Annotated in this window: 59 protein-coding genes and 2 other annotated features (2 of these 61 cut by a window edge); of the genes, 32 read left to right on the forward strand and 27 right to left on the reverse strand. The window is 32.6% G+C overall.

The annotated features are described in order from the left end of the window. The 4 genes from B7R67_RS00310 to B7R67_RS00325 all read right to left on the reverse strand — a co-directional run. Window positions 1-2,630 carry the 5' portion of an MMPL family transporter gene (locus tag B7R67_RS00310; RefSeq protein WP_088066458.1) on the reverse strand. Its footprint begins 484 nt before the window's first position, so only the first 2,630 of its 3,114 coding nucleotides appear in the window; the start codon lies at window positions 2,628-2,630; its stop codon lies beyond the left edge, outside the window. 624 nt (window positions 2,631-3,254) lie between these two features. Next, on the reverse strand, window positions 3,255-3,746 hold the full coding sequence (locus B7R67_RS00315) for a hypothetical protein (protein WP_088066460.1): 492 nt from the start codon (window positions 3,744-3,746) through the stop codon (window positions 3,255-3,257). 172 nt (window positions 3,747-3,918) lie between these two features. Continuing rightward, the gene (locus tag B7R67_RS00320; RefSeq protein ID WP_088066462.1) at window positions 3,919-4,494 is read right to left on the reverse strand and encodes a class I SAM-dependent methyltransferase; all 576 of its coding nucleotides are present in this window, start codon (window positions 4,492-4,494) and stop codon (window positions 3,919-3,921) included. After that, a complete protein-coding gene (locus tag B7R67_RS00325) occupies window positions 4,491-5,453 on the reverse strand; it encodes a TIGR01212 family radical SAM protein (protein ID WP_088066464.1) in 963 nt (320 codons plus the stop codon). The genes B7R67_RS00320 and B7R67_RS00325 overlap by 4 nt, the downstream gene beginning before the upstream one ends. Window positions 5,454-5,639: 186 nt before the next feature. Between B7R67_RS00325 and B7R67_RS00330 the strand changes: the two genes are divergently transcribed. From B7R67_RS00330 to B7R67_RS00350, 5 genes are all read left to right on the forward strand, one after another. Then, entirely contained in the window at window positions 5,640-5,909 is a 270-nt protein-coding gene (locus B7R67_RS00330) for a DUF2524 family protein (RefSeq protein WP_407920361.1), read from the forward strand. Between the two features lie 63 nt (window positions 5,910-5,972). Beyond that, window positions 5,973-6,122, forward strand: coding sequence for a glycogen biosynthesis protein GlgD (locus B7R67_RS00335; protein WP_088067142.1), 150 nt, complete (start codon window positions 5,973-5,975; stop codon window positions 6,120-6,122). A gap of 397 nt (window positions 6,123-6,519) precedes the next feature. Further along, window positions 6,520-7,722: an MDR family MFS transporter gene (locus tag B7R67_RS00340; protein ID WP_088066466.1), complete on the forward strand. Its 1,203-nt coding sequence runs from the start codon at window positions 6,520-6,522 to the stop codon at window positions 7,720-7,722. A 64-nt stretch (window positions 7,723-7,786) separates the two neighbouring features. Beyond that, window positions 7,787-8,004, forward strand: a binding site (T-box leader). Between the two features lie 87 nt (window positions 8,005-8,091). Next, entirely contained in the window at window positions 8,092-10,509 is a 2,418-nt protein-coding gene (gene leuS / locus B7R67_RS00345; RefSeq protein ID WP_088066468.1) for a leucine--tRNA ligase, read from the forward strand. A 290-nt stretch (window positions 10,510-10,799) separates the two neighbouring features. Continuing rightward, window positions 10,800-11,096, forward strand: coding sequence for a rhodanese-like domain-containing protein (locus tag B7R67_RS00350; RefSeq protein WP_088066470.1), 297 nt, complete (start codon window positions 10,800-10,802; stop codon window positions 11,094-11,096). A gap of 286 nt (window positions 11,097-11,382) precedes the next feature. Here the strand turns inward: B7R67_RS00350 and B7R67_RS00355 are convergent, their stop codons facing one another. The 7 genes from B7R67_RS00355 to B7R67_RS00385 all read right to left on the reverse strand — a co-directional run bounded on the left by B7R67_RS00355 (window position 11,383) and on the right by B7R67_RS00385 (window position 13,746). After that, the gene (locus B7R67_RS00355) at window positions 11,383-11,598 is read right to left on the reverse strand and encodes a spore germination protein (RefSeq protein WP_088066472.1); all 216 of its coding nucleotides are present in this window, start codon (window positions 11,596-11,598) and stop codon (window positions 11,383-11,385) included. A 16-nt stretch (window positions 11,599-11,614) separates the two neighbouring features. After that, window positions 11,615-12,184, reverse strand: a complete 570-nt coding sequence (locus tag B7R67_RS00360; RefSeq protein WP_088066474.1) for a spore germination protein GerPE — start codon at window positions 12,182-12,184, stop codon at window positions 11,615-11,617. Beyond that, window positions 12,184-12,360 carry a spore gernimation protein GerPD gene (locus B7R67_RS00365; RefSeq protein WP_088066476.1) on the reverse strand — a complete coding sequence of 59 codons (177 nt, stop codon included), beginning with the start codon at window positions 12,358-12,360 and terminating at the stop codon, window positions 12,184-12,186. The genes B7R67_RS00360 and B7R67_RS00365 overlap by 1 nt, the downstream gene beginning before the upstream one ends. Further along, on the reverse strand, window positions 12,357-12,968 hold the full coding sequence (gene gerPC, locus B7R67_RS00370; RefSeq protein ID WP_088066478.1) for a spore germination protein GerPC: 612 nt from the start codon (window positions 12,966-12,968) through the stop codon (window positions 12,357-12,359). The genes B7R67_RS00365 and gerPC overlap by 4 nt, the downstream gene beginning before the upstream one ends. A gap of 40 nt (window positions 12,969-13,008) precedes the next feature. Continuing rightward, window positions 13,009-13,203, reverse strand: coding sequence for a spore germination protein GerPB (locus tag B7R67_RS00375; RefSeq protein ID WP_088066479.1), 195 nt, complete (start codon window positions 13,201-13,203; stop codon window positions 13,009-13,011). Window positions 13,204-13,216: 13 nt separating this feature from the next. Further along, a complete protein-coding gene (locus B7R67_RS00380) occupies window positions 13,217-13,438 on the reverse strand; it encodes a spore germination protein (protein ID WP_088066481.1) in 222 nt (73 codons plus the stop codon). A gap of 152 nt (window positions 13,439-13,590) precedes the next feature. Next, window positions 13,591-13,746, reverse strand: a complete 156-nt coding sequence (locus B7R67_RS00385; RefSeq protein ID WP_088066482.1) for an aspartyl-phosphate phosphatase Spo0E family protein — start codon at window positions 13,744-13,746, stop codon at window positions 13,591-13,593. A 464-nt stretch (window positions 13,747-14,210) separates the two neighbouring features. Between B7R67_RS00385 and B7R67_RS00390 the strand changes: the two genes are divergently transcribed. Next, a complete protein-coding gene (locus B7R67_RS00390) occupies window positions 14,211-14,585 on the forward strand; it encodes a DUF1516 family protein (protein ID WP_158094990.1) in 375 nt (124 codons plus the stop codon). A gap of 147 nt (window positions 14,586-14,732) precedes the next feature. Here the strand turns inward: B7R67_RS00390 and B7R67_RS00395 are convergent, their stop codons facing one another. Beyond that, on the reverse strand, window positions 14,733-15,296 hold the full coding sequence (locus B7R67_RS00395; protein WP_088066486.1) for a DUF2777 family protein: 564 nt from the start codon (window positions 15,294-15,296) through the stop codon (window positions 14,733-14,735). 434 nt (window positions 15,297-15,730) lie between these two features. On the opposite strand from B7R67_RS00395, the gene asnB reads away from it, so the two are divergent. After that, window positions 15,731-17,578 (forward strand): asparagine synthase (glutamine-hydrolyzing), encoded by a 1,848-nt coding sequence (gene asnB, locus B7R67_RS00400; protein WP_088066488.1) that lies wholly within the window; start codon window positions 15,731-15,733, stop codon window positions 17,576-17,578. A 634-nt stretch (window positions 17,579-18,212) separates the two neighbouring features. Here the strand turns inward: asnB and B7R67_RS00405 are convergent. The 3 genes from B7R67_RS00405 to B7R67_RS00415 form a co-directional block, all read right to left on the reverse strand. Next, on the reverse strand, window positions 18,213-18,575 hold the full coding sequence (locus tag B7R67_RS00405; RefSeq protein WP_088066490.1) for a P-II family nitrogen regulator: 363 nt from the start codon (window positions 18,573-18,575) through the stop codon (window positions 18,213-18,215). Between the two features lie 12 nt (window positions 18,576-18,587). Further along, a complete protein-coding gene (locus tag B7R67_RS00410; RefSeq protein WP_088067144.1) occupies window positions 18,588-19,814 on the reverse strand; it encodes an ammonium transporter in 1,227 nt (408 codons plus the stop codon). Window positions 19,815-20,037: 223 nt separating this feature from the next. Further along, complete coding sequence (locus tag B7R67_RS00415; protein WP_088066492.1) at window positions 20,038-21,819, reverse strand: alpha-glycosidase; 1,782 nt, start codon at window positions 21,817-21,819, stop codon at window positions 20,038-20,040. Window positions 21,820-22,036: 217 nt separating this feature from the next. Here B7R67_RS00415 and B7R67_RS00420 point away from each other — a divergent pair, with 217 nt between their 5' ends. Both B7R67_RS00420 and B7R67_RS00425 read left to right on the forward strand, forming a co-directional pair. Further along, on the forward strand, window positions 22,037-23,545 hold the full coding sequence (locus B7R67_RS00420; RefSeq protein ID WP_088066494.1) for an alpha-amylase family glycosyl hydrolase: 1,509 nt from the start codon (window positions 22,037-22,039) through the stop codon (window positions 23,543-23,545). A gap of 165 nt (window positions 23,546-23,710) precedes the next feature. After that, a complete protein-coding gene (locus B7R67_RS00425; RefSeq protein ID WP_088066496.1) occupies window positions 23,711-24,754 on the forward strand; it encodes a LacI family DNA-binding transcriptional regulator in 1,044 nt (347 codons plus the stop codon). A gap of 71 nt (window positions 24,755-24,825) precedes the next feature. On the opposite strand, the gene B7R67_RS00430 is transcribed toward B7R67_RS00425, so the two are convergent. Then, window positions 24,826-25,317 carry a YajQ family cyclic di-GMP-binding protein gene (locus tag B7R67_RS00430; RefSeq protein ID WP_088066499.1) on the reverse strand — a complete coding sequence of 164 codons (492 nt, stop codon included), beginning with the start codon at window positions 25,315-25,317 and terminating at the stop codon, window positions 24,826-24,828. Between the two features lie 122 nt (window positions 25,318-25,439). Between B7R67_RS00430 and B7R67_RS00435 the strand changes: the two genes are divergently transcribed. Further along, a complete protein-coding gene (locus B7R67_RS00435) occupies window positions 25,440-26,315 on the forward strand; it encodes a CvfB family protein (RefSeq protein WP_088066501.1) in 876 nt (291 codons plus the stop codon). 102 nt (window positions 26,316-26,417) lie between these two features. After that, window positions 26,418-27,269 carry a YitT family protein gene (locus B7R67_RS00440; RefSeq protein WP_268875967.1) on the forward strand — a complete coding sequence of 284 codons (852 nt, stop codon included), beginning with the start codon at window positions 26,418-26,420 and terminating at the stop codon, window positions 27,267-27,269. A gap of 245 nt (window positions 27,270-27,514) precedes the next feature. Here the strand turns inward: B7R67_RS00440 and B7R67_RS00445 are convergent, their stop codons facing one another. After that, window positions 27,515-27,646, reverse strand: a complete 132-nt coding sequence (locus tag B7R67_RS00445) for a DUF3941 domain-containing protein (protein ID WP_088066503.1) — start codon at window positions 27,644-27,646, stop codon at window positions 27,515-27,517. 194 nt (window positions 27,647-27,840) lie between these two features. Between B7R67_RS00445 and B7R67_RS00450 the strand changes: the two genes are divergently transcribed. Beyond that, window positions 27,841-28,695, forward strand: coding sequence for a YitT family protein (locus tag B7R67_RS00450; protein WP_088066505.1), 855 nt, complete (start codon window positions 27,841-27,843; stop codon window positions 28,693-28,695). Window positions 28,696-28,906: 211 nt separating this feature from the next. Further along, window positions 28,907-29,731 (forward strand): BsuPI-related putative proteinase inhibitor, encoded by an 825-nt coding sequence (locus B7R67_RS00455; protein ID WP_088066507.1) that lies wholly within the window; start codon window positions 28,907-28,909, stop codon window positions 29,729-29,731. Between the two features lie 390 nt (window positions 29,732-30,121). On the opposite strand, the gene B7R67_RS22280 is transcribed toward B7R67_RS00455, so the two are convergent. After that, a complete protein-coding gene (locus B7R67_RS22280) occupies window positions 30,122-30,268 on the reverse strand; it encodes a hypothetical protein (protein WP_167374898.1) in 147 nt (48 codons plus the stop codon). Between the two features lie 174 nt (window positions 30,269-30,442). After that, entirely contained in the window at window positions 30,443-31,258 is an 816-nt protein-coding gene (locus B7R67_RS00460) for a Cof-type HAD-IIB family hydrolase (RefSeq protein WP_088066509.1), read from the reverse strand. A 153-nt stretch (window positions 31,259-31,411) separates the two neighbouring features. Between B7R67_RS00460 and B7R67_RS00465 the strand changes: the two genes are divergently transcribed. Continuing rightward, window positions 31,412-31,591 carry a YjzC family protein gene (locus B7R67_RS00465; protein ID WP_088066511.1) on the forward strand — a complete coding sequence of 60 codons (180 nt, stop codon included), beginning with the start codon at window positions 31,412-31,414 and terminating at the stop codon, window positions 31,589-31,591. 229 nt (window positions 31,592-31,820) lie between these two features. On the opposite strand, the gene B7R67_RS00470 is transcribed toward B7R67_RS00465, so the two are convergent. Further along, window positions 31,821-32,009 (reverse strand): YjzD family protein, encoded by a 189-nt coding sequence (locus B7R67_RS00470; RefSeq protein WP_088066514.1) that lies wholly within the window; start codon window positions 32,007-32,009, stop codon window positions 31,821-31,823. Between the two features lie 166 nt (window positions 32,010-32,175). Here B7R67_RS00470 and B7R67_RS00475 point away from each other — a divergent pair, with 166 nt between their 5' ends. The 6 genes from B7R67_RS00475 to B7R67_RS00500 all read left to right on the forward strand — a co-directional run bounded on the left by B7R67_RS00475 (window position 32,176) and on the right by B7R67_RS00500 (window position 38,439). Continuing rightward, window positions 32,176-32,901, forward strand: a complete 726-nt coding sequence (locus B7R67_RS00475) for an alpha/beta fold hydrolase (RefSeq protein WP_088066516.1) — start codon at window positions 32,176-32,178, stop codon at window positions 32,899-32,901. A gap of 49 nt (window positions 32,902-32,950) precedes the next feature. Continuing rightward, window positions 32,951-33,757: a hypothetical protein gene (locus tag B7R67_RS00480; protein ID WP_088066518.1), complete on the forward strand. Its 807-nt coding sequence runs from the start codon at window positions 32,951-32,953 to the stop codon at window positions 33,755-33,757. A 303-nt stretch (window positions 33,758-34,060) separates the two neighbouring features. Beyond that, window positions 34,061-34,996, forward strand: a complete 936-nt coding sequence (locus tag B7R67_RS00485; protein WP_088066520.1) for a beta-ketoacyl-ACP synthase III — start codon at window positions 34,061-34,063, stop codon at window positions 34,994-34,996. Between the two features lie 27 nt (window positions 34,997-35,023). Then, window positions 35,024-36,268 (forward strand): beta-ketoacyl-ACP synthase II, encoded by a 1,245-nt coding sequence (gene fabF, locus B7R67_RS00490; protein WP_088066522.1) that lies wholly within the window; start codon window positions 35,024-35,026, stop codon window positions 36,266-36,268. A gap of 425 nt (window positions 36,269-36,693) precedes the next feature. Beyond that, window positions 36,694-37,470 (forward strand): DUF2268 domain-containing protein, encoded by a 777-nt coding sequence (locus B7R67_RS00495; RefSeq protein ID WP_088066524.1) that lies wholly within the window; start codon window positions 36,694-36,696, stop codon window positions 37,468-37,470. 216 nt (window positions 37,471-37,686) lie between these two features. Next, a complete protein-coding gene (locus B7R67_RS00500; RefSeq protein WP_088066526.1) occupies window positions 37,687-38,439 on the forward strand; it encodes a YjbA family protein in 753 nt (250 codons plus the stop codon). 55 nt (window positions 38,440-38,494) lie between these two features. Here B7R67_RS00500 and trpS read toward each other — a convergent pair whose 3' ends face one another. Together trpS and B7R67_RS00510 are read right to left on the reverse strand one after the other, a co-directional pair. Next, window positions 38,495-39,490, reverse strand: a complete 996-nt coding sequence (gene trpS, locus B7R67_RS00505) for a tryptophan--tRNA ligase (protein WP_088066528.1) — start codon at window positions 39,488-39,490, stop codon at window positions 38,495-38,497. Between the two features lie 81 nt (window positions 39,491-39,571). After that, window positions 39,572-39,799 (reverse strand) — a binding site (T-box leader). 59 nt (window positions 39,800-39,858) lie between these two features. Further along, complete coding sequence (locus tag B7R67_RS00510; protein ID WP_088066530.1) at window positions 39,859-40,236, reverse strand: DUF3899 domain-containing protein; 378 nt, start codon at window positions 40,234-40,236, stop codon at window positions 39,859-39,861. Between the two features lie 785 nt (window positions 40,237-41,021). Between B7R67_RS00510 and opp3b the strand changes: the two genes are divergently transcribed. The 4 genes from opp3b to B7R67_RS00530 are packed head-to-tail and all read left to right on the forward strand — an operon-like array spanning window position 41,022 to window position 44,973. Beyond that, window positions 41,022-41,948 carry an oligopeptide ABC transporter permease gene (gene opp3b / locus B7R67_RS00515; protein WP_088066532.1) on the forward strand — a complete coding sequence of 309 codons (927 nt, stop codon included), beginning with the start codon at window positions 41,022-41,024 and terminating at the stop codon, window positions 41,946-41,948. Between the two features lie 3 nt (window positions 41,949-41,951). Next, the gene (opp3C, locus tag B7R67_RS00520; RefSeq protein WP_088066534.1) at window positions 41,952-42,974 is read left to right on the forward strand and encodes an oligopeptide ABC transporter permease; all 1,023 of its coding nucleotides are present in this window, start codon (window positions 41,952-41,954) and stop codon (window positions 42,972-42,974) included. Window positions 42,975-42,995: 21 nt separating this feature from the next. After that, window positions 42,996-44,045 (forward strand): ABC transporter ATP-binding protein, encoded by a 1,050-nt coding sequence (locus tag B7R67_RS00525; RefSeq protein WP_088066536.1) that lies wholly within the window; start codon window positions 42,996-42,998, stop codon window positions 44,043-44,045. Beyond that, window positions 44,035-44,973, forward strand: a complete 939-nt coding sequence (locus B7R67_RS00530) for an ABC transporter ATP-binding protein (RefSeq protein ID WP_088066538.1) — start codon at window positions 44,035-44,037, stop codon at window positions 44,971-44,973. Before B7R67_RS00525 ends, B7R67_RS00530 begins: the two co-directional genes overlap by 11 nt. Before the next feature lie 438 nt (window positions 44,974-45,411). Here B7R67_RS00530 and B7R67_RS00535 read toward each other — a convergent pair whose 3' ends face one another. Continuing rightward, on the reverse strand, window positions 45,412-45,615 hold the full coding sequence (locus B7R67_RS00535) for a hypothetical protein (protein ID WP_088066540.1): 204 nt from the start codon (window positions 45,613-45,615) through the stop codon (window positions 45,412-45,414). Between the two features lie 312 nt (window positions 45,616-45,927). Here B7R67_RS00535 and spxA point away from each other — a divergent pair, with 312 nt between their 5' ends. Beyond that, window positions 45,928-46,326 carry a transcriptional regulator SpxA gene (gene spxA, locus B7R67_RS00540; protein ID WP_056473638.1) on the forward strand — a complete coding sequence of 133 codons (399 nt, stop codon included), beginning with the start codon at window positions 45,928-45,930 and terminating at the stop codon, window positions 46,324-46,326. Window positions 46,327-46,460: 134 nt separating this feature from the next. Here the strand turns inward: spxA and B7R67_RS00545 are convergent, their stop codons facing one another. Then, window positions 46,461-47,135 (reverse strand): TerC family protein, encoded by a 675-nt coding sequence (locus tag B7R67_RS00545; protein ID WP_088067148.1) that lies wholly within the window; start codon window positions 47,133-47,135, stop codon window positions 46,461-46,463. A gap of 325 nt (window positions 47,136-47,460) precedes the next feature. On the opposite strand from B7R67_RS00545, the gene mecA reads away from it, so the two are divergent. The 4 genes from mecA to pepF all read left to right on the forward strand — a co-directional run bounded on the left by mecA (window position 47,461) and on the right by pepF (window position 53,043). Beyond that, window positions 47,461-48,129: an adaptor protein MecA gene (gene mecA, locus B7R67_RS00550; RefSeq protein ID WP_088066542.1), complete on the forward strand. Its 669-nt coding sequence runs from the start codon at window positions 47,461-47,463 to the stop codon at window positions 48,127-48,129. Window positions 48,130-48,180: 51 nt separating this feature from the next. Then, window positions 48,181-49,728, forward strand: coding sequence for a cardiolipin synthase (gene cls, locus B7R67_RS00555; RefSeq protein ID WP_088066544.1), 1,548 nt, complete (start codon window positions 48,181-48,183; stop codon window positions 49,726-49,728). 238 nt (window positions 49,729-49,966) lie between these two features. Beyond that, window positions 49,967-51,169 carry a competence protein CoiA gene (locus B7R67_RS00560; RefSeq protein WP_158094991.1) on the forward strand — a complete coding sequence of 401 codons (1,203 nt, stop codon included), beginning with the start codon at window positions 49,967-49,969 and terminating at the stop codon, window positions 51,167-51,169. Between the two features lie 56 nt (window positions 51,170-51,225). Next, window positions 51,226-53,043 (forward strand): oligoendopeptidase F, encoded by a 1,818-nt coding sequence (gene pepF, locus B7R67_RS00565; protein ID WP_088066548.1) that lies wholly within the window; start codon window positions 51,226-51,228, stop codon window positions 53,041-53,043. A gap of 289 nt (window positions 53,044-53,332) precedes the next feature. On the opposite strand, the gene B7R67_RS00570 is transcribed toward pepF, so the two are convergent. From B7R67_RS00570 to B7R67_RS00580, 3 genes are all read right to left on the reverse strand, one after another. Next, entirely contained in the window at window positions 53,333-54,232 is a 900-nt protein-coding gene (locus B7R67_RS00570) for a DsbA family protein (RefSeq protein ID WP_088066550.1), read from the reverse strand. A gap of 443 nt (window positions 54,233-54,675) precedes the next feature. Continuing rightward, window positions 54,676-55,353: a lytic transglycosylase domain-containing protein gene (locus B7R67_RS00575; protein ID WP_088066553.1), complete on the reverse strand. Its 678-nt coding sequence runs from the start codon at window positions 55,351-55,353 to the stop codon at window positions 54,676-54,678. A 2-nt stretch (window positions 55,354-55,355) separates the two neighbouring features. Continuing rightward, on the reverse strand, window positions 55,356-55,949 hold the full coding sequence (locus B7R67_RS00580) for a CYTH domain-containing protein (protein WP_088066555.1): 594 nt from the start codon (window positions 55,947-55,949) through the stop codon (window positions 55,356-55,358). 167 nt (window positions 55,950-56,116) lie between these two features. On the opposite strand from B7R67_RS00580, the gene B7R67_RS00585 reads away from it, so the two are divergent. The 3 genes in view from B7R67_RS00585 to B7R67_RS00595 are tightly spaced (at most 16 nt apart) and all read left to right on the forward strand, a layout consistent with a single transcriptional unit that may run on beyond the window. Further along, window positions 56,117-56,497, forward strand: a complete 381-nt coding sequence (locus tag B7R67_RS00585; RefSeq protein WP_088066557.1) for a UPF0738 family protein — start codon at window positions 56,117-56,119, stop codon at window positions 56,495-56,497. A gap of 16 nt (window positions 56,498-56,513) precedes the next feature. Further along, complete coding sequence (locus tag B7R67_RS00590; protein WP_088066559.1) at window positions 56,514-57,137, forward strand: GTP pyrophosphokinase; 624 nt, start codon at window positions 56,514-56,516, stop codon at window positions 57,135-57,137. Between the two features lie 15 nt (window positions 57,138-57,152). Further along, on the forward strand, window positions 57,153-57,671 hold the 5' portion of the coding sequence (locus B7R67_RS00595) for an NAD kinase (RefSeq protein ID WP_088066561.1). Its footprint extends 273 nt past the window's final position; only the first 519 of its 792 coding nucleotides appear in the window; the start codon lies at window positions 57,153-57,155; its stop codon lies off the right edge, out of view.

The following is a 57,671-nucleotide window of genomic DNA, read 5'->3' on the forward strand; positions in this document are numbered from 1 at the left end:
GCGGTAATGAGTGCATAAGTTAATAACCATTTGATATCCTTCAATATAATCGGCTTTAAACTATAAACTGTAGAAGGATCATCGGCAAGGGCTAGATTAGCTGATTCTAAACCTTGATCTTTTAAAGATTTAAGAGCTGTTTTTTTAGCTTGGTCAACTAAATTTGCTCCTGATGTAGAGATAGGAGTTTTTACAAATGTAACATCAAGTGTAGTAACAGCGAAATCTTCAGACATATAATTATCAAATATCTTCTTAAAATCAGGTGTGCTTAATGCTTCTTCCGGTAAGTACCATCCTGTTAATGTAGGATTAACACTTGTAGTTAATCCGCCTAAATAGCCTTGAGCGGTGTTTAATCCATCATAGATCTGAGTTAGTCCACCAACAGTTTGGCCTAAACCATCTTTTAATTCGCCAACTTTATTAACGAAAAGGCCAATTCCATCACCTAATTGAGTTTGACCATTCTTTAATTGTCCCAAGCCATTTGATACTTGTGGGATATTTTTTAATACTAATGATTCTCCATCAGCAGCCTTACCAATTCCATCCTGTAACTGACCCATTCCTGTATATAGTTGTTCTAAACCAGCGACTAATCTTGTTTGGCCGTCTACAACTTGAACCATACCAGAATTCGCTTTTTCTAGTCCTGCAAGTAATAAACCTGCACCCGTTTCTGCTTGACCAACTTTTGATATAAATTCGGTTAGACTACTATCTAATGTTTTAAGTGTACCTTGTAATTGGATATAAAATGGATCAGATGTAATGTTCGGATATTTTTGACCTAATCCAATCGCTAACTGTTGAGAACCTTGAATACCAGTTTGGACTTTTGCAAGATTGGATTTAATATCGCCTACACCATTGTATAGTGTTTTAAAGTTCCTCTCTATTTCTTTATAGCCAGCTAATAATTGTTTACTACCGTCTAATAATTTTTTCGTACTATCTTTAGCTGTGCCTAACCCGTCATGTAATTGACCTGCTCCAACTGATCCTTTTCTAAGACCAGCTTCAATTTGAGACAAGCCATCTTCTAATCTTCCTACACCATTTTGAAGTTTAGATGTTCCAGTAACTAATTGATCGATTCCATCAGTTGCTTCTTTTAATTTTGGTGAGGACTTTTCTAATTCATCTTTAGCGCCTTGTAAGCCTTCGCGAATCTGATTGACACCGTCATTTCCTTTCCCAATACCATCTTTTAAAGTAGCGGCTTGAGAAACGAGTAATAATGGATCTAATTCGCTGCTAAAAGGTCTAGATGCACTTCGAACAGATTCAACACCGTCCATTTGAGATAGGCTACGAGATAAAGCCTCGATCGTACTCATCCCTGTTACAGTATTCCAAGGAACCGTGTTTTCAATGACCAATCTCAAAGGAGTCGTTTTACCTGCATTAAATTCTTTAGAAACTAATCTTGATCCTTTTGCTGCATCCTTATTAGGAAGGCCATCAAGAGTACTATAGGCTATTTTATACTGATACAATCCAACCAATGGTGCAATTATTAAAAGAGAAACTAAAGTGAAAATTCCACTACGTTTTAGTACTAAGTGATTCCATTTATGCCATCCTATAAAATGGCCATTCTTAGTAGTAGGGAACGAAAGTACTTTTCCAAATAACGAAAAAAGACTTGGTAATAAAGAAATTGAAGAAATGTAAGATACAATTCCTAAAATGATTAACGCACTTAAAGATTTTGTTATTTGAAAAGTAGTATTTAGTAAACCAATACTTAAAATTGTAAAAACAGCATGTGAAACAAATAAACTGTAACCTTTGCTTGATAAAGCAAAAATGAGTGAGTGTTCATTCGATTTTTGGGCTGACAAAATTGCTGCATATCGATAATACAAGCTTAGCGCTGAAGTGACGCTTAGCATGAATGCAAAAATACCAAGTGCAAGCGGTGCAATATTTGTGATTGGAAGCGTTCCGTTGTCTACAAAGTAACTATAAATTGAAGCGCTTACTAAATAATTGATAACTGTTAATAGAATGGCAGAAAGTACAACAAGAGGTTTTCTAGTAATAAGAATAGATGCAATTAATGTGAGAATACCTGCAATAATAATACCTTTCTTAAGTCCTTCCTCATTTTGTTTATCAGCCTCCTGATCAACAAAAATTTTACCGGTTACAATTCTTTCAAATCCATTGACGGATGAAAGGGACTGTAGATCTTTATAAAGTGCTGTTAAATTTTTACCTTTAATATTTAAAGTGCCGGATAAAAGGATTGTTTTTCCGTCTTTTGATTCTAGTGTATTTTTTAAAGCTGGTTCGTCGATTGAATTAGAAATAGATACTAAACCGATTAAGTCTTTGTTGTCTTCAAGTTTTTTTGCAATATCTCTAACTTCGTTTTTGTTAGCATCTGTTAATTTTTGATCATTGTAATATACGATTGCAAAACTTTTTTTGTTTTTTGGGTCCATATTATGTGCGGTTTGCATTTTTTCCGCTTTCATGACTTGCGTACTATTTGGTAGTTCTAAAGTACCTTTCTCGTTAACTAGTTTGGAAATGGAAGGAGAGAGTAGACTTAGTAAAACTGCTACGATTAACCAGATTGTTATAACGAAATATTTCTTTTTAACAAAGAATGACATTGATACACCTCCGTATAATGTAATGAAATACGCGAATTTGTACAGAAAAATTTTGATTGAAAATTCTGAAATTAAACCTTATAAATATTTAAGGCCATAACCTGTACAAATTGACTGTATGTAAACCATTTTAATTCAGACTTATTTTAAAAATTAGACAAAAAATATGACAAATTTCTTAAAATATATATTAATGTATTCTAATAATCGTTAAATAAGTAAGTATTTTTATATTGTAAAATAATGATAAGAAATACCTGTTTCGTTCTGTATCTTTATGGAAAATGTTACAAATAGACTATTTTTTAAAGTGGTTAGATTTAGAGTGTACCGACTATTTTATTTTAAAGTAATAATCAAAAAGATCGGAACTTTGTCGTAATGTGTCGAAGGAAATTTTTATAATAAGGCTCAGGTGAAAAAGAAGGCTGATTTCCGTAACAGGATACTCGCTTTATTAAGAGCAGGAACAAGGAATGGGCATTCCTGTACTTTCCTGATTTCCCTGCACTTCCTGTACTTTCCTGCCTTTCAAGTCTCGCACCTTTCACTCCAAATCAACAATAATAAAGCCTATAATAAAAAAGCATATCTCCAAAAGTAAATTGAAGATATGCTTTTAAATTAATTTTTAGGTTGTGTTGGTTCAATTTGACGGAAAATTTCTTCATGAACTCTTTTCATTTCTTCGAAAAATTGTTCACGCTTAATATTGTTATTATCTAATATTTCTTTGAAGGATTTTGATTTTGCCTTTTGAGCGATTATATTTTCTAATGGTTTATTTGAAAGTTTAGAAACAACAGATATAAAGATTAAACTCTTCATTTCCATTTTATGTTGTTTAACCGCTTTATTAATGTTTGCTTCTGGCTGATTCAAATAATTTGCAACGTATTTAACAACTTCTTTTTTGTGCTTTTGTAACAACATTTTATTTGCTTTGTTGTCATGATGATGTCTATGATGCTCACCTTCGTTTGGATTTGCATCAAAATCATGATCATGTTTTGGATGAACATAATAATTGCCTGCTTCAATCTTTTGCGCATTCACTGAAATTGTACTTAGTGTAAAAAGACCAACCATTGCACCAGCAAAAATAGCTTTTTTCATTGTGAAAACTCCTTTTCTAATTGATTTTCTTATGATTACCAATTTTTTAAGAAAAATTTACCATTAATGAAATTTTAATAATTGAATTTTATTACAACTAAATCGTCTAAAATTTGAATGCAAAGTGAATTACCAAACGACAAAAAAACTGTCTATAGTTAGACAGTTTTTTTTAAGCCCTTTTTTCAATTGCTACGATAAAAGGGGGATTATTTGCTTGATTCATAAATCGATACATTAAAACATGTGCTTGGTCTTGTGGGATATTTTGAACAAAGTTCATTAACGCATCTTTTTCAATTTCTCCGCCTTCATGACCATGATAAATAACAACTACAATGATTCCTTCCGGAGCCATTATTTCAATCATTTTCTCGATTGCAGTAATAGTTGATTCAGGAACGGTAACTATTGTTTTATCACTACCAGGTAAATACCCTAAATTAAAAATTGCTCCCTTAACGTTACCATATAAGTGACTTGGAATTACATCTTTAACTTCAGCATGACTTCTTTGCACAAGTGTAACTTGGCTGCTTAAATTTTCATTGTTAATTCTTTCAGTCGTTTTTTGGATTGCTAAATCTTGAATATCGAATCCGTATACATGACCATGCTCTCCAACTAATTTTGCTAAAAATAAAGTATCATGACCATTTCCAATCGTGGCATCAATGGTAATATCTCCTTCTTTAACAGTTGACTGAAGAAGTTTCCTAGCATATGGCAATATTCTTTCTAAAATCATGTTAGCTCCACTCGGTTTTTTGCAAATTTACCTTGCCAACTATTTCGGCGTTCAAATTCACGATCTATAGCATTTAATACTTCCCATTTTTTTAGGCTCCACATCGGTCCGATTAATAAATCTGGAGGACCGTCTCCAGTAATTCGATGTACAATTACATCGCTTGGAATGATTTCAAGTTGATCAACGACTAATTTGATATATGCATCAAAATCCATAAATTCAACTAGTCCTTTTTCATATTGCTTCATCATTGCTGTTCCTTTTAAAAGGTGAAGTAAGTGAATTTTAATTCCTTGGATATCAAGTTTAGCAACTTCTAAAGCTGTTTCCATCATCATTTCAGGAGTTTCTAGAGGTAAACCATTAATAATATGAGAGCAAATACGAATATTGTGTTTACGTAATTTTTCTACGCCTTCTACATATGTTTTATAATCATGTGCACGATTAATAATATTCGCAGTTTTTTCATGAACTGTTTGTAATCCTAATTCAACCCATAAATATGTTCGTTTATTTAAATCAGCAAGATATTCAACAACATCATCAGGTAAGCAATCAGGCCTTGTTGCGATTGATAACCCAACAACTCCTTCTTGTTCTAAAATAGGCTCAAACTTTTGTTTTAATACTTCAACTGGTGCATGCGTATTTGTATAGGCTTGGAAATAACCTAAGTATTTTCCGTTTTGCCATTTCTCGTGCATTTTATCCTTTATTTTATGGAATTGAGTCACGACATCTTCGGCACGATCTCCAGCAAAGTCTCCTGACCCAGAAGCACTACAAAAAGTACAACCTCCAAATGCAACTGTACCATCTCTGTTTGGACAATCAAAACCAGCATCAATGGAAACTTTAAAAACTTTTTCACCGAATTGCTGTCTTAAATGATAATTCCATGAATGATATCTTTTATGATCTATTGTATATGGAAAAGGATTGTTTTTTGTCATTCCTCATCCCTCCCTTAATTTAAGTCAATATTATCGATTTTATCATGCTATAAAAAGAAAACCAAATGGAAAAACCTTTCTATTTTGTAAACAAATAAAAGTACTTTGATTGAAAGGTTCGGAAATACTATCCTTGAGGTAACCTACATATCGGATACTTCATTAAAGTCTGAAGGAGGTATTTTCTTGGGAATAACAGATCGCGCATTCGGACAAGAACAAGTTAAAAAAGCAAAAGAAGCTTATGATTATGCAGTAGAACAATTAGAAATTGGTATGAGACAAGAACATTTTAACGGTATTGAGTACTCTGAAGCACAAGTTGGGATTGAACAAGCAATTATGGAATTAGAAAAAGTTGCAAACCTAGCGAATGCAGAAAATAAAGATGAATTTAATCGTTTAAGAAGACAATTAACTCAACTACAACATCAAATGATCATAACTCCGCACTAAAGGAGAGCACATAATATGCAGGAATATACTCGTGAATATATGTATCTTGGGAGGAATTTACAAATGGTAAAAAAGAAAACAAAAAGCAATAACCCTGAACAAAAAACGAAAAATAAATCAAAAACTGAATTCTCAGGTGAACTTTCAGCTGTAGATCAAGTGAAAATAAGTAATTCTAAAAAAGGTCAACCACAAAGATCTAAGCAGGGGTAAAAGAGCAGGAATAGTAGGATTAAATGTATAGAAGAAAAAATCTGAAAGGCACTGTCCTTTCAGATTTTTTTATTTTCACTCAAAAAAGGTTATAAAGAATTTAAATTATTTGCGTATTTAAAGACGTTGATTGGAGTGGAAGGCAGTAAGGGCAGGGAAGTGCAGGAAAGGCAGGAAAATGCAGGAAAGTACAGGAATGCAGGGAAGCATTTAGAATAGGAATTACTTAGAGGAAATAAAGGTCTAATAAGTCTTTTATTATCTTCTCCTTCTCCTTAACCCTGCCTTTCCTTGTTCTTGTACCTAAAATCTATAACTTGAAACTAGTAACATTCTCCTCTACAATTAATGAGTTAAAGAGATATAGATAAAAGGGACAGCTTTGGGGGAGTATGGGATGCCAAAAAAACTTTGGTTTTTGTTAATAGGTATGATTTTAAATGTTACAGGTAATTCTTTTTTATGGCCATTCAATACGATATATATTCATCAGTATTTAGGGAAGTCCTTGTCAGTAGCAGGGCTTATTTTAATGGTTAATTCATTGGCTGGTGTATTTGGAAATATGCTTGGTGGCTGGCTGTTTGATAAGCTCGGGGGATATAAGTCAATCCTAATCGGTATTAGTATAACGTTCTTATCAATTACTGGATTAGTAATAAATCATTCATGGGCATTTTATAGTTGTTTCTTCGTAACATTAGGATTTGGAGTTGGAATTGTGTTTCCGTCAATGTATGCGATGGTCGGAGCAGCTTGGCCAGAGGGTGGTCGTAAAGCATTTAATGCAATATACGTAGCGCAAAATCTAGGTGTTGCAATTGGGACAGCATTAGGTGGACGTGTCGCTGCTGTGAATATTAATTATATTTTTACAGCTAATTTGCTATTATATATTGTTTTCTTTTTTGTAGCTGTATTTGGATTTAGAAATATAGGAGTCCCTAAGGAAGTGAAAGCACAAACAAGTGTGAAAAAAGCTGAAAGTTCAAGGTTTTCATTTACTCCTTCAATGAAGGCACTTCTGATTGTTTGTTGTGCTTACGTCTTATGCTGGTTAGTTTATGTTCAGTGGCAAACTACGATTGCTTCAGAAATGCAAAATCTACAAATAGGCTTAAAAAAATATAGTCTATTATGGACTGTAAATGGTGCACTGATCGTACTTGCACAACCGATCGTATCATCATTAATCCGCAAATTAAGTTTAAGTATGAGAAAGCAAATGTTGTTTGGAATTGGATTTTTTATCGCTTCAACAATACTTGTAAGTACTGCAGATAAATTTTCAATGTTTATGGTAGGCATGATGATTTTAACGATTGGTGAAATGTTTGTGTGGCCTGCTGTACCAACGATTGCAAATATGCTTGCGCCAAAAGAACGAATCGGAATGTATCAAGGGATCGTTAATAGCGCAGCGACTGTAGGTAGAATGCTTGGTCCGGTTCTTGGTGGAGCGCTTGTTGATTCGTTTAGTATGAAAATTTTATTTATTGTATTAGTTATTTTCTTAGTGATCAGTATGTTATTTTCTGTTCTTTACGAAAGACTTGCAAAAAAAGTTGTAAATGCGGAGAATCAAACTTTTGCTTCATAAAATAGGCAATGTATAATTGACCTTTTTCGTTGGTTATAATAAAATGGTATAAATTAAATCTAAATGATCGGCTATGATTGGGAATAGTAGTGAATGAGAAGAGGTCTAGAGAGTTGACGGCTGGTGAAAGTCAATCCATTCTATTCATGAACTCGCCCATAAGCCACATTTGTGAACGGTTTTTAACCAAGTAATAAATGTCGTGTTCCACGTTACGGAAACAAGTGAATGTATTTTTACATTAATTTGGGTGGTACCGCGGGAAATCCTCTCGTCCCTATTTGGGATGGGAGGTTTTTTTTATTTTTTTAAATAATCTCCGAAAGCCACAGCCGAGCCATTTATAGAAAGAAAAAGGGAGGCACTAATATGAGTTTTAATCATCGTACTATCGAACAAAAATGGCAACAGTATTGGTTAGAAAATAAAACATTTAAAACTACAGACGATACAAGTAAGCCAAAATTTTATGCACTTGATATGTTTCCTTATCCTTCTGGAGCAGGATTACATGTAGGGCATCCTGAAGGATATACAGCTACAGACATCCTTTCAAGAATGAAAAGAATGCAAGGTTATAATGTACTTCATCCAATGGGGTGGGATGCATTTGGTCTACCTGCAGAACAGTATGCTTTAGACACTGGTAATGACCCTGCGGAATTTACTGAAAAGAACATTAATACTTTCCGTAATCAAATTCAGTCTTTAGGGTTTTCTTACGATTGGGATCGTGAAGTGAATACAACTGATCCTAACTATTACAAATGGACTCAATGGATTTTCACAAGAATGGTTGAAAAAGGATTAGCTTATGTTGATGAAATCCCAGTTAACTGGTGCCCGGCACTTGGTACGGTTTTAGCCAATGAAGAAGTTATTGATGGGAAAAGTGAGCGTGGAGGACATCCAGTTGAACGTCGTCCAATGAAGCAATGGATCTTAAAAATCACTGCTTATGCAGATAGATTATTAGAAGATCTAGAGGAATTAGATTGGCCTGAAAGCTTAAAAGAAATGCAACGTAACTGGATTGGTCGTTCAGAGGGTGCTGAAGTTTATTTTAATGTTGATGGATTCGATGAAAAAGTAACTGTATTTACAACTCGTCCAGATACATTATTTGGTGCAACGTATGTTGTATTAGCTCCTGAGCATAATCTAGTAAGTAAAATTACAACAGCTGAGCAAAAAGATGCTGTTGAAGTATATATCGATTCAGTTAAATCAAAGAGTGATTTAGAGCGAACTGATTTAGCGAAGGATAAATCAGGTGTTTTCACAGGTGCATATGCAATTAATCCTGTAAATAGTGAAAAGCTTCCAATTTGGATTGCTGATTATGTACTTGCAAGTTATGGAACTGGCGCAGTAATGGCAGTACCTGGACATGATGAGCGAGACCACGAATTTGCAGTTAAATTTAAATTACCGATCGTTGAAGTTGTTGAAGGCGGAGACGTTCAAAAAGAAGCTTATTCTGGTGACGGTAAACACGTTAACTCTGAATTCTTAAACGGCTTAAATAAAGAAGAAGCAATTGGAAAAATGCTAGAATGGTTAGAATCATCAAAATCAGGTGAGAAAAAAGTTACGTATCGTCTACGTGATTGGTTATTCTCTCGTCAAAGATATTGGGGAGAACCAATTCCAGTAATTTTCTGGGAAGATGGTACGATGACAGTTGTTCCTGATGAGGAATTACCATTAATTCTTCCAAAAACGGAAGATATCCGCCCAAGTGGTACTGGAGAATCTCCTTTAGCAAATATTTCTGATTGGGTTAATGTAGTTGATCCAGTAACTGGTAAAAAAGGAAGACGCGAAACAAATACAATGCCACAGTGGGGTGGAAGCTGCTGGTATTACTTACGCTATATTGATCCAAATAATAACGAAGCAATTGCAGATACTGAATTACTAAAGCATTGGTTACCAGTTGATGTATATATTGGTGGAGCAGAGCACGCTGTACTTCACTTACTATACGCTCGTTTCTGGCATAAGTTCCTTTATGATTTAGGTGTGGTACCAACGAAAGAGCCATTCCAAAAGTTATTCAACCAAGGTATGATCTTAGGTGAAAATAATGAGAAGATGTCTAAATCTAAAGGGAATGTCGTAAATCCTGACGATATCGTAGCTAGTCATGGTGCTGATACATTACGTTTATATGAAATGTTTATGGGACCATTAGATGCTTCAATTGCTTGGTCAGAAAATGGCTTAGATGGTTCACGCCGATTCTTAGATCGAGTATGGCGCTTATTTGTCACTGATAACGATGCACTTACTGATAAAATTGTTGAAGGACTTTCATCAAGCAAGCTTGATAAAACATATCATCAAACAGTGAAGAAAGTAACAGAAGACTTTGAAGGACTTCGTTTTAATACTGCAATTTCTCAAATGATGGTATTTATTAATGAAGCATATAAAGCAGAACAGTTGCCAAAAGAAATGGTTGAAGGTTTTGTTAAATTGCTAGCACCAGTTGCTCCTCATATTGGTGAAGAGCTTTGGAGTAAATTAGGTCATAGCGATTCAATCGCTTATGCTACATGGCCAGCATATGATGAAGCTAAGCTTGTAGAAGATGAAATTGAAATCGTAGTACAAATCAATGGTAAAGTAAAAGCGAAATTACTTGTTGCAAAAGATGCTTCTCGTGAGCAAATGGAGCAAATTGCATTATCTGATGATGCGGTTAAAGAGCAAGTCGAAGGAAAGACAGTTCGTAAAATTATTGCTGTACCAGGTAAATTAGTTAATATTGTAGCTAACTAATTTCATCAGACTGTTGACAAACGCTCGCTTTCTTCGTTGCTTCGCTTGCCTGTGGTGCTCATTACCTTTTATGGTAACTCCGCTCCTCGTCAGGCTTCGCGCCTCGAAAGACAAACGTTTTCAATCAGTCTGAAATCAGATAAATAATTTTGTTTAGAAAAAACCTCTTAATTGAGGTTTTTTCTTTTCAGTTTATAATTAAAAGTTTCATGTTTCAACAATCAAACTTGCTTTTTGCATAGGTAATGATTAGTTGTTAAGATGGATGCATAAGAGAGGATGATAGATGAATGAATTCAATTTCTGCAAATGAAGTAAAAGAGCGTTTAGAAGCAGGTGAAACACTATTTTTAGTAGACGTACGTGAGGATTATGAGGTTGAATATGGTAAAATACCTGAAGCAATTCATATTCCAATGGGAGAAATTCCAAGTAAACTAGATCTGTTTAATAAAGAGTTTGAATATATTTTTATTTGTAAAGCAGGCGTTCGTAGTGAAAATGTTTGTGAATATATGAGTGAGCATGGCTTTAAGGCGATCAATATGGAGGGCGGCATGATGGCCTGGGAAGGCGATTTAGATTAACATTGATTGCCGGTAAATGATTGATTTTATTGCTCATTACTTACAGAAAATCCAACTATTTGAGGTTGGATTCAGACTGTTGGCAAACGCTCGCTTTCTTCGTTGCTTCGCCTGCTGAGCGGTGCTCATTACCGTTAAGGGTAACTCCGCTCCTCGCCAGGCTTCGCGCCTCGAAAGACAAGCGTTTTCAATCAGTCTGATAATCAGAGGTATATAGGAATTTGTCTACACAAAAAAAGCGGTGCTAAATGCACCGCTTTTTTTGTGTTATTTAAAATGAATAAGATTATAGTGTTGCAATTTCATTTTGATCTACTAAATCTGCATCAAGTGTATTTGTAGCACTAGCACCATTTATAGTTGCCGGAAGAAATCCGGTATTGCCTGAACCTGAGCCGAAATACGATTTTGTCTGAGTTTTTGGAGAGATATTATTTAGATCCCCAGTATTTATATTTCCTTCATTGACTGAAATTACGATTGCACCAAGAAATGTTGGCATAAATAATTCTCCTTTCTTATTCGATTAATGAAGATTCTGTTGGTGATGATAGTCTTACTGATGGTATAGCCGGTTGTGCTGGTATAGGTGGTACTACTGGTACTACTGGTATAGTCGGTTGGGTCGGCTCAGTAAGTGGTTGGAAAAGTTGTGAAAAAGTAGGTTGAGCATGACTTATACCTGGAGTTTGATAGTGTAAAGAAGGTGCTTTAAGAAAATGTCTTATTTGATGGACACGAGATAACATAGTAGCATTATGAACTGATCCAATAACTGAAACACTCGCCACGGTAATACCGTTATAATTAATCGAACCAACTTGGATAGTAGGGTTAAGATTAACTCGGTTCAGGTTCACATTAGGGTTATATGGAAGATGTTTTGGGATAACTTTAAAAATTGGATAAATTTCAAAAATATCTCTGTTAGGATCAGCTAAAACATTTCCTTGTTCTTGTAATGCAAGGGCATTTGACTCTGAGTTTATAGAAAAGGCATCACCAAACTGTAATACACTTGAGAATAGAACTGTATTAACCTCATATCTCTCTACGGCAGCTAAACGAATTTGATCAATCTTAAACATTAGCTTACGGATAAAGGTGCAAACGGTCCAACAATTAATGATTCAGGCGGCGTGTCAAAGATTGAGGATAGGGAAATATTATGAGCGTCCCCAACCAAAAATAATGAAGATGATGAAATAGCTGTAAATTTTATTGTCTCAACTTGCAAATTACAGTTTGTTACATTTAAATTCATCCTTTATGCTCCTTCCTTAAATTATGTGGTAAGTTCTGTAAAAAGGCACTATATGCAGTACGAATGTCTCCTAACATATGCAAAACGACTTCTTCGGAATACCTGAGTGGATCCTCTGCGAAGTTAGGCTTATTTTTGTATAAGTCGATATAATAAGGAATCCGTATATCCATTTGATTTCGAATATCGTCGATCATCATTTGGCGGTAATAATCATCTACAGAAACTCTAAGTTCTGCTTCTAGTTGGAGAATCGTTTCTAATGCTTCATCTTTCAAGTGGAAGTTAATTCGATCTTCTATATAGGCTCTTAATGCTTTCATATGATTGTCAGGCTTAATATCAATTTGTTGGTTTTCTACAGTTAAATCCTCAAATTTTGGAGCATGAAGAGGATTTAGTCCAATTGTTAACGTTCCATTTAAATTTTCTACTTTTAATTGGTCGAATTTATATTCAATTCTATCAATTCTTGTCTCAGGTCTTTGAGAAAGTTCATGAACAGTAGCCTCAAGTTGAGCAATTCTATTTTGTAACTGTTCAATCATTAATGACTGCTCATAGATTAATTGCTCAATTTGAATATATTTTGTTTCTATTTGATTCATAGAATTCCCTCGCTTTCAATTTGCTACAGGAATAAAGTTACTATTCTTGCGATGTTTGAACGATTTGACCTGGTTCAGTAAGTGGTGGTGCTGGCTCTAAATAATCACCAGTATTATTCGTAATTGTTCTTGCATTTATATTTCCTGATGTACCTATTTGAAAAACAGACGAGTTTACAATACCACCAGTTTTTAGCTGGTTTATAATAATTGTTTGATGTATATATATATTCAAACGACATCCTCCTTTACATGTTGCCAACCATTGGTTGATCAACTTGATCCTGATCATATACATTCGAAATACTCTTATTGTTATAAACAGTTACATTATCACCTGTATTAAATGAACCAGCACCGGCATACGTTTGAGCATTACTTTTAGGAAAAATATTATATGCGTCACCCACGTTTACAACACCGCTGCTACCAACACTCACAATATTAATTACTCCAACATAAGCAGGCATGACTGAACACCCTTTGTTCTTTATATGATTATGTATTATATGGCTATTTAACCCAAAATGTGATTGTAGTCTATATAATGTTAAGAAGTCTTCATTTAATTGAACAAAAAAAATACTAGTTGCAATTAGATTGAACTAATCGCAACTAGCTATTAAGCCCTCTGTTTTGTAGAAGTAAAAGTCGATATCATATTCATGAGCCTGTCCAGCTCTTGGCTACATAAAACTGTTTTCTTGTTTGTAAAGCCATATCGTCCCGCGTAATATACCATTCGGGCGCGTTTTTTCTCTATAACATGAAGCAGCAATTTAGTCACCAACTTTGTTCAAGAATAGGGAATTGTGTCTAGGTCTCACGATGTATGTAATGCTATTATACAAAATCATTTACATATGAAAAGGCATTCGCTAAAAGAAGTGTAAAATTTACAAAAAACTACAATATTCACCTTTATCTTCTGTTTACTAAGTGGAAATTGAAAGGTTTTTGTAGGAAGAAGGATGTGAAATGTCGAATTGTAAGGAGGTGTAGAAGATATTGAATTTATTTTCGACAGTAGATTACAATCCTATATTAATAATATTTAATAATCTAAAAAACGAGTAGAAAGTCATGTTATTTTAATAATTTAGTAGGTACTTAGTCGCAGGTATTTTTTGAACAATTTGTGAATTTTTTTCATAATTTTCTAACGATCCTTTATCTTGATTTTTCCCTTATGCTATCACTTATGATATGATTATTTAGAATATGAATTTGGGAGGAAAAGGAATGATTCACTTACATATTACATCGTGGGTATTGGCTATTATTTTAGCTTTATATGTTGGTCATGGGTATAAACATGGTCAAAAAGTTAAAGTACCTCACATGATTTTACGCTTATTATACTTTGTTATTTTAGGTACTGGACTATACTTATTTATTAGTATCCCAGGTAAAGAAAATATGCCGTCAGACATGAAAATGCTTTATAACGTAAAAATGACGCTTGGTATCATTATGTTAGGGGTATTTGAGTATTTCACAGTCTCTTCTAAGAAAAATCGTAAAATGGTTGTACCTGCAACGATCTTTACTGTATTAATTTTAGCATTATTATATGTGGGATTCAGATTACCTCAAGGTTTTCATTTCTTCGCTTAATAAAAAAAACTGTCACTTTTCATTGTGGCAGTTTTTTTATTGTTTGGCCCTAATAAAACAAGGAAGGAAAGTGATAGGGAAAGCATGAATAAACTCTTTAAAATCTTGTAAATCCGCCTTGATCCTGCATTCCCTTTACTCCTGCCCTTAAGATAACTGAGTTAATAAATAGCGATTACCAGTTGCTTTCGTCAGTTCGAAACGATGATTTTGTTCGTCATGCGAAATTCTAAATTGGTGATATACTGAACAAACCAGTTCTCCATTATCAAATACGATGAAATTTACCCCTTCAGAAGGGATTCCTTCAGGTTGGAATGAAAGGAAGTTATGACAGTAAAGACAATCGTATAAAGAAAAACTATGTGTGTTCAATAAATATGCTAAAGTATAAAACGACTCATCGCTCAAATTTTTTAAGAGTGTATCAAAACTATATAAAAGTTTTCGTTGGATGCGGAGAATATCGCCGTTTTGTAATTTCTTCTTTTTAGAATGATTAATTATGAAATTTCCATTTTTTAAAGAAGCAGGAAACCATTCTTCGTTTATTGAAATTTCAAACTCCTCATCGACAAGATCTTCGAGTAAAAATGCCTCATCAGTTTCATCATCGAAAAAGACCCATTCATCGTTTATTTCTTCAATTGTTCCAATCGTGAAAGCGCGAGGTTGCTTTTGAAATAATTGTGATCGATGCTTATATTGCATTAAGTAACCTCCAGTTACAAGCGTTCTATAAGTTGTTTGTTTATTTACTTCGATTCAATTGAAAATTAGTGATTCGGACATTTTATTGAAACATAAAATGAATAATAAATAGAAACTTTTTTTCGATTGAACCTTTTTGTGGATTTCGAATATTGTTTAATGATTTATATTTTCCACTTTTTCCGATTTGTATTTAACGGTGTTACGAACATAGCTGCGTTTATTATGATTAATTTAATAAGCTGCTACTTTTTTCATTTATTGACATAACTTAACTATTTTATAACTATGCAAAAAATGAAAAAACGCATGGACAAATAAGGATAAGTTATCAACTTTTTTTATGGATTAACGCACCTATTTTTATAAACAATAATACGATATAGAATTAACTTTATTTTTATAGGGAAATAGCCCAGAAAGGAGAAAAAAACATGTGCGGTATAACTGGGTGGGCAGATTTTCAAAAAGATTTATCTAAGGCAAATGGTGTTGCGTTAAAAATGGCTGAGACATTATCAAAAAGGGGTCCAGATGATACAAACATATGGACATCAAATCATTGTAATTTTGGCCATAAAAGGTTAGTTGTAGTTGATCCGGACGGTGGAAAACAACCAATGCTTAAGTCAAAAGGTGATCACACCTATACACTTTGCTATAACGGAGAGCTATATAATACCGAGGATATAAGAAAAGAACTAATTAAGAGGGGTTATACCTTTAAAGGGCATTCAGATACTGAAGTTTTACTTACAAGCTATATTGAATGGAAAGAAGCATGCGTAGAAAAGTTTAATGGAATATTTGCATTTGCAATTTGGGATGAAGAAAAGGAAAGCTTATTTATCGCAAGAGATCGATTAGGCGTTAAACCTTTATTTTACAAAGAAGATTATAAGAGATTACTATTTGCTTCAGAAGTAAAAGCAATACTAGCAAATCCTGATGTGAAAGCTGAATTAACTGAGGAAGGACTTTCTGAAGTCTTTGGTCTTGGTCCATCTCGAACGCCAGGAAATGGAGTTTTTAATGGGATAAAAGAACTTCGTGGTGGTCATGCTATGACCTTTTCTAGAAATGGGCTAAAAATATGGAAATATTGGGATGTTAAAAGTGAAATTCACACAGATTCGATCGACGAAACGATTGAAAAGGTTCGTTTTTTTGTAGAAGATGCAATCGTAAGACAATTAGTATCTGATGTACCATTATGTACTTTTTTATCTGGTGGGGTGGATTCTAGTACAATAACTGCTATAGCAGCTAATCATTATGCAAAAGAGGGGAAAGGACAATTAACAACCTATTCAATTGATTATGAAGAAAACGAAAAATACTTTACATCAAGTGTTTTTCAACCTAATTCGGATGCGCCTTGGATTGATTTAATGTCTTCAACTTTTCATACAAATCATCAAAGATGTGTCATTAGCAACGAGGAACTGGTTCAGTATTTGGATGAGGCTACAGAATGTCGTGACTTACCAGGAATGGCAGATGTCGATTCTTCATTATTATGGTTTTGTCAAAAAATTAAAAAGAATTTCGTAGTAGGCCTATCTGGGGAATGTGCTGATGAAATTTTCGGTGGTTATCCTTGGTTTCACCGTGAAGACGACTTAAATAGACCAGCATTTCCTTGGATGAGATCAACAGAACTACGACAAAAGCTTTTAAAAGATGAGTGGAGTAATAAACTAAATTTGGCTCAATATGTTCAAGATCGATACAATGAGACTGTTAAAGAAACTCCTATCCTTGAAGGAGAAAGTCCTTTAGAAGCAAAAAGAAGACAATTATTTTATTTAAATCGTCAATGGTTTATGGCGCAATTATTAGATCGAAAAGACAGAATGAGTATGGGAGCAAGTCTAGAAGTTCGCGTGCCTTTTGCAGACCACCGACTCGTTGAATATGTTTGGAATATCCCTTGGGAGCTTAAAATGTATGGGAATCGTGAGAAAGGGATATTAAGAAAGTCACTAGAAGGACTTTTACCAGAAGAAATATTATACCGTAAAAAAAGCCCTTATCCGAAGACGCATAATCCAATTTATACTAAATTAGTTGTTCAAAAATTAAAAGAGGCATTAAAAGATAAAAGTTCTGCACTTTACGAGTTTTTAGATAAAGAGCAGTTAAATAGCTTAGTTGAAAGTGAAGGGAAAGCATTCCAAGTTCCATGGTATGGTCAATTGATGTCTGGACCACAGTTATTAGCACATTTATATCAAATTCATGTTTGGTTTAAGAAATTTAATATTAATGTAAAGGCATAACGAATGGAGGTGATTTTTCACCTCTGTTTTTTTATTGTTGTATTTGGAAGGGGAGGGGGGATTAAGCAGGTGGGGATCGCGGATGAAAGGTGAGAATCGCAAATACAGAATGAGAACGCAAAAAACATCTGAATCGTGCAAATTAAAAAGAGAACGCAAATAAACATCTGGAATCGCAAATAAAATACCGAAATCGCAAATAAAAAGAGAGAACGCAAATAAAATTCCAAAATCACAATTAAAAAGGTGAGAATCGCAAATAAAATACCGAAATCGCAATTAAAAAGGTGGGAATCGCAAATAAATATCCCAAATCGCATTTAAAAGTAGGGAAATCGCAAATAGTAACCCTGAAATCGCAAATAAACACAAGTTTTATAGGAGAATTCTTTGTTTTTCAATAAAAATTACTAGAATACATAAAAAAATGACTTATATCAGACTGGTTTTCAACTAAATAGACAAAGTTAATATTAAACCCATTGAAAATTCTTGTCTTTCAAGGTGCGAACCGTGACAATGGGCGGAGTTACCATAGACCGAAATGAGCACCGTCCAGCAGGTGGAGCGAAGAAGAAAGCGAGCATTTGATGGGCAAACAAAAACCTAGTCAAAAGACTAGGTATCAATTAAATTAGTAATCGTTTTGTAGAGCGTCGCGGCCTTCCTCTCCAGTACGAATTTTAATTGCATTTTCGATTGGATATACAAATATTTTTCCGTCACCTGGTTTCCCTGTATTTAATACTTTTTTTGCTTCATCAATTACAGCTTGAACTGGTACATCACAGACAACTATTTCGACTTTTATTTTTTCATGTAAATTAATTGTTCGTTTTTTACCACGATAGACTTCAGTATAGCCGGATTGCATTCCGCATCCTAAAACATTCGTAACGGTCATTCCTGTTACTCCTACTTTGGAGAGAGCATCTTTTAATACATCAAATTTCTCTGGGCGTGTAATGATTTCAATTTTAGTTAATTTTGCTGTCATTTTTATCCCTCCTTATATACTCGCATCGTGATATGCTTTTTCGCCGTGTATTGCTAAGTCTAGACCAAGGTTTTCTTCTTCTTGGTCAACACGGACACGAATGAAAATTCCTATTACTTTTACGATTAGGAAGGTAAGTAATCCTGCGAATACATAAGTTGCACCTATAGCGATTAATTGCTTCCAAAGCAAAGTTGCATTACCATAAAAGACTCCATCTGCACCAGCACTATTTACTGATTTTGTAGCAAATAATCCAGTTGCAATAGCTCCCCAAGTCCCGCCGATTCCATGACAACCGAAAGCATCTAATGCATCATCATATCCAAATTTATTTTTTAAGTAGGTTACAGCTAAAAAGCATATGACTCCACCTAAAAATCCAATTGCAATAGAAGAAAGTGGTGTAACAAAACCGCAAGCAGGTGTAATGGCTACTAATCCTGCAACTGCACCACTTACGCCACCTAATATAGTAGGTTTCTTATTGACGTACCATTCGATCAGTACCCAAGCAACTGATGCTGCAGCAGCAGCTGTATTCGTATTTATAAACGCTGTTAAAGCTATATCATTTAAAGTAAGAGCGCTACCGACGTTAAATCCGAACCATCCAAACCATAATAAGCCTGCACCTAATACAGTTAGTGGTAAATGATGAGGTGATGTTGATTCAAAATCTTTCCGTTTACCGAGAAGAAGAGCAAGGACTAGACCTGACACACCTGAGGAAATGTGGACAACTGTACCACCAGCAAAATCTAGTGCACCTAAGTTGCGAAGCCAGCCATTTACGCCCCAAACCCAATGAGCTAATGGATCATAAACCAATGTTGTCCAAAGAAGAGTGAATAATAGGAATGCTGAAAATTTCATTCGCTCAGCAAATGCACCTGATATTAGTGCTGGAGTTAAGATCGCAAACATTAATTGAAACATCATGAAAAGATTATGAGGAACTGTTGAACTATAATTATCATTTGGTGTAAATCCAACATCTTTTAGTGCGACCCAAGAGAAGTCGCCAATTAAATGCTTTAAATCTGGCCCAAATGCTAAAGAATAACCAATTAGCACCCATTGGATTGATACAATTGCCATTGCAGCGTAACTATGCATTGTTGTACTAAGTACATTCTTGCTTTTGACCATTCCGCCATAAAAAAGTGCTAATCCTGGTGTCATAATCATGACTAAAACTGTTGAGATAAAAAGAAATACACTATCCGCAGCCTGAATACCGTTCATTTCCATTCCTCTTTTCTAATGTTAGTTTTTATAACATTAAATGTTATATAAGTTATCATATTCAGAATATATGCAAAATTCAATAAAAATTTCTTAGAAAAATCAAAAAAAAATAAAAGAAAAATAATGAAAACGCTAACAAATACTTATGTTGTAAGAAAATCTGACATGATAAAAATTTTGAATAAAAATACAGACCCACTAAGTGAGTCTGTTAAGTTTGTTGAGAAACATCTGTATCTTCGATGTGTAATATAAAAAAATCGGTTGGGGATAGATCGATTGCAATTGAACTAGATTCCGCAGCAAATTGTTGTTGATTCCATAAATTAGTCATTCTTTTCCCGTTTAAATTAATAGGGATTTGAATTGATTGTTGATCATTCGAATTGTTTATGATGATTAAAAAATGGAATTGATTATTGCGTCTTTCGTACATAAGAATATTTGGATTTAGTCCACAATCATACCATTTAAACTCACCATCATTTTCTAAAACGGAATATTTTTTTCGAATTAAAATCAATTTTTTAATTGAGTCAAAGATCGTTAAATTGTACTTTGACTCGTCCCAAACCATACAACTTCTGCATTCTGGATCATTTCCACCTTGTAGTCCAATTTCGTCCCCATAGTAAATACACGGTGTTCCAAAAAATGTAAATAAAAAAACATATAATAGAATGACTCTTTTTTCATTATGATTGCACTGAGTTAATATTCTAGGAGTATCATGTGACCCTAGAACATTGAATAATCCTTTAATGACAGGTAGAGGGTATTGAGATATTAATTCGTTGATTGAATATTGGAATTGTAAGGTCGGTATTGTTTGATAAGCGAAATAAGCTAGAAGTGATTTCATAAGTGGATAATTCATGACAGAATCGAATTCATCCCCTCTTAACCACGGCATTGCATGGTGCCAAATCTCACCAACTATAAATAAATCTTTTTTATCTTCTTTCATCTTTTGATTAAAAAGCTTCCAAAAATAATGATCGATCTCATTTGCAACATCTAGACGCCAACCATCAATATCAAATTCTTTTATCCAATAGGAGCCGATTTCTAATAAGAATTTTTGGACTTCTTTATTTTCGGTATTCAGTTTTGGCATTTCATTTACAAATGAAAAGGTTTCATATGATTGCTTATTATTATCATCGCGAAAGAAATGAAACCATTCGTAAAAAGCAGAGCTTTTTCCGTTAATTAAGGCATCTTGAAAGGGTGGGAATGATGCACTTGTATGGTTAAAAACTGCATCAAGCATTACATAAATATTGTTTTCGTGGCATTTATCGATTAATTTTTTTAAAATTTTTTCATCTCCGAATGCAGGATCGACTTTAAAGTAGTTAATCGTATCATATTTATGGTTTGAATTTGCTTCAAAGATTGGTGTTAAATAAATACCACTAATACCTAATTGTTTCAAATAATCGATTTTTTGGATAATCCCTTCTAAGTCGCCACCAAAATAACTAGAGCTAGTAGGTTGAGTAGATCCCCAGGGAATTGAGTTTTTAGGGTTATTCAAATTATTCCCACTAGCAAATCGGTCGGGGAAAATTTGATACCAAATTGTTTTTGAAACCCATTCTGGTGGTGATATGAAATTATTTTTATGTAGAAATGCTAATGTAAAACAATTCGATTGGTCATGAGGGTTAAAGTCGTTTGAAAATCCTCCTTCTCCATAAAAAATACTTTTTTGTCCATTCTTTAATCGAAATAAGTATTTCATTCGTTTATTTGGAGGGCTCACATCAACTTCCCAATAGTCGAATAGTTCTGTAGAAAAAGCAAGATGCATTGAGAGCACCGATTCGGTTTGCCAAACAGAATCTTGAAATTTAAAAGGGTCTCCATAATATAATTCAACTACTGAACAGTCTTCTTTTTTTGTACGAACTCTCAAGCGGTAGGTTTTATCATCTATTGAAAAAGCATATTGATCATAAGGCTGATGATAGATTGATTCAATTTGCATGATACCATCCTTTATTTCAATCTAATTAAATTGGTCTAAATTCATTAAAAAGAATTAAGCTTGCTATCTAATTTCGTAACAGTATAATTAAATAGTATGTGCAATCGCTTCCATTTTCATGAAAATTAATATAACATTTGAATTTCGATGTAATATTTTGCAAAATAGTGTAGAGAGTGAAATTTGTACATGCGAGTGACTTGCAGGGGGAGAAAAAATGAAGCGATTTGGTTTGTTTATACTAGTATCTGTACTATTTTTAAGTACTTTACCTAGTATTAGTTTTGCAGAAAAAAATACAACTGACTTAAAAAAAGAAATGATTTATCGCATTTTAGTTGATCGTTATTTCGATGTGAATCCAACTAATAATAAAAATACGGACCCAAAAGATTTAAATAAATCTCAAGGTGGAGATTTAGAAGGAATTACGAAAAAATTAGATTATATTAAGGACTTTGGTTATACAACTATTTCCATTTCACCAATTTTTGAAAGCGATGTAAATTCATATGATGGTTTTTCTGTCGTTAATTTTAGAAAAATTGATCCAAGATTTGGTACAATGGAAGACCTGAAAAAATTAGTAAATGAAGCACATAAACGTCACATGAAGGTTTTGATTGATTTTGTAGCAAACAATACTTCTCAAAATAGTGAATTAGCTAAAAAAAGCGAATATGCGAATTGGTTTAATCCTAGTAATAGTACAAGCTCTGAAAAGAAATGGATTAATGGATTACCTGATTTTAATCAAGATAATAGCGAAGTAGCGAACTATCTTATTGAAACAGGTAAGTATTGGATGGACCAAGCTAAATTTGATGGATATAATTTACAAGAAGTAAATAATGTACCTGTTTCGTTTTGGAAATCATTTAATCAAGAAATAAAAAAGAAAAATCCTAACTTTATTTTATTTGCTGATTTAAATAACACAAGTGAGTTTGATCTTAAAAATTACAAAAATGTAGGCTTTGATGGCATTTATAATGTAAATTTAGTAAAAGATTTAGCGGATACATTTTCTTCGCAAAATCAAGCATTAACAAATGTAATGAAACAACAATTTGATTTAACGAAGGAACTTGGCTCAACTGTGTTAATTAATTACGTCGATGATGAAATGACTAAGCGTTTTGTTTCAATCGCCGAAGAAAAAGGTCAATATCCACCTTCAAGATTGAAATTAGCACTTGCATACCTATATACAACTCCAGGTATCCCTTTAAGTTATTATGGGACAGAGATCGCACTAAATGGTGGAAATATTCCAGATAACCGTAAAGGCATGGATTTCCGAACGGATGAAAAGTTTTCAGATTATATAACGAAACTGACGGAATTAAGAAGAACATTACCTTCTCTTTCTAAAGGAGATTCACATATCCTTTATGATTCGAAAGGTATGACTTTAATTAAACGAAAATACAAAAAAGAGACTACAATTATTGCGATTAATAATACATCCTTTGATAAAAAGGTCCACTTAAATTTTGATGTTGTTAATAAATCAAAAGAGCTAAGAGGGCTACAAGCTGATGATCTAGTTCGACCAAATAAAAAAGGTTTTGATATTGTACTTAAAAGAGAGTCTTCAAACGTTTATGCAGTAGCTCCTAAAACTACTTTAAACATTGGAGTTATTATTGCAATTCCATCGATATTTGTCGCATTTGTTGTCTTTTTGTGGCTTGCAAGAAGACGTAATAATGAAGAAAAATAAACACTAATTTGATGAGATAAAAAATCATTGAAAAAGAGAGATTGAAGATATCTTTCAAAATTCTTTAAACAGTTAGGCTCTGTTAATGAGAAATTAGTTTACAGAGCCTACTACTAAAGAATTAATGATAACGGTTACATTCATTCGTAAATAAGGGGTATAAAAATGACTATAACAATTAAGGATGTTGCGAAGAAAGCGAATGTAGCACCTTCAACGGTGTCGCGAGTTATCTCAAACAGTCCGAGAATTAGTGAAAGAACAAAACGGAAAGTTAGAAAAGTAATGGATGAATTAAACTATCATCCGAATTTAAATGCTAGGTCTTTAGCGAATCGTTCAACAAAATCAATTGGATTAGTCTTGCCACCTGCATTAGATACATCATTTCACAATCCGTTTTTCGCAGAAGTAATTAGAGGTGTTACAGCGTATTCAAACCAAAAAGAATATTCGCTTTACTTTATTACAGGGAATAATGAAAAAGAAGTTGAACAAACAGTTATTAAAACTGTAAGAGGACGAAGAGTTGATGGAATTATTCTTCTATACTCAAAAGAAAATGATACGATTATCGATTATTTAAATGAAAATAAATTTCCCTTTGTTTTAGTAGGGAAACCATATCACTCGATTGAAGACATAACTTATATCGATAATGATAATTATGCAGCTTCTAGAGAAGTAACAGATTATTTAATCGATCATGGTCATCAGAAAATTGCATTTATCGGTGGGGATCGTAATTTACTTGTTACGAAAAATCGATTACGAGGCTTTCAAGATACGATGTTATTAAATGGCTTTACGGTAAGTGATGAAGAAATTATATTTACTTCGTTTACAAGAGATGGTGGGAGAAATGCTGTTAGTCAACTTCTAGAACTTGAAGAGCTACCTTCAGCAATTGTTGTCACTGATGATGTTTTAGCATTAGGAATTATAAGTGTATTACAAGAACATACTATTTCGGTTCCAAGTGATATCTCGATTGTTAGTTTTAATAACGCCATTTTTGCAGAACTCGCAAACCCACCATTAACTTCAGTGGATATTAATATTTATCAATTAGGGTATGAAGCTTCGAAAAACATTATTTCTAAAATAGAAGAACCAGACGAAATCGAGAAAAGTATTATTGTTCCTCATAAACTAATCGTCCGTGGTACAAGTGTAAAAAAAGAAAATTTGGAATTAGTAAGCAGTTGATTTAGAATTTATTATGTAAATATTGAAAAAGAGGATGACAAAGTCATCCTCTTTTTTTTATATGTATTTGATTATCGATAGTTCATAAATTGCACATCAACTGAAAGGTCAGCGCCTTTGACTGCAGCAATAATTGCTTGTAAGTCATCTCGGCTTTTTGCAGTAACACGAATTTGATCATCTTGAATTTGTGATTTTACTTTAAGCCCACTGTTTTTAATAATTGTATTGATTTTTTTTGCATTGTCTTTATCAATACCTTGAACTAATTTAGCTCTTTGTCTAACAGTACCACCTGATGCACCTTCGACTTTACTGTAGTCTAAATTTTTAATTGGTACATTTCTTTTAATTAATTTACTAATTAGTACGTCTTTTAACTGCTCTAATTTAAATTCATCATCCGAAATTAATACTAGTTCTTCTTTTTCTAAGGCAATTGAGCTTTTGCTCCCTTTAAAATCATATCTAGTTGCGATTTCTTTCGTAGCAAGTTGAATAGCATTAGAGACTTCCGGTAAGTCTACTTTTGAAACAATATCAAATGAACTTTCTTTTGACATGATAGAATCCCTCCAATTCGTTAATACTTGTATTATAGTGTATGATAGTCGAAGTAACAAACTTTCAATTGACATGTTATAATAATTTTTAGTTTGGAAGTTAAGAGAGGATGTAACAAAAAATGAGTTTACAAGCAGGAGAGATTGTCACTTTAGTGTGCAGTCGAGAAACAGATATTGGGTATATGCTTGTCCAAGATCAAGAAGAAGTTTTTTTACATAATAATGAGACATCAGGTGAAATTGAAATAGATCAAGAAGTTACTGTATTCTTATACCATGATTCTAAGGGTAGATTATCTGCTACGATGGAAATGCCATTTATTACAACTGAAGGGTATGGATTTGCTAAAGTAGTAGATAAATTAGATGGAATTGGTGTTTTTGTTAATATAGGCATTTCAAAAGATATTCTTTTGGAAAAAGGAGATTTACCTCCACTTGAAGAAGTATGGCCTCAAGAAGGCGATGAAATTTTTTGCACACTAAAGCGTACGAACAAGGGTAGGCTTTTAATTAAGCTTGCGACTGAACCCGTAATGAAGGAATTTTCAGTACCAGCTGAAGAGAGTATGCTTAATAAAAATGTTTCAGGAATCATTTATCGTACACTAAGAGTAGGTTCTTATATTTTAACTGATGAACGCTTTATCGGATTTATTCATGAATCTCAGCGTAAAACAGAGCCAAGAATTGGTGAAAGAGTAAACGGACGTATCATTGATGTGAAGCCTGATGGAAGTACGAATGTATCACTTTTACCAAGAGTTCACGAAGGATTAGATCAAGAAGCGAATGAAATTTATGAATATATGATGAATCGCGGAGGAGCTATGCCTTACTGGGATAAAAGTGATGCAGAAGATATTAAAGCAAGATTTAATATAAGTAAAGCTTCATTTAAACGTGCGATGGGTAGATTATTAAAAGAAAACAAAATCTATCAAGAAGATGGATGGACATACGCAAAAGAACTGTTTGAAAAGAAAGAACAATAATTAAGGAATACCACTTCATTTGATGGAGTGGTTTTTTTTGCTAATTTTTTTAAAACATACAGGCATACTAAGTTTATGAAAAAATTAGGAGGCTATTTGTAGGTGAATGAAAAAAGAGAAGTTTTAATAAAAATACTTGTCGTAATTTTTGGTGCATTAATGAATGCATTTGCAATGAATTGTTTTTTAATTCCTGTAAGTGTTTATTCAAGTGGTTTTTCAGGTCTAGCACAGTTACTTACTAATTTATTAAATGATTTTACACCTTTTAGAGCTTCTACGGGTATCTTACTAGCACTATTAAATATTCCTGTTATTATTTTAGCGTGGAAAAAAATCGGCCGTTCGTTTACTTATTTTACAATACTAAGTGTCGGTATTACGACTATATTTTTAGAAATCATCCCAGTTACACCACTATTCTCAAAAGATATTTTGCTGAACGCAGTTTTTGGTGGTTTAATCGTAGCGGTTGGAATTGGATATACGTTAAAATTTGGAGCTTCAACTGGAGGTTTGGATATTGTAGCTCTAGTCCTTTCACGATCAAAAGGAAAACCAGTTGGAACATATTTTTTTCTGTTTAATGCATTAATCATTTTAACTGCAGGTTATATTTATGGAATGGAAAAGGCACTTTATACACTTATTAACTTATATGTTACTTCGAGATTTATAGATGCAATTCATACAAGTCATATTAAAGTCACTGCATTTATTGTTACAACAAAAGGAGATGAACTACGAAAGGAAATTCATTCAAAGCTTGTTCGTGGAATAACAGCTATTAATGCAAAAGGAGCTTTCACTAATCAAGATAAGCAAATTTTAATGATGGTGCTATCACGCTATGAGCTATATCATCTTTCAAAAGTCATAAAGTCTGTTGATGAAAAGGCATTTACAAATATTGTTCAAACGATCGATGTATTTGGTGAATTTAGGAAGTTCTAAAAAATTGCACTTTCATTCCGAGCTCTTTTATGGCATTTATAAGAACAAAAAAACTGTTCAACGCTTCCAAATAAACAAGGAAGTTGAACAGTTTATTTTTTTTGAATCTTATTAATAATAAGGCTTTTTCAAGTTTGCAAAGTTCTTATTGTCTTTCAGAAAGAAACAAATATACTTAAACTATTGGATGAAATTCTACTTGCGTTTTGATGCTTTTTTAACCAAATAAAGCTTAAATAAAAATATTAAAGATGATCGACACTTTTAGAAAAAGATTTCTTACCAGCTTGAGCATTTTTACTTTCTTGTGCATTTTTCTTTTCTCTTTTAGCGTTATTATCTTGTGCTTTTTTGTCATTATCACTAGTATGTGGCATATGTAAGCTCCTTTATAAAAATGATAATGTTAGGTTTGCCTAGATTAACTTAATTATGTATGTTTATAAGTTTTTAACGTTTTGGCTCAGTTAAACCATGCAGTTGATTTACTTAAGAAATATCAACATTCGTATAACAGTGCCAACTTTTTTAAAAAGATAGAAATTGTAATTTGTTTGAGGGGGAAGAAGAGTTGGTGGAAAGAAAGAAAGAGCTTTTATTTAAATTAGTTATCGTAATTATTGGTGGCTTTTTAAACGCGTTTGCAATGAATTGTTTTTTGATCCCTGCTAATGTTTATTCAAGTGGTTTTGCAGGTCTAGCGCAATTACTTTCAAATATTATTACTGACTACACTCCGTTTACTGTGACAACGGGGATATTATTAGCTATTTTAAATATCCCAGTCATTGTTTTAGCGTGGAAAAAAGTAGGACGCACTTTTACGTATTACAGTTTTTTTAGTGTAGGTGTTATGACTTTATTTTTAGAGTTATTACCTGTTAAACCAATTTTTTCAGATGATATTTTACTGAATGCTGTATTTGGTGGGTTAATCGCAGCGATCGGAATTGGCTTAACATTAAAATTCGGTGGTTCAACAGGCGGATTAGATATTATTGCCCTAGTTCTTTCTAAATCAAAAGGTAAACCTGTTGGTACTTACTTTTTTCTATTTAATGCAATTATTATTATCACAGCAGGCCAGTTATATGGTATGGAAAAAGCTCTATATACGCTAATCAACTTATATGTTACTACAAGAGTAATCGACAGTGTGCATACAAGTCATGTGAAGTTAACAGCGATGATTGTTACAACTAAAGGTGAGGAGCTTAGAAAAGAAATACATGCTAAGCTTGTTCGTGGTATTACACAAATGAATGCTACTGGAGCATTTACAAAACAAGATAAAGATATTTTGATGATTGTGCTATCTCGTTATGAACTATACGATTTAGAAAGAATCATCAAAAGGGTAGATCCACAAGCTTTTACAAATGTTGTGCAAACAGTAGATGTATTAGGGGAATTTAGAAAAGTTTAATAAACAAATGAAACAGAACTTGACCAGCATATTTATAAATATAGCTGGTCTTTTTGTATTTTTAGAGTAAACAGGGTGATAAAAATGTGTAAATATTTCTAAATTTTTACCGAAATTTAACAAACTTGTTTAACGAAACCATTTTTTTAAAGCTATTTTTCAGTTTTTTGGTATAATTTAGAATAAGGATACTAAAAAGGTGGAGATTATTTTGAAAAAGGGATCAGTTCTCTTATTAGCTTGTACACTTCTACTTTCTGGATGTGGTGCAAATAGTGAAAAGGAAATAAAACCAACACCAAGTACAAAACAAACAATAGAGCAAAATAACGATATTAACATTGAAAAGCTTTCAACAAAAATTGAAGTAACTGAAGCAAATGGTCTTGTAACGATGAAGTATTCTCTAAGAAATAACGATACAATACCGGCTAATTTTACTTTCCCATCATCTCAAATTGTGGACTATACGATAAAGGATGAAAAAGGTCAGGTAGTTTATCAGTCTTCTAAGGATCTGTCTTATACACAAGTAATTACAAAGAGTACGATTCCTGAAAACAGTGCCAAAGTTTGGGAAGAACAAGTAAACTTTGCAGATAAAAAACTTCCTTACGGCAACTATGAAGTAACGGCAAATTTTGTTCCATCAAAGGTGAACGAGAAAGACCTTAACAACGGAGCAATAAAACCAGTTTCACAAACATTCTCGTACCACAAACTTTCAACAGTTAACGAAAATGGTTCAAAAATTATCGTAAAAGGTGAAAATGGCCAATACGAAATTAAAGGAACTTATTTATCTGATCAAGACAAAATCTACTATTCAGTAGAAGATGGACATAATACGCTAGTTGACGAAACTGTTTTACCAATAAAAATAAAAACAGGCTCTGTAAATTTATTAGACTTTAATGTAAACGTTCCTAAAGAAAGCCTACCTATAAACGGAACAGTTACATTAGTTCTTTACGAAAAAAATAAAGATGACCAAGTTTCTAAATCAATGTCTATTACATTACAACAATTTAAATAAAAAGATTTTTACCAAAGAATTTTAAAAAATGATCTTCCATAGAAGATAAGAAAACAACCATAGAAAAGTCTATGGTTGTTTTTAGTATTGTGACAAAGGACTAAAAGAAATATATTAATATCATCATTTTAGATTACGAATTTATCCCTAATTTTTTCCAGAAAAAGCTTTTACTAATAGAAAATGAATGGAACGGAAGGCTGCTCGACTCCTATGGGAGATGCGGGAAGGGTGAGACCCCGCAGGCTTGCCGAGGAGGCTCAGCTGCTCAGCTCACGCCCCGTGGAAAGCGAGCAACCTGCAGTGGAATTCAACGATTCACATGTTTAATTATTATCTTAAACACAAAAACAACCATAGGATAACCTACGGTTGTTTCTGTGTGTTGTATTAAGCATTAAAGCTTTGATTATTATTATTAGCTTTTCGCTCTTCAGCTTCAGCTAACGTAAAATGATAAGGGAACTTTTCAGAGTATTTCGTAACAGAATCAGAACTTTGTTGAATAAAGCGCTTAGACTTATTACTTTTGCCCATGATGATTCCCTCCCAAATAGGAAAGCTTTAGTTTTGACTTCATTAAGTAATTCCAATAGTAATTGATCAACATCAAAAAGTGGATAATACTTCTGGAGAAGTCCTTAATAGAATGCACAAATTGAAGGTAGATATGATTGGTTATTTTTTCTGAAATTGTTATTTTTTACAGAATTAGCTCTTTAAGTTGAAGAAATCTTCTAAGAAGATTGCAATTCCATCATTTTGATTAGATAAAGTAGTATGTTTAGCTAAATTTTTCAATGGTTGGATTGCATTTTCCATTGCTACTCCATGGCCAGCATATTCAATCATTTCTAAATCGTTATCCTCGTCACCGAAAGCAATAATGTTTTTTCGTGGGATGTTATAATGAGAAGCTACTTTTTGTAATCCAATCGCTTTATTCATGCCAGCTTTAACAATTTCGATTATGTGATGAGGTGCCGCCCATCGTCGATGATCAATCACTTCAGCATGCACGTTTGATAAATGGTTACGAATACTTGCAACATGTGATTCTTCACTGTCAATTAGAAGACAGGTTGGAGCATGTGTAAGGTTTTTAATTAAATCTCCATGGATGATATCCTCTTTTAAATAATGGAATAACGGGATAATTTCCTCTTCATGTTTGTCTGCATAGACATCGTCCATAACTTCTGCATATAAATTTTTTAATTCATATTCTCTACATGAGCTAATAACTTCTTTTGCAACTTCTAAAGGTAAAAATTCATGAAAAACTCCCCATGAGTCATCCAGAGGGTGATGAACATATGCACCATTAAAATTAACAATGGGTGTTTTAAGGTTTAATTGTTCATAATACATTTTACTTGCTCTAAATGGTCTACCAGTTGAAATGCATACTTCATGGCCTGCATTCATTACCTGTTTTATTGCTTTTAACGTTCTCTCTGAAATAATTTTTTCATCGGTTAACAAGGTGCCGTCTAAATCGAGTGCAATTAAGTGTTTTGTTTTCATTTTTCATCACCTTTTATTTTTTAATGTTGAACTATTTTATAAAAAATATTAATGAGATTTAGTCCAATAATTACTAATGATACCATCTTTTTAGAAGAAATATCTTTAATTTTAGAGGAACAATAATAACCTAAATGGAAGGAGGAATGGATAATGGGTCAAGCACATCAATTTCGACCAGGTGACAAAGCACCAAACAATGGGGTATATGTAGAAATAGGTGAAACAGGAAGTAATGTAACTCGTCCTAAACAAATTAAACTTCAAGCAGGCGAAGTATTTCCTGATACTCAAAATCATAATAGAAAATGGTCATACAAACGAAAAGTTTAAACATACTAAGGTTCCAAGCGACTTAAGGGGGCCAGTAAGTCTATACTTATCTGGCCACTCATAACACATAAAAAAAGCGCTTTCGATTAATTTCGATGCGCTTTTTTATGCGTTTACAAAATACAAATGATTACTTTGTTTTTGTGAATGATCTATAACCATACCGGTTACATATGTATGTACCAAGTTGAACGTTTTTGGGTGCTACAACATATGTTATATATAGATTTTAGTGGTGTTTTGTAACAGGTTCGTTTGGAATAACAGCTTCGCTTAATACTGCAACAGCTAAAGATAAAACTACAGCCATTACTGAAGCAGTTTTGAAATTATATTCCCCACCAGTCATTGAACTTAAAACATAAGCTCCCATCTGACATAAAACAAAGCTCCAGAACAATGTCATAACATAACGCACTTTAATCACTCCTATTCTAGTTGGTTCTTATCATATTATATACCTAGAAATTTGATAATTGAAGTTATAATTAAAAAGTTTTAATTAAAAAAAGTAACTTTGGATTTTTACAAGCCTATTTTAATATTTCCCCAAAAAATACTACATTAATAATAAGGTGATAAGAATGCCTGTAACAGAGAGATTTTTTAAACAAGAAGATCAATATGCAGTTATTCATTTACCAATTAGACCGAATGGATTCGGAGTTCTCTATATCGGTGGGAATACGCATTACGTGGATAATGATCATAGTTGTTTACTACAACATTTTGATAAAAGAAAATTACTTTCAATCTTAACGGAAGAAGGTTATACGGTATTTACTTCAAATTTATATGGGAAAAACTGGGGTTGCGATGATGCAGTCGAATTGGCTGAAACGCTATATCATTCAGTTATGAGAAAAGAAATATTGAACCCTTCAATCCATGTTATCGGTGAAGGCACTGGAGCTTTAGTGGTTTGTAAATTGCTGGCACATTTGAAAGGAAAAGTTCGTAGTATTTCCTTATTAAATCCATCATTGAATATAAAAAATGAATTAGATTTAGAAAGAGAAAATAAACTCTTTTATAAGAGAACTGTTCATGAAATATTAAAAGCATATAAAACTTCAGACCTATTTATGGTAATCGGCAGAGAATGTTTTTTCTATGAGACCATTTCACCTATTAAAATCTACTCTACTACAAGAAATCATTTTAAATGGAAACGGGATATTCGTTTATTAGAAGAAGAGCGAAATAAAAATAACTTACCGATCTCTATTCTGATTTCATTAGAAGAGAAAAAGTACGAATGTGGTAGGAATTTAGTTAAATTTTTAAAAAAGTATCAAGATATTTTGTAATTTTTAAACCTTACCTCGACATAAGATTCAAAAGTGAAGGAGGGGAAAAATGAAAAAATGCGCAGTTATTGGATCAAGTGGATTTATCGGATACGAGTTGGTCTGTCAGTTAATGGAATATAATGATGTTACAGCTGTTTTAATGGATAAGGGAAATGAAAGTGATTTAATAAGTGAAGAAAAAATATTTTCAATTGGAAGAAATGCAAAGGTTGTTTTTGTAGATGAGCAACAATTTCAAGAAGATAATGAACAGTATGATACGATTTTTATATGCCATTATTTTGATGAGTTAAAGTTACGAGGAACGATCAGCAATCTTGAATTTAAGGACGATATGTTTAATAATATTTCTTTAAGATGTAAAGAGATTATTTTCATTTCGTCTACTAAAAAAGAATTAGCATCTATAGAAACAAAAGTAAATGAATTGATTCAACTGAGTAATTGTAAAGTAACTTTTATTGAAATTCCATCATTGTATGGGCCTTGGGAGCCCTCTTCGGGCCTAGTCCATGAGTTAATTGTGCAGGAGCTTGGGAAAAGAAATTTAGGGATTAAAAATGTATATGGATCAAATGAAATATTATTTGTTGAAGATGTTGGAAAAGCAATTAGAATTATTTCCGAAAAGGACTTGAAAGAACATAAGTATATTATTACAGCAAAACAAAGTATGTACTTACCAGAGCAGGAGAATTTTACAGGAATCCAGCATATGATTGAAGGAATAAAGTTTAATCAAATGAGAAATGATATAGATGCTACTCCCTTTGTCATCATAAATTCGACTTCAATTAAAGAAGGGATTCAAAAACAAAAGCAACAAATTCAACAATATTTTCATCTTTATTAATAAGAGGAAACTTAAAAAAAGTCTGATGAAATAGTTCCTTCTGAGCAATTTGATTTTTTGCTCATTAAGAAAGTATAAATTGGCAGCGGTGTAGAAACTAATGAGCCCCTGTCTTTGCCTAACGACTCGCCAAACGGCGAGTTTTCTTTATCAGGAGAGAAAGAAGTTTACCAAAATAGTTCAGTTTTTTTATACGTCTAAATTTTAAAAGATAAAAATGTAGACAAAGTACTTTTTATTTCATAAAATTAGTACCAGGTAATAAAATAAGACATAAAAATACTATGTAAAGCGGGGATTTAAATGAACGCTGGAATTTTAGGTATTGGCTCATACGTACCCGAAAAAAAATTAACTAATTATGATTTAGAACAAATGATGGATACTTCCGATGAGTGGATTGTTAGTCGTACTGGTATTAAAGAAAGAAGAATAGCAAGTGACGAACAAGATACTTCTCATTTAGCATATGAAGCGGCAGTAGAAGCTTTAAAAGATGCAAATGTTAAAGCAGAAGAACTGGATTTAATTTTAGTTGCTACAGTTACACCAGATATGTCATTCCCATCAGTTGCATGTGTAATCCAAGAAAGACTTGGAGCTAAAAACGCTGCAGCAATGGATATAAGTGCTGCATGTGCTGGATTTATTTATGGCGTTGTTACAGCGACTCAGTTTGTAAAAACAGGGACTTATAGTAGAATTCTAGTTATCGGTGCAGAAAAATTAACTAAGATTGTTAATTGGGAAGACCGTAATACAGCAGTATTATTCGGTGATGGTGCAGGTGCAGCAGTTATCGGACCAGTAAGTGAAGGAAGAGGAATTCTTTCTTACGAACTAGGTGCAGATGGTACTGGTGGAAAACACCTTTATAAAGGTGGAGATCACTTAATCATGAACGGACGTGAAGTGTTCAAATTTGCAGTTCGTCAAATGGGTGATTCATGTGAAAATGTACTTAAATTAGCAGGATTAACAAAAGAAGAAGTGGACTTCTTAATTCCACATCAAGCGAATACTCGTATTATGGATGCTGCAAGAGAAAGATTACAACTTCCAAAAGAAAAGATGAGTGTAATTATTGATCGTCATGGTAATACGTCTTCATCTTCTATTCCGATTGCATTAGTTGAGGAATATAAAAATGGTAATATTAAAGAAGACGATGTATTAGTTTTAGTTGGATTTGGCGGCGGCTTAACATGGGGCGCGATTGCACTTCGATTTGGAAGATAATCAAGTTGGAAGGGAGAAAATTTTGATATGAAAAAAAGAGTAGTTATTACAGGCCTAGGTGCAGTTACACCAATCGGTAATGATATAAATACTGTGTGGGAAAATTTAATGAATGGAAAGAGTGGAATTGGCGTTCTAACTCGTAAAAATCCTGATGATTTTCCAGTTAAAATTGCAGGTGAAGTAAAAGACTTTGATCCTGAAAAATATATTGATAAAAAAGAAGTGAAACGTATGGATCGTTTTACTCATTATGCAATTGCAGCTTCAAAAATGGCATTAGAAGATGCTAACTTCACAATTAATGAAGAAAATGCTCCAAAAGTAGGTGTTTGGATCGGTTCTGGTATTGGTGGTATGGAAACATACGAAGAACAGTTTAACACTTTCCAAACAAAAGGCGCGCGTCGTGTGAGCCCATTCTTTATTCCAATGTTAATTCCTGATATGGCATCAGGACAAGTTTCGATTTTAACTGGTGCTAAAGGTCCTAACGGATGTACAGTAACAGCTTGTGCTTCAGGTGCAAGTTCAATTGGTGATGCTTTCAAAATTATTCAACGTGGTGATGCAGTTGCAATGATTACTGGTGGTGCTGAAGCGCCGATTACAGATATGGGACTTGCAGGATTCTGTGCTGCAAGAGCATTATCATTAAACCCAGATCCAGTATCAGCTTGTCGTCCATTTGATAATGCTCGTGATGGCTTTATCATTGGTGAAGGTGCTGGTATTGTATTCCTTGAGGAATTAGAGCATGCATTAGCTCGAGGAGCGAAAATTTACGCTGAAATCGTTGGATATGGAACAACTGGTGATGCCCATCATATTACAGCGCCAGCTCCAGGTGGAGAAGGTGGAGCTCGTGCTATGAGAATGGCACTTGACGATGCTGGATTATCGATTGAAGATATTCATTATATCAATGCACATGGTACTAGTACTGAATTAAACGATAAATTTGAAACAATGGCGATTAAAGAAGTATTTGGTGAACATGCATATAATGTACCGATTAGCTCAACAAAATCTATGACTGGTCATATGCTTGGTGCTGCTGGTGGTATTGAAGCAATTATTACAGCTTTAACAATTCAAAATAAAGTAATTGCTCCAACAATAAACCACCAAGAGACAGACAGCGAATGTGATTTAGATTATGTACCAAATGTTGCAAGACCATTTAATGTTAAAGCAGCAATTTCTAACTCATTAGGATTTGGTGGTCATAACGTTACTTTAGCATTTAAAGAATATACAAAAGAAGCTTAGGATTATTCCTAGTTTCAGACTGATGACAAACGCTCGCTTTCTTCGTTACTTCGCCTGTCTGTGGTGCTCATTACCGTCTAAGGTAACTCCGCTCCTCGCCAGGCTTCGTGCCTCGAAAGACAAGCGTTTTCAATCAGTCTGAAAATCAGCTAAATACCATATACACTAAAACTTAGGATTATTCCTAAGTTTTTTTATTTTAGCTCAATTAATTAAGAGCAGGAAAGGCCAAGGAAGAGCAGGAAAAGTAAATAGGACGAGAATTAGAGGGGATCAATAATATATTCAAAGTTTTTTAAGATCTTTTCCTTGCACCTTGATCCTGCCATTCCTTGACCCTGCTATTATGTAATACCCAAAAATAAGGAACTTCCACTAGTTAATTATCATACTTTATAGTAAATTGAGGTGATTAACTTGGGATAATGCCGACTTATAAATGGGTTGATGTAATTGATCGTAAGCAAGATGTAATGAAAAAACTCTTACATTATTTTCCGAAATATACCGAAGATAGCTTGTATAAATATCTTCTCTCCCACGGGTTATCTAATCTGTCAATTGAATGTAAAAAAGATATGGAGTTATTGTTTGAAAAAAATACGTGGAAAAGTCTTTCTGAAGAATTCGAACAGTTGAGAAGAGACTTTAATGGACCGGACTTGCCGATTTTTATTTTGCCATGTCATCGAACGAGAAGTATGTTTAAAAATACGGTTTATCATCGAGGTGGGATCGCTCATAAAAATTGTATTTGTTTATTTTTGTCTCCAATAGAAGGAATTTTACAACATAAAGCAGTATTATTACATGAGTATCATCATATTGTAAGATTGACTAAGTTATATAAAAACAAAAAGGTCACATTATTGGATGCGATGATTTTAGAAGGGTTAGCTGAAACTGCTGTATTAGAAAAGTATGGTGAAGAAGTTCAGGCCCCGTGGACAAAACAGTATTCCTCTAAGCAGTGTGAATTTTATTATAATAAATATTTAGTAGACCATCTCCAATTAACAAGTAATGAAGATGGTTTTTCAAAATACTTGTATGGTGGGAACGGAATTCCAAAATTATTGGGTTACAGTGTTGGTTATGATATTGTTAAAAGCTGTTTAGCACAGACAGAATGGTCAACTGATTTCCTTTTGCATACGCCAAGCAATAAAATTAAAGAAAATGCAATAGATTATATTTCTTGAAGATGCAAACGATTTCAAGACGGATTTTAAAAGAATGATTTTGCTAGTATGAAAGCATCAAATATACCAAAGTTTATTGGAATTTAAATACTTTATTGACTATGAAACATTCAGTTTGAAAAAACACTTTTTGTAATTCAGTGGATAAATGGAATAATTTAGTGAATCACTGACCATACTGAAAGTTACATACAGTTGTGAAGTGAGGGGTAGTAAATGTTGTATTTACATGATGTATGGGTCAATTGGTTTGAAGGTGAAGAAAATGGTTACAATGTCTGTCATTTTTTTGAATGGAGAAAAGATGATAGTGTTGAATTACTAGACCAAGTTCCAGTCATTAAAGTTACTCCAGAGTTATATCAGTATATTGAAAATGAATTATTAGAGCTTCCATCCGGTCTATTAACTGAAGTATTCCAAAAGTCTTATGTAAGAAAGAACCATGAGCGCATTCAGCTCGATTATTGCTTTGTTGTAACTGATGGCAATGGTATCATAGCCGTTGATACAATTGGATATAATATTCCAATTCGAAAAAGTCGATTGATTCCAAGACAAGAACAAATGGTGTATGACATGACAGCTGAAATTGAAGAAAACAGTTATAATCTTCAAAATTTCCTTAATGAGGAAAAGAAAGAACACCATATACTATCACCATCGCCGATAATTATGAGCGGATTAACTAGAAAAGAAAGACAACTAAAGCAATTATTATTTATGGCGTTAGATCAGCTACATTCGTCAAAGAATCCATCCGAAATTCGATATTGGTATACTGAATGGAATCCAACTTCGTATCAACAAATTCAAGATTTGTCATTTGAGGATATTTGGTCTCAATTATATGACGAAATAAAGAGTGGATGGTCAGATCGACACGAACAACTTTGCGGAAGAATTGTAAAAGGTCAACCATTCTTTGAAAAGCTATGGGAAATGGAACACGAGCAAAAAGTAAACTAAAAAAAGCTGCTTTAGCAGCTTTTTTGTTTTGAATTGAATTTGTTTCTGTTAGTTCTTATTTACGTTTTCTTCCTAATCCCATTGCATTTTCCATTTTTTTAATCATTTTATTTGCAACAAAATTAGCCTTTGCAGCACCAGCATCTAAGATGTCATCTAGTTCTGAAGAATTTATGATTTCATTGTAACGTTCTTGTAGTGGGCGTAAACCATTAACTACAACATCTGCAACATCTTGTTTGAATTCTCCGTAGTTTTTGCCAGCATATTTATTTTCTAGTTCTTGAATTGATTCGCCTGTAAATGCAGAATAAATACTTAATAAGTTTGAAATCCCTGGTTTGTTTTCTTTATCATATTTTACAATGCCTTCAGAGTCAGTAACAGCACTTTTAATTTTCTTTTCAATCACTTTTGGATCGTCTAGAACAAAAATCGTTGCTTTTTGATTTTCATCAGATTTACTCATTTTTTTAGTTGGATCTGCTAAACTCATAATTCTTGCAGCGTCTTTACTAATACGTACTTCTGGAATAGTAAAGATGTCGTTATATTTCTTATTAAAACGTTCTGCAAGGTCACGTGTCAGTTCTAAATGTTGTTTTTGATCATCGCCTACTGGAACTAGATTTGTTCCATATAAAAGGATATCAGCAGCCATTAATGGTGGATAAGTTAAAAGTGCAGCAGATACACTATCCTTACCATTAGACTTATCTTTAAACTGTGTCATACGCTCTAATTCACCGATATATGATACACATTGCATCATCCAGCCTGCTTGAGCGTGAGCTGGAACTTCTGATTGGATAAAAATAGTTGATTTTTCTGGATCTAATCCAGCTGCAACATAGATTGCCGAAAGACTACGGATATTTTTACGTAAAGCTAATCTGTCTTGTGGTACTGTAATTGCATGTTGATCAACGATACAGAAATAGCAATTATAGTCATTTTGTAATTCAATAAATTGTTTTACAGCACCTAAATAGTTACCTAATGTAATTCCTCCACTTGATGTTGGTTGAATGCCACTAAAAATCGTTTGCATCTTTAAAGCCCTCCTATATAAAAAAAATAATTCGTTAAAAAACTTTTAAAAAATAAAAAAAGCGGCATAATCTCTCTAAAAAATAGAGACGATTAAACCGCGGTACCACTCTAGTTATTCCGAAAAGGAATCACTCATGCATGAAATCATGCACTCATCTAACGTTTGAGTCACGTCGAAGCCTACTAAGATTAACTGTTCGGTTCGAAGCTCAGAAGTCCATTCGACAGGGAGCATGACTTGTTTTCACCATCCACAAGCTCTCTTTACATGCTAAATCTGTGTACTACTCTTCGTCAAAGCTGATATAAATTGTCTATTAATAATATCTTAATTATATTCAATTTTCAAGATGTTGATACATTTGTTTAAGCGATAATGATAAAACTAAATAGAAATGAAAGAATAATTAATGTTATTGACGTCACTAATAAAGGTTTAGTAACTGAGAACTTATATCTTTTATAAATAACATCTTTCTTAATCGTAAGAGATTCATCTCCAGTCATTTTTGCCATCTGCTCATCTTTTAAACCGCTTAAAACTTTTCTAATTCCATAACGAGTTATATTAAAGAATCCACTTTGAACAATAAGTAGAAATCCACCTATCAAAAATAATACTAGTCCAATATAGAATATTGTGTTCGTAAAATGAAGGAAATAATGATTTGTCCCTTGAGTGAAAGAATAGATCGCTGCAAGTACTATTGCTGTAAATAGGCTAATCATGAAGTGTTTAAACATTAAGCGTGAAATCCTCCTTATGGAAAAAAATTTATATTGTACACTTATCGATATTATATTATTATAACGTTGTAATCAGATACAAGAAATCTTTACAAAATTATTTATAATTGTTAACATTTTTAAGAGAATTCATTAAATTTTAACAAATTGTATAATTTTATTTGTCAAAATTGTTGTAAAACTCTTATAAAAATGTATAATAAAATTTGTAGAAAATAATCGATACTTATCGAAAATTCTACTACAAAAATTCAGAATTGTATATTAACTTTCTGCATTTTACCTTGCTTAAGCACCATAGGGGGAATATGTTATGGATAGTGAGATATGTTTTTATAATCGTTTTGCTTTCAAAAGTTGCTTTCTATAATTGAGATGAATACAATTTTCAAATTTATGTATAAAAATCATAAATAGTAATTGAATATCCAGATAAACAAAGATAGAAATGCATTTGGAATAATCTTTTTAGAGTAATAATTTAGAATTTTCCAGAAAAAAATCTTGACCAATAACTTCGTTGCGAATACGCTTACATTATTGGGAATAAAAAGCTTAAGCAAAAAATTACACTTTTTTACAAGAAAGAGAAAAATGGACTAAATTATTAAACCATATATGTAAATAATATGGACAAGAAGTAATAAAAACTTAATAAATTACAATTTCATAGGGAATAAGTAAGAGTATGTGGTATGATCCAAATGCTCTAATTTTATAAAGTGAATTATCAAAAAAATAGAAATAAAAAAATTTTTTTAAAAATATAAGGGGGTGCTGTTGTGGGACGTTACGTGCTACAAAGATTTATTTACATGTTTGTCACACTATTTTTGATTTGTACTGTTACATTTTTCTTAATGAAGCTATTACCAGGTTCTCCATTAAAAAATGCAGAGAAATTAACGCCAGAACAAAAACAAATTATCTTGGTTAAATATGGGTTAGATAAACCTGTTCCTGTTCAGTATGCAAAGTATATGAAGAATCTAGCAACAGGTGATTTAGGAGTTTCATATAGATACGATAATCGTAAAGTAACTGATATGATTTCAACTCGTATTGGTCCATCAGCTCAATTAGGTGCTCAAGCACTATTATTAGGAACATTTATCGGATTAATCTTCGGTATCGTTGCAGCATTAAAAAATAATACAATATTTGACTATGGTTCTACTGTTCTAGCAGTTTTAGGTATCTCAATCCCGTCTTTCGTATTCGGGGCAATTTTACAATATTATTTAGCAGTAAAATTACATTGGTTCCCGGTAGCATATTGGGAAAGCTTTAAATACACGATTCTACCGACAATTGCATTGTCAGTTTTCGTTACAGCAACTGTAGCTCGATTCTCAAGAACAGAGTTAATTGAAGTAATGAACTCAGAGTATATCGTTACAGCAAAAGCTAAAGGTATCTCACAAGTTGGTGTTATCATTAAACACGCATTACGAAATGCTTTAATTCCAGTTATTACAATTTTAGGGCCATTGGCTGTAAACTTAATGACTGGTACATTAGTTATCGAAAATATGTTTGCTGTACCTGGACTTGGTTCTCAATTCGTTAACTCAATCGTAACGAATGACTACACAGTAATTATGGGTACAACAATTTTCTATAGTGCATTATTATTACTTGTAATTTTCTTGGTTGATATTTTATACGGTGTAATTGATCCACGTATCCGTTTAGCAGGAGGTAAATAAATAATGAACAACAATACAGCGCAAAAAATTTCATCTGATTTATTCCAACCTGCAAGCGTAGATTTGAATAATGCAGAAAAGATATCTAGACCTTCGGAATCTTTTTGGAAAGATGCAAGAAGACGTTTTAAGAAAAATAAAGGTGCAATGTTTGGGTTTATTATCCTAGGCATCTTATTATTCTTCACATTATTTGGTCCAATGATGAGTGGTCACACGTATGATGATCAAGATTTAAAAAGATCAAAATTACCGCCTAAAATCGGTGTGTTAGAAAATGTAAAATTCTTACCATTTGATGGACATGATCAATATGGAAATGATGTATATAAAAACAAAGGGATTAAAGAAAATTTCTGGTTTGGTACTGATGATCTTGGTCGTGATCTATTCACAAGAACATGGGCTGGAGCTCGAGTATCGATTTTAATTGGTTTAATAGCAGCTGTAGTAGATATGTTAATCGGGGTTACATTCGGTGGAATTTCAGGATTCTTTGGTGGTCGAACAGATACAATCATGCAACGTATCGCTGAGGTATTAATGGGTATTCCATATCTTATCGTTGTAATCTTATTTATCCTAGTATTCAAAAACCCAGGTATTCTTTCTATTGCATTAGCAATGGTAATTACAGGTTGGGTAAGTATGTCACGTATCGTACGTGGGCAAATGTTAAAATTAAAAAATCAAGAATTCGTTTTAGCTTCAAGAACATTAGGTGCAACTAATACACAATTAATTGCAAAACATTTGATTCCAAATATTATGGGTCCTATCATTGTTATGATGATGTTCACGATTCCGAGTGCAATTTTCTCTGAAGCATTCTTAAGCTTCATCGGTTTAGGTATAGCACCACCAAAAGCATCATTAGGTTCTTTAGTAAGTGATGGCTTCAAGTCATTACAAACTTTCCCTCATATGATGATTATTCCAGCGATTGTAATCAGCTTATTAATTTTAAGTTTTAACTTAATTGCAGATGGATTACGTGACGCTTTAGATCCAAAAATGAGTAAGTAATATTTGAGAGGAGAATGAACTATGAGTAAATTATTAGAAGTAAAAGATCTGTGTGTCTCCTTTTATACTCATGCTGGTGAAGTTCAAGCAGTACGCGGAGTTTCATTTGATCTTAAAAAAGGTGAGACATTAGCAATTGTAGGTGAATCTGGTTCAGGTAAATCAGTAACATCTAAAGCATTAATGGGGTTGATTCCTAATCCTCCAGGTAAAATAAAGAGCGGTGAAATCTTATTCGATGGAAAAGATTTAGCTAAATTAAGTGAAAAAGAAATGCAAACTATTCGTGGGAAAGAAATTTCAATGATTTTCCAGGATCCTATGACTTCTTTAAATCCAGTATTAACTATTGGATATCAAATTACAGAAGGTTTAATTAAGCACCAAAAAATGAGCAAAACTGAAGCAAAGAAAATTGCTTTAGAATTAATAAATCTTGTTGGTATTCCACATGCTGAAGCTCGTTTTAAACAATATCCACACCAATTCTCAGGTGGTATGAGACAACGTGTTGTTATTGCGATGGCGCTAGCATGTAATCCAAAATTATTAATCGCCGATGAGCCTACAACAGCTCTTGATGTAACAATTCAAGCGCAAATTCTAGAATTAATGAAAGAAATTCAAAGAAAAACTGATTCAGCAATTATCTTTATTACACATGATTTAGGTGTAGTAGCAAATGTTGCAGATAAAGTTGCAGTTATGTATGCGGGTAGAGTAGTTGAAATGGGAACTGTAGACGATATTTTCTACAATCCAAAACACCCTTACACTTGGGGACTTTTAGCTTCAATGCCAGATTTAGATAATGAACAAGGAGCAGAATTAGTAGCGATTCCTGGTACACCGCCAGATCTATTAAATCCTCCAAAAGGTGATGCATTTGCACCACGTAATCCAAATGCTTTAAAAATTGACTATGAAATGGAACCTCCTATGTTTAAAGTGTCAGAGACACATTACGCAGCAACTTGGCTGTTACATGAGGATGCTCCAAAGGTTGAGCCACCTGAAGCCGTTAAGAAGCGTATTCAACGAATGAAGGAAGGTGAAGTAAATGTCAAATAAAGTAGCTGATAAATTAGTAGAAGTTAAAAATTTAAAACAATACTTTAATACAGGTAAAACAACTGTTAAAGCAATCGACGATGTTACATTTGACATTTTCCGCGGTGAAACATTTGGACTAGTAGGTGAATCTGGTTCTGGTAAATCTACAACTGGGCGTGCAATTATTCGCTTATATGAGGCAACAGATGGACAAGTAATTTTCGATGGTGAAGACGTACATGGTAAGAAAAATCGTAAAGAGCTAAAGAAATTTAACCGTCGTATGCAAATGATTTTCCAAGATCCATACGCTTCATTAAATCCACGTATGAAGGTAGCAGATATCATTGCGGAAGGTATTGATATCCATGGTCTTGCTCGTAACAGAGAAGAAAGAATGAAAATGGTTTATGACTTACTTGAAACAGTAGGTTTAAATAAAGAGCATGCTAACCGTTTCCCACATGAATTCTCAGGTGGTCAACGTCAACGTATTGGTATTGCTAGAGCACTTGCAGTACAACCAGACTTTATTATTGCCGATGAGCCAATTTCAGCTCTTGACGTATCGATTCAAGCTCAGGTTGTAAACTTAATGAAAAAGCTTCAAGCAGAAAAAGGGTTAACATATTTATTTATCGCCCATGACTTATCAATGGTTAAATACATTAGTGACCGTATCGGTGTAATGTATCACGGTAAAATTGTTGAACTTGCAGATAGTAATGAATTATATGAATACCCAATGCATCCTTATACAAAATCTTTATTATCAGCAATTCCGCTTCCAGATCCTGTTTATGAGCGTAATCGTAAACGTATCGTTTATGATCCATCTCAACACGATTACTCAAATGAGCAACCACAATTACGTGAAGTTCGTCCTGGACATTTCGTACTTTGCTCTGAAGCAGAATTTAAAAATTACCAACAAATGTATAAATAATAAAGTTTGCCTAGTGAGTATTCACTAGGCAATTTTTTTATATAGGTGATGTTTTAAGGGCAGGAAGGGCAGGAAGGGCACAAAAGCAGGAAGAGCAGGAAGAGTAGGGGTAAGGAAGGAAAATATTGAAGTTTACATTTATTTCATAAATTTTAAGATGAATTTAAGGTGAAATTAAGGTTAAGGTATTAAACTATAGGTGTAGGTAAGGAGATGGACAAGTAGAGGATTGTAGATGAATAGGGAAAAGGGTTTGGATGGTTTCAATGTCCATAGAATAGTGAGGATTGAGTGAGGTCATATGACCATTTTTAACTTATACATTCCTTATACACTAAAACTGTTTTATCGGCTTGTATTTTTCAAGGCAAAAAAAAAGAAAGGACATTTGCCCTTATCTTTTTTGTCCATATCCGTTGCTTATCTTAGTCCTACTTATTAATAGGTTTTTTTACGGAATTTACCTTGGCCACCAACTTGTTTGAAGTTAGCGGACATACGATCAGACATATCAACAAATTGACTTTTTTTGTTTCTACCAAATATTTTTTCGCCGATAGCGTTTGTAAGTACACCATTAAATGCAGTAATTCCGATTACTAGCACTGCAACAATCAAAAGATCAGTTATGTAAGCTGCCATTAGATTAGCCTCCTAAGAATGTAAGCGTTACTATTATTGTATAAAAAAATTGAAAAAATAGAAAGTGTAATTAGCGTTTTTCAGTAATAAATAGTGTAAATTATTAAGTTTTTAAATTTACTGAAAATTGTACACCTTTTGTATAGGTTTTTTTAAATTTTTTTACAAATTAGTCTATATTTCTTTTACGCAATACGGTATAATGTGAACATATAGTGGTAGATTAAACTAATTATAAATAACAAATTCTTATAAAATAATAAACATAACTATATTACTTTTTTTAGAAAGAATAGTTAGGGGGAGAGCAAAATGGTAATTTTGTATAATTCACCAAGTTGTACGTCTTGTCGAAAAGCAAAAATGTGGCTAGAAGATAATAATATTCCTTATAAAGAAAGAAATATTTTTTCAGAACCATTATCAATTAATGAAATTAAACAAATTTTACGTATGACTGAAAGTGGTACTGATGAAATTATATCAACAAGATCAAAAATTTTCCAAGAATTAAATGTAGACCTAGAAAGTCTTCCATTACAAGATTTATATGAAATCATTCAAAAATATCCTGGTTTACTTAGAAGACCAATTATTATTGATGAGAAACGTTTACAAGTTGGTTATAACGAAGATGAAATAAGAAGATTTTTACCACGTTCAGTTCGCACGTATCAATTACGTGAAGCTCAACGTTTAGTAAATGAGTAATTTTTTGTTTTGAATTGTGAAAAAGATTACAATTCTTGATTAAGATTCTCATTCATATTGAACAAATAGTGAAACATATTATATAAAAAGCTGTAAAAAGTGATTTGATTACTTTTTACAGCTTTTTTTAACCCTTATGAAGTTCGCTTACGATATCGTATATTATTAAAATAATAACCAATAATAATGGTGAGAATGACACATGATGAAGAGAGTATTACCTCGAGCTCATTTCGACCGTTAATATATTGTGTTATGGCTGGTTCGTCGATTAACATTTTACTAGCTGTTATCGAAAGAACAGACGCCCCGACAAAGCTTAGAATTGGATAACGTTCTAAAAACCATAAAACAACTTTACTTCCCCAAATAATAATTGGAATCGAAATGGAAAGACCTAATATAACCAATGAAGGTTTTCCATTTGATGCTCCTGCTATTGCTAGTACATTATCAATCCCCATTACTAAATCAGCAAATACAATTGTACGAATTGCATTAAATACAGTATAGTTTTCTTTTATTGACGACATGTTGTCTTCTTCCTGTATAATTAATTTACAAGCTATGTACAAAAGTAATATTCCACCAATTAAATGCAGAAATGGAACTTTTAAGACATAAATAGCTCCGACTGTTAATACAATGCGTAAAACAATTGCGGTAATACTACCAAAAATTATAGCCATATTTCGTTGTTTTAATGGTAATTTTCTACAAGCTAATGCAATTACGATCGCATTGTCTCCCCCTAAAACAATGTCTATAGTAACAATCATTATAATGGACCAAATGTATTGAAGATCTATCATGAATTCACCTCACTTATAAAAACTTTATATGATTGTCCTAATATTAATAGGTATATGATGATTTTTAAAAAATAGGTGAAATTTATTTCCAAAATTTAAATTTGTATCATAAAATATAATTGTAGTTACTATTCGCATTTAATAATTTTTCATGGTAAGATAGATAAAAATTTACTTTAATAAGCTAAATTTTTAAGAGTATTTTTCTAAATTACTATTTCAGAATTTTTTATTTAACATAAATTACTTTTACTTTATTTAAGTAAATATTCTATTTCGTCTAACGCAATTACTTGTTGTTCATTAAAGGAGGGGGAAAACAATGGAAATAGAAAGAATTAATGAAAATACGTTTAAGTTCTCCATATCCTACTTAGACATTGAGGAGAGAGGTTTCTCTAAAGATGAAGTTTGGTTAGATCGAGAAAGAAGTGAAGAGCTTTTCTGGGAATTAATTGATGAAGCTCATTTAACTGAGGAATTCATTGCTGGTGGCCCCCTATGGATTCAGGTACAGGCACTAGACAAAGGGTTGGAAGTTGTTGTAACAAAAGCCGTCATTTCTAAAGATGGTAAAAAGGTAGAAGTAAACCTAGGTGAAGGAGAAAAGAATTTAGAAATTCCATTTCTCTCTGTAGATGATGAAGACGATTCAGAAGATGATGATGATGATATTTTTGAATCGATGGATGACGACGAGTCTGAAATCATTTTATCATTTAAAAATCTTGAAGATTTTATTTCTTTATCTCATTCTGTCATTCAAGACTCTTTTGAAACTACACTCTATTCTTATCAAGATTATTACTATCTATATGTTAAATTTGAAGAAAGTTCTCTTGATGAAGCTCAAATTGATTACTTATCATCAATGCTGCTTGAATACGGTCATCGTTCAAAGGTAACTATACATGTTTTAGAGGAATACGGAAAATTGATATTTGAAAAAACGGCAATTCCGCATTTCAAATCAATATTTCCATTACTGTAATAGCCGATGCCTTAGGGATCGGTTTCTTTTCTGTATAAAGGAGAATATATCATGCAATTTCGATTAAAGATTTTAATATTTTTATCAATTGTTGTATGCATATTATATTTTGCTTCTCCGACGATCAAGTTCATTTGGTTAATGAATTTTGCTTTTTTTGAGAAATCTACTATTTTTAGATTAATAAGCATCATGTTTTCGGTCACTGCAATCGGTGTGTCGATTATCATATTCCTTGAAAATAGAAATCCAGCTAGAACTTTAACTTGGATTATTCTCTTAGCCATTTTTCCGTTATTTGGTTTTGTTTTTTACTTAATTTTTGGACAAAACTACAAAAAGAAAATGGTCTATCGAAAGAAAGCAATCAATGATCAAAATGCAAATGGAATTATGACAAGATCTGACGATGAAGAAGTGAAGGATTTTATTGCACAAAACCAAAGATTAGAGTATTTAATTAATATCGCAGCGAAACAAAGTAACACACCAGTGACAAAGAACACAGTTACAAAAGTTCTAACAAATGGGAGTGAAACCTTTCCTAAAATCATAGAAGAACTTAAAAAAGCCAAACATCATATTCATATTGAATTTTATATTGTAAGAAATGATGAGATTGGTAATCAACTTAAAGAAATTCTAATTGAAAAGGCACAAAATGGTGTTAAGGTTCGATTTTTGTATGATGCAGTTGGTAGCTGGAAATTATCAAGAGGTTATGTAAAGGATTTAGAAAAAGCAGGAGTAGAAATATTGCCTTTTTCTCCAGTTAAAATACCGGTATTGAATGATACGATTAATTATCGGAATCATCGCAAGATTATTGTAATTGACGCGAGTGTAGGGTTTGTAGGTGGTTTAAATATTGGTGACGAGTATCTTGGTAAAGACCAATATTTTGGTAAATGGAGAGATACACATTTATTCCTTGATGGGGAAGGTGTGCGCTCATTACAATTTATTTTTCTACAAGACTGGTATTATATGACGAATGAGTTAATTGATGACAAAGTTTATTTTGAAATCAATACGAATAATAAACCATCAATGGGTGCGATTCAGCTTGTCTCAGGTGGGCCAGATCGAAAACACGAAGTAATAAAAGAATTATTCTTTGCTATGATTACTAGTGCTAGAAAAAGTATTTATATTGCATCACCGTATTTTGTTCCTGACGAAGATATTTTAACTGCACTTAAAGTAGCAGCGAATGGTGGAGTAGATGTAAAAATATTAATGCCTGATCGTCCTGATAAGAAAATCGTATTCTATGCCTCGCGTTCATATTTTCCAGAGTTATTGGAGGCAGGAGTCAAAATATATGAATATAAACAAGGCTTCCTGCACAGCAAAATACTAATTGTAGATGGTGAAATTGCATCTGTTGGTACAGCAAATATGGACATGAGAAGTTTTCGCTTAAATTTTGAAGTAACTGCATTTTTATATTTGGAAGAAAGTATTCAACACTTAGTAAATGATTTTAAAAATGATATCCAAGATTCAGAAGCTATTATCTATCATGATTTTAAAAAGAGACCTATTTATAAACGGATATTTGAATCATTATCAAGGTTAATGGCTCCTTTATTATAAAAGCAGGAATTAGCTACAAATTATAAGGAACAGGGAAAGATTATAAAATTTCCTGATTCCTATTTTTTTTGCAGTTTATTTTAAACTGCCTTTCGTTTTGTACGAATATTCATTTTGGCCTAGCACTATTAAAATATTAATTATTGCTAGGTTTTTTATTTGAAAAAACGTTTTTATTTTAATTGAAGGGTATACAGGTAACAATGGTGAATTGATGAGGAAGGAGGTCGACTTCATAATGATTATCGCAGAGAATAGAAAGCAGCAAATTATTAATTTATTTGAAATTAAATCAACTGAGGAATTATTAAAATTGAAACAAAATGGATCATTTATTTGTCCAGTATGTAAAAAAGCCGTTAGATTAAGGTTTGGGAAAATACGGAGGGCTCATTTTGCTCATGTAGAATTAACAGAATGTGAAAATGATCGAAAAGAGAGCGCTCAGCATCTGGAAGGAAAATATGATTTATATGAATTTTTTAATAAGCCCCCATTAAAAGTGTATGTTGAGAAATACATGCGTGAAATTAATCAAAGGCCAGATTTACTAATTGAATTAATGGATCAAAAAATAAGTATTGAATATCAATGTTCAAACATACCAATTGAAATAATTGAACAGCGAACTAAATCGTATGAAGAGCTCGATATAAAAGTTATATGGATATTTGGGCAAAATCTACTTAAACAAAAATATAAGTATTGTTTCTCAGTAAATTCGATTTCAAAATATTGTTTACTAAATTCATCAGTTCCTTCCATCATCTTTTATAACCCCTCTACCAAAACCTTTAGCTTTTTATCTTCTTTAATTGCATTTTCAGTACACAGTTTCGTAGGTAAAAAAACAGAGATCAAACTAAAAAATCTTAATCCTTCACTATTATTGTTTCATTCCAAATTAGAAAAAGAAAACTTTACTTCAACATGGTGTGATTTGAAAAGAATGTATAGGAAAAAACAACATTTATTTTATAAGGGAAGTTTTTATCAATTAAAGGAAAAAATGTATCATCTACAAATTGATTATTTACCCGGTATAGTCGGTATTCCTTTAGACAGTAATTCTTTAATTGCTGAGCATTGTATCGTATGGCAAGGAATAATCTATTTCCAATTTATCCATAATAGCAGTTTGGGAGAAATCATTTGTTTAAATGACATAAAAAACTACTGTAACATTCAAGTTGAAAAAGGAGAATGGAAATTTTGTGATTTAGCAACTAAGGATCATTTTAAATTGGAGAAATGTGTAGAAAACTATATTGACTTTTTAGTGAAATTTAGAATCGTAAAACGGCTGAAAAATGGTAAAATAAGTAAGATAGCTAATGCTATTATTCCAAAATCATTCCAGCAAGCTTTGGATGAGGACAGTCTGACAGCTAATTCAGCATTTGATATGTTGTTTAACGCAAATACTGATTCAAATGATTAATAAAATCAGACGCTGGAATGCTATTAATACTAATCATAACTTTAGGGGGATCAGACATGCTAGAACAAAAAGCTGTTAAAAAATTGCCAACTAGAAGTGAAGTACAAGAAGATTTGACATGGAAATTAGAAGATATTTATCAAACTGACGAGAAATGGGAAGCAGAGTACAAAAAAGTACTTGATTTAATTCCATCTTTTTCTGAATTTAAAGGTAAATTAGGAGAGTCTTCTAATACACTTTTAAATGCGTTAAAAAAGCAAGATGAAATTTCATTCTTATTAGGCAAATTGTATACATACTCTCATATGCGTTACGATCAAGATACTACTAATTCTAAATATCAAGCTTTAGATGATCGCGCAAAAAACTTATATACAAAAGCAAGTAGTGCCATGTCATACTTCGTTCCTGAATTATTAACAATTTCTGAAGATACGCTAAAAAAATATTTAGCAGAAAATGATGAATTGAAATTGTACGAGCATTCTTTAGAAGAAATTTTAAAACAAAAGCCACATGTACTTTCAGCTGCTGAGGAAGAGATTTTAGCTCAAGCATCAGAAGTATTATCTTCATCAAGTAATACGTTTGGAATGTTAAATAACGCTGACTTAAAATTCCCGACGATTGAAGATGAAAATGGTGAAGAAGTAGAAATCACACATGGCCGTTATATTCACTTCTTAGAAAGTGCAGACCGTCGAGTACGTAAAGAAGCTTTTGAAGCGGTTTATAATACGTATGATTCTTATAAAAACACTTTTGCTAGCACTTTAAGTGGTGCTGTAAAGAAGGATAACTTCAAAGCGAAAGTTAGAAAATACGATAATGCTCGTCATGCTGCATTAAGCAATAATAATATCCCTGAAGTTGTTTATGATCAATTAGTATCGACAGTAAATGATCATTTAAGCTTATTACATCGTTATATCGCTTTACGTAAAAAAGCATTAAAGCTAGATGAAATTCATATGTATGATTTATTTACTCCATTAGTAGAAGAAGTAAAAATGGAAGTAAAATATGAAGAAGCGAAAGAAATCTTATTAAAAGCATTAAAGCCTCTAGGGGATGAATACATTGAAATTTTAAAAGAAGCGTATGAAAACCGTTGGGTAGACGTTGTAGAGAACAAAGGTAAACGAAGCGGAGCATATTCATCAGGTGCTTACGGTACGAATCCATACATCCTGATGAACTGGCAGGACAATGTAAATAACTTATTTACATTAGCCCATGAATTCGGTCATTCAGTCCACAGTTACTATACACGTAAAAATCAACCTTATGTTTATGGAGATTATTCAATTTTCGTAGCTGAAGTTGCTTCTACATGTAATGAGGCGATTTTAAATGATTATTTATTAAAAAATACAGAAGACCCTAAACAAAGATTATATTTACTAAATCACTATTTAGAGACGTTTAGAGGCACTGTATTCCGCCAAACTATGTTTGCTGAATATGAACATAAAATACACGAATTAGCTCAAAATGGTGAAGCTTTAACGCCTGATTTATTAACGAAGACTTATTATGAACTAAATCAAAAATACTTTGGTGATGAAATCGTAATTGATGAACTAATCGGTCTAGAGTGGAGCAGAATTCCACATTTCTACTACAACTATTATGTTTACCAATACGCAACTGGATTCAGTGCAGCTACAGCACTTTCAAAACAAGTTCTTGAAGAAGGGGAGCCAGCAGTAGAGAGATACTTAGGCTTCTTAAAATCAGGAAGCTCTGACTATCCAATCGAAGTATTGAAAAAAGCAGGAGTAGATATGACGTCCTCACAACCAATCGTTGAAGCGTTAAAAGTATTTGAAGAAATGCTAAACGAAATGGAAGAACTACTTTTTAGCTAATCTCATACTCTTTTGATTTAAATATCAATTTTAAAAAGACACATATAAGTATCTTCTTATACGTGTCTTTTTGCATTTAGAGCAGGATTAAGGGATCAGGAATTGCAGGGGATAAAAGACAATAATCTAAATTTGTGTCTAAAATGTGAAATATTTCTCAAATGGTTGCCAAACGTTTAAATTAATTGTATTATAAGGGTGTGAATTACTTCACAAACACAAATACCCCTTTGTTGAACGTGAAAATTTCTCCCATCCCCTTGATGTAATTTATTACATCAAAAAGGACCTAGCAAATGCTAGGTCTTTTTTTTGTATCACCGATATATTGGAAAAAAGTATGCTCTTTCCGAACAATTTTCTTAACTTCTCGTAGTAGAATTAATTTCTTTAATTCTAATTCAATTTGTTGAGTAGATTTCTCATAAATTGTACAAAGTTCCTTGATTGTAACAAAAGGTTGAAATTTTATAAATTCAACAAGTTCAGGTAGTTCTTGTTTCTGTAACTCAGTATTCGTCATTAGCTTTAATATATTTACATAAGTTTGATAACTTTCAAATCCTGTTACCTTCAAACCCTCTTCTTCAATATTTTCATTAAAAAATACGATGCTAGGGATTTCGGTTACATGCATTTCTTTCGTAACTTTAATGTCACATTGAAAAGCTTTAATCGATAGGGGACTGTGTAAATCCTCTATAAACTCTTTTACATCAATCGCTATTTCTTCTGCGCATTGAATCAGAACATCTTTTTTTGTAATGTCAAAATCCATTAAGAAATAATATTCTTGTAATTTCTTTAAATAATTAACGCCTGCAGTTCTACCTTGTAGTTCTGCCGCTTTAATTGCAATCGCTGAGTAATAAGGATATAGCTCTTTATTATCAATCCATAGGTGGTCATCGCAAAGGATATCAGATCTGCTAGCAGTTTTTTCCCAAACAAATGACAACTGAGATGGACGTTTTTCTAATAATTTTTTTGTTGTGTAATATCGATTAACTGGAATGAACGTAGATGAAAAGTATTGGCCATATTCTAAATGGAACTTTTTTAAAAGAGTACTAAAATCCCAACAATTATTACAAAGTGGATCTATGAATACATACAATTCAATCGATTTTTTTGTACAATTCTGCTCGGAAAGCGTGATTGGTTCATTTTTATATTGTTTGTCATTCATATATTTCACCCTTAATGCAATTCATACATCCGTACTATAACAGACATGAAAATTAATTTGTAAGATATAACACGTTTGTTCTCTAATCGTATTGTAGCAACGGATAGTTAATATTTCAAATATGTTGCACTATTTTTAGTGAATCTATTAATATTTTTGTTATTTTACGTTGTTTCTACAAAAGAGCAGGAACAAGGAAATGCAGGATTAAGAAGAAAATATAAAAGAACCTAACGATATTTATTGATCCACTAATTAAATTCCTGTACCACCTGCACTTCCTGCTCTTAACACCTTCCACTCCAATCGATGTCATTAAATACTCTACACTATTGATTCTACAATAAACCTTTCAAAAATGTCTTTTTTAAGTATCAACAATTAACTTTAAAAGAGTCTAAACAAAAAACTCCATATCAATATTGATATGGAGCAGAAGTTGCTTATGCATAATACGATTCAGTTACTTTACGAACATAATTTTGAGTTTCTTTAAATGGGGGGATTCCACCATATTTTTTTACATTACCACTACCAGCATTATATGCAGCAAGTGCAAGTTCAATATTACCATTATATTTACGTAAATTTGCTTTTATCATACGTGTTCCAGCTTCAATGTTTTGTTTTGGATCAAAAGGATTTGTAATTCCATATGATTCAAAATTAGAAGGCATAATTTGCATTAAACCTTTCGCTCCTACACTACTAACAGCATTTGGATTAAATCCAGATTCATGTTTAATAATTGATCTAATTAGTTTCGGATCAACATCATATTTATTTGCCATTTCATTAATAATACGATCAACATTGCTATTAGTTTTTTTGATTGATGAAGAGGAAGTAGTTCCTGCTATTTCATCTTCGATTAGTTGAACTGGCGAAGTAGTTGATTTACCTAATAATTGAGCAACTGTTTCACCATAGCTTAAAGTCGGTTGTGGTATATCGATAATATTAGATGACGTCGATAACCCTAATGAATTTAGTTCATTATTAAATAAAGAACTAAATAAAGAGGTTGTCGCATTTTCGTCTTTTTGATTTGTACCTGATAGTTGATTCATGTTGCTTAATGCTTGTAGCTGAATAAGTTTTTGGAGCATTCCAACATCCATTTCTACTTCTCTCCTATAAATCCTTGTTTAACATTAAAAAAACGTTTAATTTTATTTAGTGTCTCACGTTGAGGAATATGATGATTTTCTAATAGGGTAATAAATTTTTGTTTACCAACTATTTCATCCGATACTTCATATTCTAATTCATAATCCTCATGATTTAAATAAGTACTATGGTCTAAAACTAACAACCCATTTTCATAAGGAAATTCTACTCTATTTGTTGTTAATTCACCTATCAATGATAAATCATCTAAATTTAAATGATTTTCAATTATGTATTCTTTAACTTCTCCTTCAGGAAGAATGCTTGTAGCTAACATGTTTTTCGCTTCAGCTTCACTAATTTTTTGATTTATTTCTAGGTGACCGATCGACTGTTTAATTTTTAAAGTTAAAGTAAATGATGTTTGGGACTTTTGTCTGATTCTTAAAGCTCCTCCAAATTTTTTAATTGTAAAATCAGGTGTTTCAAAATAAAAATTTGTTTGTGAACGAAATTGTGAGTCATTAATTTGAAAAGAGGTTTTAAGCTTGTCAAATTCTTCTTTCGTTAAAAGATTCTTAAATTCAATTTCAATTTCTTTAGCCATAAACTTACTCCTTATTTTTTAAATTTTTTAAATAAAAGCTATATAAAATTTAACGAAATCAACCTTGTTAATGAGAGTGCTAGTCGTCTATTTTCTATTTGATATGTTACAATAGAAATGGTCAAAATTGAATAAAATACATACATTAAAAAGGTTGAGGTTTTACGATGAGAAAAATGCTTGAAATTAATGGTACAAATATAAATGAAGATGGATTATTTTTATTAATCGATGATCAAAAAATAAACCTTGAGCAATGTCATGAAGTTGGTACAATGATTGCAGATTCAGATCAAAGTTCATTATTGTATATAATAGAAGAAAACGAAGAATTTGTATATGTCACTGTTTCTTTTGAATATTGGTCAGACTTAAAAAAAGCAATTGATCAAAAGTTAAATGTATTTTTAAAAGCTGGTGAAGCAAACCTTTCACTTGATAATTGGAATGATGAATTAACCTACTTAATTCAAAATGTTGAGGGGAATTTTAATTATGGAGAAGAGTTTGTAAAGCAGATTCAAAGTGTGTTTTTAGAAGAGAAGTAAGTTGGTGGTGATTGGTATGAACGGTCAATGGGAAAGTTTTTTAGCACCTTATGAACAAGCAGTAAGTGAATTGAAAATTAAGCTAAAAGGGATTAGAAAGCAGTTTGAAGAAACTAATCAGCATTCCCCAATTGAGTTTGTTACTGGGAGAGTAAAACCTATTCATAGCATTGTTAATAAGACAATAAGAAAAGGAATTCCGTTAGCAAATTTAGAAACTGAGTTACAAGATATCGCTGGACTTAGGATGATGTGCCAATTTGTTGAGGATATTAAGAATGTAGTGGAGCTACTTCGAAAACGTAAAGATTTTACAATTATCGAAGAGCGTGATTACATTACGAATAAAAAGGATAGCGGATATCGCTCGTATCACGTTGTTGTTGAATACCCTGTTCAAACAATTGAAGGTGAGCGAAAAGTTCTTGTAGAGATTCAAATCCGTACACTTGCAATGAATTTCTGGGCAACAATTGAACATTCATTAAACTATAAATATAAAGGGCAATATCCTGAAAATATTCTTGAACGATTACAAAGAGCAGCTGAAGCAGCATTTTTACTTGATGAAGAAATGTCGCTAATTAGAGGAGAGATTCAAGAAGCGCAGGCTGAATTCTCGAAAAAAAACGACCAATAAGGGAAGGACGAGAACATGAAATTCGTAATTATGTCTAAGGGCGACCAAGAGTCCAATGAGTTGACGAAACGAATGAGAGATTATTTAGAGAGTTTTAATTTTGTATTTGATGAAGTAAATCCTGAAATTGCCATTTCAGTAGGTGGAGATGGGACCTTACTTAAAGCTTTTCATAATTACACGCATCTTCTCGATAAAGTATCTTTCGTAGGGGTTCATACTGGTCATCTAGGATTTTACGCCGATTGGGTTCCTAGTGAAGTAGAAAAGCTTGTTATTGCGATAGCTAAAACGCCATTTCAAGTAGTCGAATATCCTTTATTGGAAGTTATAATTCGTTACAAAGATGGAAAAAAGGAAATGCAAACTTTAGCTTTAAATGAATGCACAATTAAAGGTCTAGAAGGTACATTAGTGATTGATGTTGAAATAAAAGGACAGCATTTCGAGACATTTAGAGGAGATGGACTTTGCATTTCAACACCATCTGGAAGTACAGCGTATAATAAAGCCTTAGGTGGTGCAATTATTCAT

This window comes from Gottfriedia luciferensis (assembly GCF_002156865.1).
In the GTDB taxonomy this organism is placed as follows: domain Bacteria; phylum Bacillota; class Bacilli; order Bacillales; family Bacillaceae_G; genus Gottfriedia; species Gottfriedia luciferensis.

What these genes read in the sequence shown, in the direction of transcription:
- B7R67_RS00355 (WP_088066472.1), bottom strand. Translation starts at nt 11,598, where the DNA reads ATGCCAACATTTCTTGGTGCAATCGTAATTTCAGTCAATGAAGGAAAT.
- B7R67_RS00415 (WP_088066492.1), bottom strand. Translation starts at nt 21,819, where the DNA reads ATGCAAATTGAATCAATCTATCATCAGCCTTATGATCAATATGCTTTT.
- B7R67_RS00430 (WP_088066499.1), bottom strand. Translation starts at nt 25,317, where the DNA reads ATGTCAAAAGAAAGTTCATTTGATATTGTTTCAAAAGTAGACTTACCG.
- B7R67_RS00525 (WP_088066536.1), top strand. Translation starts at nt 42,996, where the DNA reads ATGAGTAAATTATTAGAAGTAAAAGATCTGTGTGTCTCCTTTTATACT.
- B7R67_RS00560 (WP_158094991.1), top strand. Translation starts at nt 49,967, where the DNA reads ATGATTATCGCAGAGAATAGAAAGCAGCAAATTATTAATTTATTTGAA.
- B7R67_RS00495 (WP_088066524.1), top strand. Translation starts at nt 36,694, where the DNA reads ATGCCGACTTATAAATGGGTTGATGTAATTGATCGTAAGCAAGATGTA.
- gerPC (WP_088066478.1), bottom strand. Translation starts at nt 12,968, where the DNA reads ATGAATCAAATAGAAACAAAATATATTCAAATTGAGCAATTAATCTAT.
- B7R67_RS00465 (WP_088066511.1), top strand. Translation starts at nt 31,412, where the DNA reads ATGGGTCAAGCACATCAATTTCGACCAGGTGACAAAGCACCAAACAAT.
- B7R67_RS00575 (WP_088066553.1), bottom strand. Translation starts at nt 55,353, where the DNA reads ATGGATGTTGGAATGCTCCAAAAACTTATTCAGCTACAAGCATTAAGC.
- B7R67_RS00325 (WP_088066464.1), bottom strand. Translation starts at nt 5,453, where the DNA reads ATGACAAAAAACAATCCTTTTCCATATACAATAGATCATAAAAGATAT.
- B7R67_RS00590 (WP_088066559.1), top strand. Translation starts at nt 56,514, where the DNA reads ATGAACGGTCAATGGGAAAGTTTTTTAGCACCTTATGAACAAGCAGTA.
- B7R67_RS00350 (WP_088066470.1), top strand. Translation starts at nt 10,800, where the DNA reads ATGAATTCAATTTCTGCAAATGAAGTAAAAGAGCGTTTAGAAGCAGGT.
- B7R67_RS00585 (WP_088066557.1), top strand. Translation starts at nt 56,117, where the DNA reads ATGAGAAAAATGCTTGAAATTAATGGTACAAATATAAATGAAGATGGA.
- B7R67_RS00500 (WP_088066526.1), top strand. Translation starts at nt 37,687, where the DNA reads ATGTTGTATTTACATGATGTATGGGTCAATTGGTTTGAAGGTGAAGAA.
- spxA (WP_056473638.1), top strand. Translation starts at nt 45,928, where the DNA reads ATGGTAATTTTGTATAATTCACCAAGTTGTACGTCTTGTCGAAAAGCA.
- B7R67_RS00420 (WP_088066494.1), top strand. Translation starts at nt 22,037, where the DNA reads ATGAAGCGATTTGGTTTGTTTATACTAGTATCTGTACTATTTTTAAGT.
- B7R67_RS00380 (WP_088066481.1), bottom strand. Translation starts at nt 13,438, where the DNA reads ATGCCTGCTTATGTTGGAGTAATTAATATTGTGAGTGTTGGTAGCAGC.
- trpS (WP_088066528.1), bottom strand. Translation starts at nt 39,490, where the DNA reads ATGCAAACGATTTTTAGTGGCATTCAACCAACATCAAGTGGAGGAATT.
- B7R67_RS00475 (WP_088066516.1), top strand. Translation starts at nt 32,176, where the DNA reads ATGCCTGTAACAGAGAGATTTTTTAAACAAGAAGATCAATATGCAGTT.
- asnB (WP_088066488.1), top strand. Translation starts at nt 15,731, where the DNA reads ATGTGCGGTATAACTGGGTGGGCAGATTTTCAAAAAGATTTATCTAAG.
- B7R67_RS00395 (WP_088066486.1), bottom strand. Translation starts at nt 15,296, where the DNA reads ATGCAATATAAGCATCGATCACAATTATTTCAAAAGCAACCTCGCGCT.
- B7R67_RS00445 (WP_088066503.1), bottom strand. Translation starts at nt 27,646, where the DNA reads ATGCCACATACTAGTGATAATGACAAAAAAGCACAAGATAATAACGCT.
- B7R67_RS00435 (WP_088066501.1), top strand. Translation starts at nt 25,440, where the DNA reads ATGAGTTTACAAGCAGGAGAGATTGTCACTTTAGTGTGCAGTCGAGAA.
- B7R67_RS00580 (WP_088066555.1), bottom strand. Translation starts at nt 55,949, where the DNA reads ATGGCTAAAGAAATTGAAATTGAATTTAAGAATCTTTTAACGAAAGAA.
- mecA (WP_088066542.1), top strand. Translation starts at nt 47,461, where the DNA reads ATGGAAATAGAAAGAATTAATGAAAATACGTTTAAGTTCTCCATATCC.
- B7R67_RS00340 (WP_088066466.1), top strand. Translation starts at nt 6,520, where the DNA reads ATGCCAAAAAAACTTTGGTTTTTGTTAATAGGTATGATTTTAAATGTT.
- B7R67_RS00510 (WP_088066530.1), bottom strand. Translation starts at nt 40,236, where the DNA reads ATGTTTAAACACTTCATGATTAGCCTATTTACAGCAATAGTACTTGCA.
- B7R67_RS00320 (WP_088066462.1), bottom strand. Translation starts at nt 4,494, where the DNA reads ATGATTTTAGAAAGAATATTGCCATATGCTAGGAAACTTCTTCAGTCA.
- B7R67_RS00335 (WP_088067142.1), top strand. Translation starts at nt 5,973, where the DNA reads ATGGTAAAAAAGAAAACAAAAAGCAATAACCCTGAACAAAAAACGAAA.
- leuS (WP_088066468.1), top strand. Translation starts at nt 8,092, where the DNA reads ATGAGTTTTAATCATCGTACTATCGAACAAAAATGGCAACAGTATTGG.
- cls (WP_088066544.1), top strand. Translation starts at nt 48,181, where the DNA reads ATGCAATTTCGATTAAAGATTTTAATATTTTTATCAATTGTTGTATGC.
- B7R67_RS00460 (WP_088066509.1), bottom strand. Translation starts at nt 31,258, where the DNA reads ATGAAAACAAAACACTTAATTGCACTCGATTTAGACGGCACCTTGTTA.
- B7R67_RS22280 (WP_167374898.1), bottom strand. Translation starts at nt 30,268, where the DNA reads ATGGGCAAAAGTAATAAGTCTAAGCGCTTTATTCAACAAAGTTCTGAT.
- B7R67_RS00405 (WP_088066490.1), bottom strand. Translation starts at nt 18,575, where the DNA reads ATGACAGCAAAATTAACTAAAATTGAAATCATTACACGCCCAGAGAAA.
- B7R67_RS00530 (WP_088066538.1), top strand. Translation starts at nt 44,035, where the DNA reads ATGTCAAATAAAGTAGCTGATAAATTAGTAGAAGTTAAAAATTTAAAA.
- pepF (WP_088066548.1), top strand. Translation starts at nt 51,226, where the DNA reads ATGCTAGAACAAAAAGCTGTTAAAAAATTGCCAACTAGAAGTGAAGTA.
- B7R67_RS00390 (WP_158094990.1), top strand. Translation starts at nt 14,211, where the DNA reads ATGATTCACTTACATATTACATCGTGGGTATTGGCTATTATTTTAGCT.
- B7R67_RS00365 (WP_088066476.1), bottom strand. Translation starts at nt 12,360, where the DNA reads ATGAATTTAAATGTAACAAACTGTAATTTGCAAGTTGAGACAATAAAA.
- opp3C (WP_088066534.1), top strand. Translation starts at nt 41,952, where the DNA reads ATGAACAACAATACAGCGCAAAAAATTTCATCTGATTTATTCCAACCT.
- B7R67_RS00315 (WP_088066460.1), bottom strand. Translation starts at nt 3,746, where the DNA reads ATGAAAAAAGCTATTTTTGCTGGTGCAATGGTTGGTCTTTTTACACTA.
- B7R67_RS00360 (WP_088066474.1), bottom strand. Translation starts at nt 12,184, where the DNA reads ATGTTTAAGATTGATCAAATTCGTTTAGCTGCCGTAGAGAGATATGAG.
- B7R67_RS00425 (WP_088066496.1), top strand. Translation starts at nt 23,711, where the DNA reads ATGACTATAACAATTAAGGATGTTGCGAAGAAAGCGAATGTAGCACCT.
- B7R67_RS00535 (WP_088066540.1), bottom strand. Translation starts at nt 45,615, where the DNA reads ATGGCAGCTTACATAACTGATCTTTTGATTGTTGCAGTGCTAGTAATC.
- B7R67_RS00480 (WP_088066518.1), top strand. Translation starts at nt 32,951, where the DNA reads ATGAAAAAATGCGCAGTTATTGGATCAAGTGGATTTATCGGATACGAG.
- fabF (WP_088066522.1), top strand. Translation starts at nt 35,024, where the DNA reads ATGAAAAAAAGAGTAGTTATTACAGGCCTAGGTGCAGTTACACCAATC.
- B7R67_RS00570 (WP_088066550.1), bottom strand. Translation starts at nt 54,232, where the DNA reads ATGAATGACAAACAATATAAAAATGAACCAATCACGCTTTCCGAGCAG.
- B7R67_RS00485 (WP_088066520.1), top strand. Translation starts at nt 34,061, where the DNA reads ATGAACGCTGGAATTTTAGGTATTGGCTCATACGTACCCGAAAAAAAA.